44 protein-coding genes (1 of these 44 cut by a window edge) are annotated in these 57,671 nt (G+C 71.4%); 18 read left to right on the top strand and 26 right to left on the bottom strand.

From position 1 onward, the window contains the following. Nucleotides 1-277, top strand: the final stretch of a protein-coding gene (locus ACWENQ_RS34445; RefSeq protein WP_449925392.1) for a DNA polymerase IV. Its footprint begins 740 nt before the window's first position; 277 of the gene's 1,017 nt are visible here — the last part of the coding sequence; the start codon falls outside the window, past its left edge; it ends in the stop codon at nt 275-277. Between the two features lie 31 nt (nt 278-308). Here ACWENQ_RS34445 and ACWENQ_RS34440 read toward each other — a convergent pair whose 3' ends face one another. From ACWENQ_RS34440 to ACWENQ_RS34425, 4 genes are all read right to left on the bottom strand, one after another. Then, nucleotides 309-1,292, bottom strand: a complete 984-nt coding sequence (locus ACWENQ_RS34440) for an endonuclease domain-containing protein (protein WP_449925395.1) — start codon at nt 1,290-1,292, stop codon at nt 309-311. A 22-nt stretch (nt 1,293-1,314) separates the two neighbouring features. After that, entirely contained in the window at nt 1,315-1,524 is a 210-nt protein-coding gene (locus tag ACWENQ_RS34435; protein WP_354906981.1) for a ubiquitin-like protein Pup, read from the bottom strand. Nucleotides 1,525-2,196: 672 nt separating this feature from the next. Next, a complete protein-coding gene (gene dop, locus ACWENQ_RS34430) occupies nt 2,197-3,711 on the bottom strand; it encodes a depupylase/deamidase Dop (protein WP_449925399.1) in 1,515 nt (504 codons plus the stop codon). 97 nt (nt 3,712-3,808) lie between these two features. Further along, a complete protein-coding gene (locus tag ACWENQ_RS34425) occupies nt 3,809-4,966 on the bottom strand; it encodes an acyltransferase family protein (RefSeq protein WP_449925402.1) in 1,158 nt (385 codons plus the stop codon). A 131-nt stretch (nt 4,967-5,097) separates the two neighbouring features. Between ACWENQ_RS34425 and ACWENQ_RS34420 the strand changes: the two genes are divergently transcribed. From ACWENQ_RS34420 to ACWENQ_RS34410, 3 genes are read left to right on the top strand one after another with little or no spacing between them, the layout of a single operon-like run. Continuing rightward, nucleotides 5,098-6,468, top strand: a complete 1,371-nt coding sequence (locus tag ACWENQ_RS34420) for a family 2B encapsulin nanocompartment shell protein (RefSeq protein WP_452417941.1) — start codon at nt 5,098-5,100, stop codon at nt 6,466-6,468. Beyond that, entirely contained in the window at nt 6,468-8,594 is a 2,127-nt protein-coding gene (locus ACWENQ_RS34415) for a terpene synthase family protein (protein ID WP_449925408.1), read from the top strand. Before ACWENQ_RS34420 ends, ACWENQ_RS34415 begins: the two co-directional genes overlap by 1 nt. Beyond that, entirely contained in the window at nt 8,591-9,946 is a 1,356-nt protein-coding gene (locus ACWENQ_RS34410) for a family 2B encapsulin nanocompartment shell protein (RefSeq protein ID WP_449925411.1), read from the top strand. The genes ACWENQ_RS34415 and ACWENQ_RS34410 overlap by 4 nt, the downstream gene beginning before the upstream one ends. A gap of 133 nt (nt 9,947-10,079) precedes the next feature. Here the strand turns inward: ACWENQ_RS34410 and arc are convergent, their stop codons facing one another. After that, a complete protein-coding gene (gene arc, locus ACWENQ_RS34405) occupies nt 10,080-11,843 on the bottom strand; it encodes a proteasome ATPase (protein WP_354906987.1) in 1,764 nt (587 codons plus the stop codon). Nucleotides 11,844-12,047: 204 nt separating this feature from the next. Further along, the gene (locus ACWENQ_RS34400) at nt 12,048-12,896 is read right to left on the bottom strand and encodes a tRNA (adenine-N1)-methyltransferase (protein ID WP_354906988.1); all 849 of its coding nucleotides are present in this window, start codon (nt 12,894-12,896) and stop codon (nt 12,048-12,050) included. A gap of 87 nt (nt 12,897-12,983) precedes the next feature. On the opposite strand from ACWENQ_RS34400, the gene ACWENQ_RS34395 reads away from it, so the two are divergent. From ACWENQ_RS34395 to ACWENQ_RS34380, 4 genes are all read left to right on the top strand, one after another. Beyond that, on the top strand, nt 12,984-15,446 hold the full coding sequence (locus ACWENQ_RS34395; protein WP_452417939.1) for a hypothetical protein: 2,463 nt from the start codon (nt 12,984-12,986) through the stop codon (nt 15,444-15,446). Nucleotides 15,447-15,487: 41 nt separating this feature from the next. Further along, on the top strand, nt 15,488-15,640 hold the full coding sequence (locus ACWENQ_RS34390; protein ID WP_452417937.1) for a helix-turn-helix domain-containing protein: 153 nt from the start codon (nt 15,488-15,490) through the stop codon (nt 15,638-15,640). Nucleotides 15,641-15,652: 12 nt separating this feature from the next. Next, nucleotides 15,653-16,756 carry a GNAT family N-acetyltransferase gene (locus tag ACWENQ_RS34385; protein ID WP_452417935.1) on the top strand — a complete coding sequence of 368 codons (1,104 nt, stop codon included), beginning with the start codon at nt 15,653-15,655 and terminating at the stop codon, nt 16,754-16,756. Between the two features lie 115 nt (nt 16,757-16,871). After that, complete coding sequence (locus ACWENQ_RS34380) at nt 16,872-17,354, top strand: hypothetical protein (protein WP_449925424.1); 483 nt, start codon at nt 16,872-16,874, stop codon at nt 17,352-17,354. Nucleotides 17,355-17,650: 296 nt separating this feature from the next. Here ACWENQ_RS34380 and ACWENQ_RS34375 read toward each other — a convergent pair whose 3' ends face one another. Beyond that, nucleotides 17,651-18,010: an effector-associated constant component EACC1 gene (locus ACWENQ_RS34375; RefSeq protein WP_354906993.1), complete on the bottom strand. Its 360-nt coding sequence runs from the start codon at nt 18,008-18,010 to the stop codon at nt 17,651-17,653. Nucleotides 18,011-18,014: 4 nt separating this feature from the next. Then, on the bottom strand, nt 18,015-18,980 hold the full coding sequence (locus ACWENQ_RS34370) for a DUF4145 domain-containing protein (protein WP_449925428.1): 966 nt from the start codon (nt 18,978-18,980) through the stop codon (nt 18,015-18,017). A gap of 181 nt (nt 18,981-19,161) precedes the next feature. Between ACWENQ_RS34370 and ACWENQ_RS34365 the strand changes: the two genes are divergently transcribed. Further along, a complete protein-coding gene (locus ACWENQ_RS34365) occupies nt 19,162-21,891 on the top strand; it encodes a LuxR C-terminal-related transcriptional regulator (protein WP_452417934.1) in 2,730 nt (909 codons plus the stop codon). 387 nt (nt 21,892-22,278) lie between these two features. On the opposite strand, the gene ACWENQ_RS34360 is transcribed toward ACWENQ_RS34365, so the two are convergent. Further along, nucleotides 22,279-23,709 (bottom strand): FHA domain-containing protein, encoded by a 1,431-nt coding sequence (locus tag ACWENQ_RS34360; RefSeq protein ID WP_452417932.1) that lies wholly within the window; start codon nt 23,707-23,709, stop codon nt 22,279-22,281. A 157-nt stretch (nt 23,710-23,866) separates the two neighbouring features. Further along, complete coding sequence (locus tag ACWENQ_RS34355) at nt 23,867-25,003, bottom strand: site-2 protease family protein (RefSeq protein ID WP_354906997.1); 1,137 nt, start codon at nt 25,001-25,003, stop codon at nt 23,867-23,869. 81 nt (nt 25,004-25,084) lie between these two features. On the opposite strand from ACWENQ_RS34355, the gene ACWENQ_RS34350 reads away from it, so the two are divergent. The 3 genes from ACWENQ_RS34350 to ACWENQ_RS34340 are packed head-to-tail and all read left to right on the top strand — an operon-like array spanning nt 25,085 to nt 27,818. Beyond that, nucleotides 25,085-25,945, top strand: coding sequence for a RecB family exonuclease (locus ACWENQ_RS34350; protein WP_452417931.1), 861 nt, complete (start codon nt 25,085-25,087; stop codon nt 25,943-25,945). A gap of 53 nt (nt 25,946-25,998) precedes the next feature. Continuing rightward, nucleotides 25,999-27,135, top strand: coding sequence for a histidine kinase (locus ACWENQ_RS34345; protein WP_449925437.1), 1,137 nt, complete (start codon nt 25,999-26,001; stop codon nt 27,133-27,135). Beyond that, nucleotides 27,135-27,818, top strand: a complete 684-nt coding sequence (locus tag ACWENQ_RS34340; protein WP_354907172.1) for a response regulator transcription factor — start codon at nt 27,135-27,137, stop codon at nt 27,816-27,818. The genes ACWENQ_RS34345 and ACWENQ_RS34340 overlap by 1 nt, the downstream gene beginning before the upstream one ends. A gap of 535 nt (nt 27,819-28,353) precedes the next feature. Here the strand turns inward: ACWENQ_RS34340 and ACWENQ_RS34335 are convergent. The 8 genes from ACWENQ_RS34335 to metH form a co-directional block, all read right to left on the bottom strand. Continuing rightward, nucleotides 28,354-29,367 (bottom strand): ABC transporter ATP-binding protein, encoded by a 1,014-nt coding sequence (locus ACWENQ_RS34335; protein ID WP_449925439.1) that lies wholly within the window; start codon nt 29,365-29,367, stop codon nt 28,354-28,356. Beyond that, complete coding sequence (locus ACWENQ_RS34330; RefSeq protein ID WP_449925442.1) at nt 29,364-30,392, bottom strand: ABC transporter ATP-binding protein; 1,029 nt, start codon at nt 30,390-30,392, stop codon at nt 29,364-29,366. The genes ACWENQ_RS34335 and ACWENQ_RS34330 overlap by 4 nt, the downstream gene beginning before the upstream one ends. Continuing rightward, the gene (locus ACWENQ_RS34325) at nt 30,389-31,402 is read right to left on the bottom strand and encodes an ABC transporter permease (RefSeq protein WP_354907002.1); all 1,014 of its coding nucleotides are present in this window, start codon (nt 31,400-31,402) and stop codon (nt 30,389-30,391) included. Before ACWENQ_RS34325 ends, ACWENQ_RS34330 begins: the two co-directional genes overlap by 4 nt. Nucleotides 31,403-31,482: 80 nt before the next feature. Continuing rightward, a complete protein-coding gene (locus tag ACWENQ_RS34320; protein WP_449925445.1) occupies nt 31,483-33,258 on the bottom strand; it encodes an ABC transporter substrate-binding protein in 1,776 nt (591 codons plus the stop codon). Between the two features lie 55 nt (nt 33,259-33,313). Further along, on the bottom strand, nt 33,314-34,312 hold the full coding sequence (locus ACWENQ_RS34315) for an ABC transporter permease (RefSeq protein ID WP_354907004.1): 999 nt from the start codon (nt 34,310-34,312) through the stop codon (nt 33,314-33,316). Nucleotides 34,313-34,629: 317 nt separating this feature from the next. Then, the gene (locus tag ACWENQ_RS34310) at nt 34,630-35,100 is read right to left on the bottom strand and encodes a cellulose synthase (protein ID WP_452417948.1); all 471 of its coding nucleotides are present in this window, start codon (nt 35,098-35,100) and stop codon (nt 34,630-34,632) included. Between the two features lie 1,348 nt (nt 35,101-36,448). Further along, complete coding sequence (locus tag ACWENQ_RS34305) at nt 36,449-37,102, bottom strand: HAD family hydrolase (protein ID WP_452417930.1); 654 nt, start codon at nt 37,100-37,102, stop codon at nt 36,449-36,451. Between the two features lie 781 nt (nt 37,103-37,883). After that, nucleotides 37,884-41,342 carry a methionine synthase gene (gene metH, locus ACWENQ_RS34300; protein ID WP_449925449.1) on the bottom strand — a complete coding sequence of 1,153 codons (3,459 nt, stop codon included), beginning with the start codon at nt 41,340-41,342 and terminating at the stop codon, nt 37,884-37,886. A 63-nt stretch (nt 41,343-41,405) separates the two neighbouring features. On the opposite strand from metH, the gene ACWENQ_RS34295 reads away from it, so the two are divergent. The 3 genes from ACWENQ_RS34295 (at nt 41,406) to ACWENQ_RS34285 (ending at nt 44,738) form a co-directional block, all read left to right on the top strand. Continuing rightward, a complete protein-coding gene (locus ACWENQ_RS34295; RefSeq protein WP_452417928.1) occupies nt 41,406-41,861 on the top strand; it encodes a universal stress protein in 456 nt (151 codons plus the stop codon). A gap of 614 nt (nt 41,862-42,475) precedes the next feature. Beyond that, the gene (locus ACWENQ_RS34290) at nt 42,476-43,333 is read left to right on the top strand and encodes a PAC2 family protein (protein WP_354907008.1); all 858 of its coding nucleotides are present in this window, start codon (nt 42,476-42,478) and stop codon (nt 43,331-43,333) included. 853 nt (nt 43,334-44,186) lie between these two features. Further along, nucleotides 44,187-44,738 carry a hypothetical protein gene (locus ACWENQ_RS34285; RefSeq protein WP_449925456.1) on the top strand — a complete coding sequence of 184 codons (552 nt, stop codon included), beginning with the start codon at nt 44,187-44,189 and terminating at the stop codon, nt 44,736-44,738. Here the strand turns inward: ACWENQ_RS34285 and ACWENQ_RS34280 are convergent. The 7 genes from ACWENQ_RS34280 to ACWENQ_RS34250 all read right to left on the bottom strand — a co-directional run bounded on the left by ACWENQ_RS34280 (nt 44,645) and on the right by ACWENQ_RS34250 (nt 54,201). Beyond that, nucleotides 44,645-45,424, bottom strand: coding sequence for a sirohydrochlorin chelatase (locus tag ACWENQ_RS34280; RefSeq protein ID WP_452417926.1), 780 nt, complete (start codon nt 45,422-45,424; stop codon nt 44,645-44,647). The two genes, ACWENQ_RS34285 and ACWENQ_RS34280, sit on opposite strands and share 94 nt — an antisense overlap. Beyond that, nucleotides 45,421-46,584 carry a uroporphyrinogen-III synthase gene (locus ACWENQ_RS34275; protein WP_354907011.1) on the bottom strand — a complete coding sequence of 388 codons (1,164 nt, stop codon included), beginning with the start codon at nt 46,582-46,584 and terminating at the stop codon, nt 45,421-45,423. Before ACWENQ_RS34275 ends, ACWENQ_RS34280 begins: the two co-directional genes overlap by 4 nt. Continuing rightward, nucleotides 46,581-46,925 carry a nitrite reductase small subunit NirD gene (gene nirD / locus ACWENQ_RS34270; protein WP_354907012.1) on the bottom strand — a complete coding sequence of 115 codons (345 nt, stop codon included), beginning with the start codon at nt 46,923-46,925 and terminating at the stop codon, nt 46,581-46,583. Before nirD ends, ACWENQ_RS34275 begins: the two co-directional genes overlap by 4 nt. A 41-nt stretch (nt 46,926-46,966) precedes the next feature. Continuing rightward, a complete protein-coding gene (gene nirB / locus ACWENQ_RS34265; protein WP_452417924.1) occupies nt 46,967-49,402 on the bottom strand; it encodes a nitrite reductase large subunit NirB in 2,436 nt (811 codons plus the stop codon). Next, nucleotides 49,399-50,799 carry an FAD-dependent oxidoreductase gene (locus ACWENQ_RS34260; protein WP_452417922.1) on the bottom strand — a complete coding sequence of 467 codons (1,401 nt, stop codon included), beginning with the start codon at nt 50,797-50,799 and terminating at the stop codon, nt 49,399-49,401. Before ACWENQ_RS34260 ends, nirB begins: the two co-directional genes overlap by 4 nt. After that, complete coding sequence (locus ACWENQ_RS34255; RefSeq protein ID WP_452417946.1) at nt 50,796-52,751, bottom strand: molybdopterin oxidoreductase family protein; 1,956 nt, start codon at nt 52,749-52,751, stop codon at nt 50,796-50,798. The genes ACWENQ_RS34260 and ACWENQ_RS34255 overlap by 4 nt, the downstream gene beginning before the upstream one ends. 139 nt (nt 52,752-52,890) lie before the next feature. Next, nucleotides 52,891-54,201: an MFS transporter gene (locus ACWENQ_RS34250; RefSeq protein WP_452417920.1), complete on the bottom strand. Its 1,311-nt coding sequence runs from the start codon at nt 54,199-54,201 to the stop codon at nt 52,891-52,893. Between the two features lie 259 nt (nt 54,202-54,460). On the opposite strand from ACWENQ_RS34250, the gene ACWENQ_RS34245 reads away from it, so the two are divergent. The 3 genes from ACWENQ_RS34245 (at nt 54,461) to ACWENQ_RS34235 (ending at nt 57,413) form a co-directional block, all read left to right on the top strand. Then, nucleotides 54,461-54,940: a peptide deformylase gene (locus tag ACWENQ_RS34245; RefSeq protein ID WP_354907016.1), complete on the top strand. Its 480-nt coding sequence runs from the start codon at nt 54,461-54,463 to the stop codon at nt 54,938-54,940. Nucleotides 54,941-55,077: 137 nt separating this feature from the next. Continuing rightward, nucleotides 55,078-56,664, top strand: coding sequence for an ABC-F family ATP-binding cassette domain-containing protein (locus ACWENQ_RS34240; RefSeq protein ID WP_452417918.1), 1,587 nt, complete (start codon nt 55,078-55,080; stop codon nt 56,662-56,664). A gap of 290 nt (nt 56,665-56,954) precedes the next feature. Further along, nucleotides 56,955-57,413 (top strand): pyridoxamine 5'-phosphate oxidase family protein, encoded by a 459-nt coding sequence (locus tag ACWENQ_RS34235; RefSeq protein WP_449925476.1) that lies wholly within the window; start codon nt 56,955-56,957, stop codon nt 57,411-57,413. Here the strand turns inward: ACWENQ_RS34235 and ACWENQ_RS34230 are convergent. Continuing rightward, nucleotides 57,379-57,639 (bottom strand): WhiB family transcriptional regulator, encoded by a 261-nt coding sequence (locus ACWENQ_RS34230; RefSeq protein ID WP_354907018.1) that lies wholly within the window; start codon nt 57,637-57,639, stop codon nt 57,379-57,381. The genes ACWENQ_RS34235 and ACWENQ_RS34230 overlap by 35 nt on opposite strands. Nucleotides 57,640-57,671: the final 32 nt, after the last annotated feature.

Genomic DNA, 57,671 nt, shown 5'->3' with positions numbered 1-57,671 from the left:
GACCACCTTCACCCGCGACCTCACCGACCCGGCCGCCATGCGCGACCACATCACCACCCTCGCCCGCCGCCTGGCCGGCGAGACCGACGGCCGCCCCGTCATCCGCGTCACGGTGAAGGTCCGCTTCTCCCCCTTCACCACCCACACCAAGCAGGCCAAACTCCCCGAGCCCACCCTCGACGCGGACACCATCGAACAGACCGCCCACACGATCTTCGGCCGCTTCCCGCACGACCGCCCCGTCCGCCTCCTCGGCGTCTCCGTCGAATACGCCTAGAACCGAACCGAACCGGCCCGCGACCCCGCCGCTAGACCGGCACCGCCCGCGACAGGAACTCCGACCACCGCGCGTCCTCCAGGCGAGCCAACTCCTCCAGTTCCTCCTCGTCGAGCTCCCACTCCACGAAGGTCGCCTCCAGATACGCGACCGCCCGCCACACGACCGTCGCGTCATCCCTGAACTGGCCGATCCCCGTATTGCACGGCAGGCACAACGCGAACCGCACCGCACCCGAGCGATGACAGTGATCCACATGCTCCGGCGGGCGATCCCAGCAGACCGCGCACAACCCGTGCTGGTCGCCGATCATCCGCTCCACGTCCTCATGGCGCATCCCGTAGCGCCGCGACAGGTGATAGGTCCGCGTCGGCGCCACCGGCCCGCTCCCGCGCTCGGGCGGGATCACGAAATCCGGCCAGAGCACCACCCCGTCGAGATAGTGCGCCGCCACCTCCATGAGCACGACGTCGTCCTGGAAGTGACCCAGCGCGTTGTTGCAGTTGAAGCACAGCACGCCGCGCACCAGGCCGCTCGCGTGGCAGTGGTCGACGTGCGTGCCCGGCACCACCTGACAGATGGCGCAGAGCCCGCCCTGCCGGGCGAGCATCCGCTCGTAGTCGTCCTCGGTGATGCCGTAGCGGCGCTTGAGGTGATAGTTCCTCTCGCTGCCGTAGTTCTTGATCTTGATCTCACGCATGGTCTGCGTGTGACACGGCTTGCAGTAGGCGGTCAGTCCCGACTTCTCCGATCGGTTCCGTCCGAACTCAGCCACTTCTTTGATCTGCTCACACCGCGGGCACCGTTTGTGCCCTTCGGGGACCTCGACCCGCTCGCGCACAGCCTTGCCCTGCGCAGCCTTGCGCTTGCGATAACTCTTGGCATATTTCGCCCGAAAGCAGGCTTTGCAGTACCGCGCGAGGCCGTCGGCCATGCGCTTGTTGAGCCCGAACTCGGAGACCGCCTTGGTCTCACCACAATCCGGGCACCGCTTACCCCCGTCGGGCACTTCCACCCCTCTCGGTGTCCGCTTTGCCCTACTCCCCGCCCTTTTGTACGTAGCTGCGCACGAATTCCTCTGCGTTCTCTTCGAGAACTTCGTCGATTTCGTCCAGAATCGCGTCGACGTCGTCGGTCAGCTTCTCCTGGCGCTCCTGCACATCGCCGGCCGCCGAGGCCTCGGTCTCCTCGACCTCGGTCTCGCGACGACCAGTCTGCTTCTGACCGCCGGTGTCCCTGTTCGCCATGATCTTCCTCCGCTTGGGGGACTGCCTCTACTGGCTATCTTCCCCGAACCGGGCGACATTTCGCGCGCCGAGTCCGGCGATCTTCGTGAACTGTTGACTGGGATGAATCTGGGCATCTCGCTACTGGAGCCGCAGGGGCGCCGTCCGCGGCCGATCCGGCCCGTACGGCTCCGCACGGGAGGGCGCCGACCGCCGTCGTGCGCCGCCGTGGTCCTCCGTGCGCTTCTCGGGGCGCGTGGTGGCGCGCCGCGACGGCGCCCGTTCGGCGATCACCGTGGACAGGGGCAACGCGCCTCCCCTCCCCACCTGCGCCGCCCACCCCGCGACGATCCGCCCGGGAACCGCCGGGCCTGGCCACACGCGACCGACGCGGCTTCGCCCGTGGCAACACCTCGACCCCCTGCTCTGGTTCGGCCCCTCGGCGCCTCTGGGACGCGGTGGGCGCGCACGTCCGGCCATCCACGCTGGCCGGCCTGACCGGCGTGGGTGGGACCTCCCTGGAGACCCCTCCAGGGACCACCAGGGCCGCCGGGGATGGGTGGAGATACAGCAAGCCTCCCGGGTGAGCCCCACCCTTCCAGGGACCACCAGGGGCCGCCGGAATGGGCGGAGATACGGCAGGCCTCCCAGGTGAACCTCCACCCTGCCGGGACGGCCGGGGGCGGCGCTGGATCATTCGCTCCCGGTGAGGGCGGCGACGAGGTCGGCGGCGGTGCGGCAGCGGTCGAAGAGCTCGCCGACGTGGCTCTTGGTGCCGCGCAGCGGCTCGAGGGTGGGCACGCGCTGAAGGGATTCGCGGCCCGGGATGTCGAAGATGACGGAGTCCCAGGAGGCGGCGGCGACGGATTCGCTGTACTGGCGCAGGCAGCGGCCGCGGAAGTAGGCGCGGGTGTCGGTGGGCGGGTTCTCGACGGCGCGCTGGACCTGTTCCTCGGTGACGAGGCGCTGCATGCGTCCGCGGGCGACGAGGCGGTTGTAGAGGCCGCGGTCGGGCCTGATGTCGGAGTACTGGAGGTCGACGAGCTGGAGTCTGGGGTGGGACCAGGCGAGGCCGTCGCGGGTGCGGTAGCCCTCGAGGAGTTCGAGCTTGGCGACCCAGTCGAGTTCGCGGGCGAGCTGCATGGGGTCTTCGGCCAGGCGGGTGAGGACGGATTCCCAGCGGTCGAGGATGTCCTTGTTCATCTCCTCGGTGGCGGTGCCGCGTTCCTCGACGTACTTGCGGGCCTGTTCGAGGTATTCCATCTGCAGCTGGATGGCGGTGAGCTTGCGCCCGTCGCGCATGGGGATCTCGTAGCGGCAGGTGGGGTCGTGGGAGACGGCGCGCAGGGCCTGGACGGGGTTTTCGACGGCGAGGTCGCGGGTGAGGAAGTTGTCCTCGATCATGGCGAGGACGAGGGCCGTGGTCCCGAGCTTCAGATATGTCGAAATTTCCGACATGTTGGCGTCGCCGATGATGACGTGGAGCCTGCGGTACTTCTCCGGGTCGGCGTGCGGCTCGTCGCGGGTGTTGATGATGGGCCGCTTGAGCGTGGTCTCCAGCCCGACCTCGACCTCGAAGAAGTCGGCGCGCTGGCTGATCTGGAAGCCTTCGCCGCGGGAGTCCTGCCCGATGCCGACCTTGCCGGCGCCGACGACGACCTGCCGGGAGACGAAGAAGGGGGTCAGGTGGCGGACGATGTCGGCGAAGGGGGTGGCGCGCCGCATGAGGTAGTTCTCGTGGCAGCCGTAGGAGGCGCCCTTGGCGTCGGTGTTGTTCTTGTAGAGCTGGATGGGGGCGTTGGTGGGGATGGACGAGGCGCGCATGGTGGCGTCGTACATGACCCTTTCGCCTGCCTTGTCCCAGATGACGGCGGCGCGCGGGTTGGTGACCTCGGGCGTGGAGTACTCGGGGTGGGCGTGGTCGACGTAGAGGCGGGCGCCGTTGGTGAGGATGACGTTGGCCAGGCCGAGGTCCTCGTCGGTCAGCTGGCTGGGGTCGGCGACCTCGCGGGCGAGGTCGAAGCCGCGGGCGTCGCGGAGCGGGTTCTCCTCCTCGAAGTCCCAGCGCGCCCTGCGCGCCCTGGCGGCCGAGGCGGCCAGGTAGGCGTTCACGACCTGGGAGGAGGTCACCATCGCGTTGGCGCCCGGCTGGCCGGGTACGGAGATCCCGTACTCGGTCTCGATGCCCATCACCCGACGCACCGTCATGCGCACCTCTCGTGGTCCGGCCTACAGAGTCCGGTCTGTCTATCCGCCGTTTATATGCCCGAGCCTATGCCCTTCACAGTCCCTCAGGGCCACAGAGTTATGGCACCGACGCCTTTTCCACCCGTACGGCGGGCATTGGCGGGCTTTGCGGGGTGCGGCGTGGCCGCAGAAGCCGCTGAATAGGACGTTCGGCACAGGAATAGACAAGATACGACAAGAGGAGGGTGATGAAGGTGGCGAGCGCGCCCAGCGCCCATGCGGGCATGGTGCCGACGAGGGGCGGGATGAGGGCGACGGCCACGACGCTGTGGAAGAGGTAGAGCGGGTAGGTGGTGCCGCCGAGCGCGGTCAGGACGGGCGAGGACGGCATGCGGAAGTAGCCGAGCGCGACCATGGCCATGACGGCGAAGATCAGCGTGATGGTGAAGACCACGCCCGTCTCGGTGACGGGCATGGCCGCGAAGCCCGCCGCCTCGATGCGCCTGGCGACGCGGCCGATGGCCGAGTCGATGGCCAGGACCCATGACAGGCCGAACAGCAGCCAGGGCAGCCAGGCCGAGCCGTGCCGGTGGATGAGGTAGAGGGCCATGCCGGCGACGAAGTATCCGGCGTAGGCGGGCATGACGGTCTCGGTGAGGATCTCGTTGTCGAGCAGGGCCGCCTCGAGGCCGAACCAGCGGGGGACGACGAGCGCCAGGGCGGCGGCGAGCCAGACGCTCATGAAGACCAGGATCCGCCGGTAGGTGACGCCGACGATCACCACGACCGAGATGAGCAGGTAGAAGCGCAGCTCGGCCCACAGTGACCAGTAGACCCCCATGGCGTCGGTCACGTCGAACAGGCGCTGGAGCATGGTGGCGTTGACCAGGTAGCCGGAGACCGACAGCTTCGGGTCGAGGGGCTTGGCGGCGAGCACGCCGTACACCAGCGCGACGGCGGCCAGGCTGACCCAGTAGGCCGGGTACAGCCGGACGAACCTGGACCAGGCGAACGCGCCGAGCCCGCGCCCCCACACGGTCATGAGGATGACGAAGCCGCTGATGACGAAGAACAGTTCGACGCCGAGGATGCCGAGGCCGGCCACGGGAGCGATCCAGGGGAAGAGCGTCGAGGGCCGCTGTCCCCAGACGGAGGCGAAGGCGACGAAGAAGTGGAAGGCGAGGACGGCCATGGCGGCGATGAAGCGGAGGAGGTCGAGTTCCGCGAGCCTGCCGCCCGGATGAGCGGGCCTCGCGGCCATTGGTCGTCTGCGCACGCCCCTTTGACGCGATCTTGTGACGGTTGGGTTCCATGTGTCCCCTGAGACTTTGCTGCCAACAGGGTTTTACTTTGCGTGTTCAGTAGATAACTTTACGTGGCCACATCTCCGAGCGAACAGGTGAGGGAATGACCGACGACCAGCTCAGCCTCAGTACAGCGGCGGCACGCAACCTGGCGACGACGACCAAGTCGGTGCCGCAGATGCAGGAGATCACCTCGCGGCACCTGCTGCGGGCGCTGCCGTGGGTGCAGGCGATCGGCGGCGTCTACCGGGTCAACAGGCGGCTGACGTACGCGGTGGGAGACGGGCGGGTGACCTTCACCTCGACGGGGGCGAGCATCCGCGTCATCCCCGGCGAGCTGACCGAGCTGCCCGCGCTGCGCGGCTTCGACGACCACGACGCGCTGGCGGCGCTGGCGGGCCGCTTCACCCAGCGGGAGGTGGAGCCGGGCGAGACGATCGTGGAGGCGGGCCGTCCGCGCGACGCGGTCGTGCTGATCGCCCACGGCAAGGTCCGCAAGGTCGCGCCGGGCGCCTACGACCACGAGACGGTGCTGGGGGTGCTGGCCGACGGCGACTACCTGGGCGAGGAGGTCCTGGTCTCCCAGGACGGCCAGTGGGACTACACGGCGACGGCGGTGACGGCGTGCACGGTGCTGACGCTGTCGGCCCAGGCGCTGGCCGAGGTCAGGGCGCTGTGGGAGCCGTTGCGCGAGCGGCTGGAGAGCGTGGCGAGCAGCGACGGGCACGAGCAGAACGCCCACGGTGAGGCGGCCATCGCGCTGGCGGCCGGCCATGTGGGCGAGCCGCGGCTGCCGGGCACGTTCGTCGACTACGAGCTGGCGCCCAGGCAGTACGAGCTGAGCGTGGCGCAGACGATCCTGCGGGTGCACACGCGGGTGGCCGATCTGTACAACGAGCCGATGAACCAGACCGAGCAGCAGCTGCGGCTGACCATCGAGGCGTTGCGGGAGCGGCAGGAGGACGAGCTGGTCAACAACAGGGAGTTCGGCCTGCTGCACAACGCCGACCTGAAGCAGCGCGTCCACACGCGCAGCGGCCCGCCGACGCCGGACGACATGGACGAGCTGCTGGCCAAGGTGTGGAAGGACCCGGCGGTCTTCCTGGCCCATCCGCGGGCGATCGCGGCCTTCGCCCGCGAGTGCAACGCCCGTGGCCTGTACCCGGCCAACACCGAGTACGGGGGGCAGAGCGTGCCGGCCTGGCGGGGCATTCCGGTGCTGCCCTGTAACAAGATCCCGGTGAGCGACAGGGGCGTCACCTCGATCATGGCGATGCGGCTGGGCGAGGCGAACCAGGGCGTGATCGGCCTGCACCGGACGGGTCTGCCGGACGAGTACCAGCCGGGCCTGTCGGTGCGGTTCATGGGCATCAACGACCAGGCGGTCATCTCCTACCTGGTGACGACGTACTACTCGGCGGCGGTGCTGGTGCCCGACGCGCTGGGCATCCTGGAAAGCGTCGAAGTCGGCTGATGGGGCCCTTCGAGCTGCCCGACTTCTACTGCCCGTATCCGGCCAGGCTGAATCCGCATGTCGAGTCGGCCCGCGTCCACACCAAGGAGTGGGCGCGGGAGATGGGCATGCTGGACGATCCGGAGATCTGGGAGGAGCGCAGGTTCGACGGCATGGACTACGGCCTGCTGTGCGCCTACACCCATCCGGAGTGCGACGCCGAAGAGCTGGACCTGGTCACCGACTGGTACGTGTGGGTGTTCTTCTTCGACGACCACTTCCTGGAGATCTTCAAGCGGACGAGGGACGTGGCGGGCGCCCAGGCGTATCTGGATCGGCTCGATCTGTTCATGACCGACGATCCGCCGGAGCCGTCCAACCCGGCGGAGAAGGGGTTGCGGGATCTGTGGGCGCGTACCGTGCCCGGCATGTCGGACCGGTGGCGGGAGCGCTTCACCAGGGCCAACCACGAGCTGATGCAGGAGTCGATGTGGGAGCTGTTCCACATCGAGGACGGCCAGGTCTCCAACCCGATCGAGTACATCGAGGAGCGCCGCAAGGTGGGCGGCGCTCCGTGGTCGGCGTGCCTGGTCGAGCACGCGGTGGGCGCGGAGGTGCCGGAGCGGGTGGCGGGCAGCCGTCCGGTCAGGGTGCTGACGGAGACGTTCGCGGACGCGGTGCACCTGCGCAACGACCTGTTCTCCTACCAGCGTGAGGTGGAGGAGGAGGGCGAGCTGTCCAACTGCGTGCTGGTGGTGGAGCGCTTCCTCGGCTGTGACACGCAGAAGGCGGCGGAGATCACCAATGATCTGCTGACCTCTCGCCTGCACGTGTTCGAGCACACGACGTTCACCGAGCTGCCGGTGCTGTTCGCCGAGCAGGCGCTGCTGCCGCACGAGCAGGAGGCGGTGCTGCGTTACGCGCGGGGGCTGCAGGACTGGCAGTCGGGCGGCCACGAGTGGCACATGCGCTCCAACCGGTACATGAACGGCGGTGGCCGGACGGGGTTGCGCGTCTCGCCGCGCCATGTCATGGGGCCGGGCGGGCTGCGCAACCACGTGCACGTGCCGTACCAGCGGGTGGGTCCGCTGCCGCTGCCGGAGATCCCCATGCCGTTCGCGGTGCGGGACAACCCGCACCTGGAGGCGGCGCGCCGGGCGACGCTCGACTTCGCCGAGGCGATGGGCTTCTACACGCTGGTGTGGGACCGGGCCGGTCACGACGGCTACGACCTGGCGTTGTGCGCGGCGGGCATCGATCCGGACGCGGGCCTGGAGGCGCTGGTGCTGGCGACCGACTGGCTGAGCTGGGGCACCTACGGCGACGACTACCTGCCGGCGGTGTTCGGCCGGTCGAAGGACTTCGTGGGGGCCAAGGCGTTCAACCGGCGCCTGTCGGCGTTCATGCCGCTGGATCTGGTGGTGACGGCGGTGGCGGCCAATCCGGTGGAGCGTGGCCTGGCCGATCTGTGGCTCCGTACGGCCGAGCCGATGGCGCCGGACCAGCGGGCGGAGTTCAGGTCGGCGGTCGAGCGGATGACCGACAGCTGGGTGTGGGAGCTGGCCAACCACATCCAGAACCGGGTGCCCGATCCGGTCGACTACCTGGAGATGCGGCGCAGGACGTTCGGTTCGGACATGACGATGGCGCTGGCGCGGCTGGAGCCTGGGCGCTCGATCCCCGCGCGGGTGTGGGGGTCGCGGCCGATGACGGCGCTGGTCGACGCGGCGCAGGACTACGCCTGCCTGCTCAACGACCTGTTCTCCTACCAGAAGGAGATCGAGTTCGAGGGCGAGCTGCACAACATGGTGCTGGTGATGCAGACGTTCTTCGACTGCGACGCGCCCAGGGCTGCCGAACTGGTGGGCTCGCTGATGGCGGCCAGGATGCGGCAGTTCCAGAAGGCGGCCGAGGTGGATCTGCCGGCGCTGCTCGACGGAGTCGACGCCGATGCGGACGTGCGGGCGTCGGTGGCCGCGTACGTGGTCGAGCTGCAGGACTGGATGGCGGCCATCCTGCGCTGGCACCGGGAGTGCAGGCGCTATGACGAGCCGACGTTGAGGGGCACCCGGTGGGTGGCCGGCCCGACCGGGCTGGGCACGGCCGGCACCAGGATCGGGACGCTGCTGGGGAGGGTCGCCTCGTGACCGCCTTGAGCCTGAGCACGGCGGCGGCCAGGAATCTGGCGACGACCACCAAGTCCGTGCCGTTCATGCAGGAGATCACCCCGCGGCATCTGCTGCGGGTGCTGCCGTGGATCGAGGTGACGGGTGGCGCCTTCCGGGTCAACCGTCGCCTGTCCTACCGGGTCGGTGACGGCCGGGTGAGTTTCGTCTCGACCGGCGCCGACGTGCGGGTGGTGCCCGGCGAGCTGTGCGAGCTGCCCGCGTTGCGGGGGTTCGCCGACGCCGAGGTGCTGGCGGAGCTGGCGGCGTTGTTCGAGCAGCGGGAGTACGAGCCAGGGCAGGTGATCGCCGAGGAGGGCGCGCCGGTCGAGGAGCTGCTGCTGGTGGCGCACGGCAAGCTGGCCACGTCGGTGCAGGGCGCCTACGACGGCCGGGCCGAGCTGGGCCGGCTGGCCGACGGCGACCATCTGGGCGACGCGCTGCTGGCGGGCGGCTCGCCCGGCTGGCCGTACACGGTGCGGACGGTCACGGCGGCCACGGTGCTGGCGCTGCCCGGCCCGGCGTGGCGGGCGCTGCTGGACCGCTCCCCCAGCCTGGCCGCGCATCTGGCGCCTTCGGGTACGGCCAGGCCGCAGAACAGGCACGGCGAGGCGGAGGTGGCGCTGTCGGCCGGGCACGTGGGCGAGGCGCTGCTGCCGGGCACGTTCGTCGACTACGACCTGGCGCCCCGGGTGTACGAGCTGAGTGTGGCGCAGACGGTCCTGCGGATCCACACCAGGGTGGCCGACCTGTACAGCGATCCGATGGATCAGGTGGAGCAGCAGGTGCGGTTGACGGTGGCGGCGCTGCGGGAGCGGCAGGAGCACGAACTGGTCAACAACCGGGAGTTCGGGCTGTTGCACAACGCCGATCTGCGGCAGCGGCTGCACACCAGGTCCGGTCCTCCGACGCCGGACGATCTGGACGATCTGCTGGCCCGGCGCCGCAAGACGCACTGTTTCCTGGCGCATCCGCGGGCGATCGCGGCCTTCGGCAGGCAGTGCAACGCGCGCGGGGTGTACCCGTCGACGGCGGAGGTGCCGGGCGGGACGGTGATCGCCTGGCGGGGTGTGCCGGTGCTGCCGTGCGACAAGATCCCGATCTCGGATCGGGGGCTGACCTCGATCATGGCGATGCGCCTGGGTCAGGACGACCAGGGCGTGGTGGGGCTGCGCCGTACGGGCCTGCCGGACGAGTGGGAGCCAGGGGTGTCGGTGCGGCTGGCCGGCATCAGCGACCGGGCGGTGATGTCGTACCTGGTGTCGGCCTACCACTCGGCCGCGGTGCTGGTGCCGGACGCGCTCGGCGTGCTGGAGAGCGTCGAGGTCGGCTGACGGGGTAGGACGCGGGTGGCGGGTCGCCGTGACGGCGGCCCGCCACACGTGTTCCCGCGGCCCTGTCATCCGGCCCCGGGAAACGCGGAGGGCCGCTCCCGGTGCGGGAGCGGCCCTTCGGCGGTGGGACCGTTTACAGGTACTGGCCGGTGTTGGCGACCGTGTCGATCGACCGGCCGGCCTCGGTGCCCTGCTTGCCGGAGACCAGCGTGCGGATGTAGACGATCCGCTCGCCCTTCTTGCCGGAGATGCGGGCCCAGTCGTCGGGGTTGGTGGTGTTGGGCAGGTCCTCGTTCTCGGAGAACTCGTCCACGCAGGCCGCCAGCAGGTGCTGCACCCGCAGGCCCTTCTGCCCGGACTCGAGGAACTGCTTGATGGCCATCTTCTTGCCCCGGTCGACGATGTTCTGGATCATCGCGCCGGAGTTGAAGTCCTTGAAGTAGAGGACTTCCTTGTCGCCGTTGGCGTAGGTCACCTCGAGGAAGCGGTTCTCTTCGCTCTCGGAGTACATGCGCTCCACGACGCTCTGGATCATTCCCGCGATCGTCGACTCGCGGGAGTCGGAGTGCTCTGCCAGGTCGTCCGGGTGCAGCGGGAGGTCGGCGATGAGGTACTTGGAGAAGATGTCCTTGGCCGCCTCGGCGTCCGGCCGCTCGATCTTGATCTTGACGTCCAGGCGGCCTGGCCGCAGGATCGCCGGGTCGATCATGTCTTCGCGGTTGGAGGCGCCGATGACGATGACGTTCTCCAGTCCCTCGACGCCGTCGATCTCCGACAGCAGCTGCGGGACGATGGTGTTCTCGACGTCGGAGGAGACGCCCGAGCCTCGGGTGCGGAAGATCGAGTCCATCTCGTCGAAGAACACGATCACCGGGGTGCCCTCGGAGGCCTTCTCCCGTGCGCGCTGGAAGACCAGGCGGATGTGCCGCTCGGTCTCGCCGACGTACTTGTTGAGGAGCTCCGGGCCCTTGATGTTGAGGAAGAAGCTCTTGCCGGACTGGCCGGTCTTCTCCGCGACCTGCTTGGCCAGGGAGTTGGCGACGGCCTTGGCGATGAGCGTCTTGCCGCATCCGGGCGGGCCGTACAGCAGCACGCCCTTGGGCGGGCGGAGCTTGTGCTCGCGGAACAGGTCGGCGTGCAGGTAGGGCAGCTCGATGGCGTCCCTGATCTGCTCGATCTGCCGCATGAGGCCGCCGATCTCCTCGTAGGAGATGTCGGGGACCTCTTCGAGGACCAGCTCTTCCACTTCGGACTTGGGTATGCGCTCGTAGACGTAGCCGGAGCGGGGCTCCAGCAGCAGGGAGTCGCCGGCGCGCACCGGCTGGCCGAGCAGCGATTCGGCCAGGCGTACGACGCGCTCCTCGTCGGCGTGGGAGATGACCAGGGCGCGCTCGCCGTCTTCGAGCAGCTCCTTGAGCATCACGATCTCGCCGACCTCTTCGTAGCCGAGCGCCTCGACCACGTTGAGCGCCTCGTTGAGCATGACCTCCTGGCCACGCCTGAGCATGTCGACATCGACCGCGGGACTGACGTTGACCCGCAGCTTGCGGCCGCCGGTGAAGACCTCCACCGTGCCGTCTTCTCTGGCCTCGAGGAAGACGCCGAAGCCGGATGGCGGCTGGGCCAGCCGGTCGACCTCCTCCTTCAGAGCCACGATCTGGTCCCTGGCCTCCTTGAGTGTGGCGACCAGCCGTTCGTTCTGGCTGGTCACCGCGGCAAGGTTGGCCTGCGCCTCGTGGAGACGCTCCTCGAGGACCCTGGCCTGACGGGGTGACTCGGCCAGCTTCCTCCGCAGCGCGGTGATCTCCTCCTGCAGGAAGGAGACCTGTGTTGAAAGATCAGCGACCTCCCGTTCGCGCTGCGCGGCTCGAGCCTCTGCATCATCGCGAGCTGCCACGCCCCGTCACCTCCTTCCCAGTCGAGAGCGACTACTAGGGACCTTACCCATCTCCCGGCTTTCCGCTACCTTGCCGGAAAGTGTTCGTAGAGTGACATTCGGTATTCGGTGAATAAATCCCGCGGGCGTGTTTAGTAGTTCCAGCATATGAACACGGTCATCTGTTCCCGTGTCACGCACCAAGGCACCGCCGTGGCCAAATCGTCATAGTTCTTCGGTGGTCCCCTTCGGTCGTCTGCGCCTTGGCGGGGGCGTGACGCCGTCCGCCATGCGGCGGGCGGTGACGAGGAAGCCGGTGTGCCCGATCATGCGGTGATCTGGGCGGACGGCGAGTCCCTCGACATGCCAGTCGCGAACCAGGGTCTCCCACGCGTGGGGCTCGGTGAAACTCCCGTGCTCCCGCAGGGTTTCCACCGTCTTCGACATCTGGGTGGTCGTGGCGACGTAGACGCAGATCACGCCACCGGGGGTGAGGGCCTTGGCGACCGCGTCGACGCACTCCCACGGGGCGAGCATGTCGAGGATGACCCGGTCGACGTCGCTCTCGTCGATGGAGTCGTTGAGGTCGCCGACGACCAGGCGCCAGCTGTCCATCTCCCCGCCGAAGAACTTCTCGACGTTCTTGCGGGCGACGTCGGCGAACTCCTGGCGCCGCTCGTAGGAGGTGACCTTGCCCTCGGCGCCGACGGCGCGCAGCAGGAAGCAGGTCAGCGCGCCCGAGCCGACACCGGCCTCGATGACGCGCGCCCCGGGGAAGATGTCGGCCATGCCGACGATCTGGGCGGCGTCCTTGGGGTAGATGACGGCTGCGCCGCGCGGCATGGACAGCGTGTAGTCCTGCAGCAGGTGGCGGAAGGCCAGATACTGGGTGCCGCCCGAGGAGCGCACCACCGAGCCTTCGGGCTGGCCGATCAGGTCGCTGTGCGGGATCGCCCCCTTGTGCGTGTGGAAGACCCCGTCCTGCTTGAGCGTGATCGTGTGGCGCTTGTTCTTGGGGTCGGTGAGCTGCACCTGATCCCCTACCTGGAACGGCCCGTGCCTGCGAAAACCCATGGGCATGAGGATAGGGCGAATCGGGGGGTCGCTAGGCCTGTCGCAACCCCCTATATCTGGGCCCTTCTTGACCGTAACATCCCTCACGTGGCAACGCGGTGGCCCTTCGCCGGCCGGGTCGAGGAGACCGACCGGTTGCTGACGCTCATGAACGATCCCGCGACCTGCGGCGTGGCGATCGTCGGGGCGGCGGGCGTGGGCAAGAGCAGGCTGGCGATGGAGGTGGTGACCTCGCTGCGCTCGCGCGGCCGTACGGCGGTGCACGCCATCGCCTCGATGGCGGCGCGCGGGCTTCCCTTCGGGGCGCTGGCCCACCTGCTGCCCGCCGCGCTCCCCCAGGGCGCCAACCCGCTGAAGTGGATCTCCGACACGCTGGTGGGGACCGAGCGGCGGCCGTTGGTTCTGGTCGACGACGCCCACCTGCTGGATTCCGGGTCGGCGGCGGTCCTGCACCACCTGGCGCAGGACTCGGCCGCGCAGCTGCTGCTGACGCTGCGCGGCGGCGAGCCGGCGCCGGAGGCGGTGGTGACGCTGTGGAAGGACCTGGGGCTGGTCAGGATGGAGCTGGCGCCGCTGAGCCGGCACGAGGTGGCCCGCATCCTGGCGGGCGTGCTGGGCGATCCGGTGGACTCGCAGAGCGCGGCCAGGCTGCACCGGCTGACCGGCGGCAACGCGCTGTTCCTGCGGGAGCTGGTGGCGGGCGCGCTGGACGCGGGGGCGCTGGTGCGGGTGCAGGGGCTGTGGCGGCTGCAGTCGGCGCCGCCGGTCGCTCCCCCGCTGGCCGAGCTGGTGGCCGCCCGCATCGGCAGGCTGGAGGCGGCCGAGGAGGAGGCGATGGAGTACGTCGCGCTGGGCGAGCCGCTGGGCGCGCGGTTGCTGGCCGGCCTGGTGTCGGCGGCGGCGGTGGAGGCGCTGGAGGCCAAGGACCTCATCAGGGTGCTGGTGGACGGCAGGCGGACGCTGGTGCGCCTGGCCCACCCCCTGTACGGCGAGGCGGCCAGGGCGCGCAGCCCGCTGCTGCGTACCCGCCGCCGCTACCGCCGGCTGGCCGAGGCGCTGGAGGCCACCGGCGGTAGCGGCGGCAGCGGCGGCAGGCGGCGCGACGACGTGGTGCGGACGGCGATGTGGCGGCTGGAGAGCGGCACCGCGAAGGATCCGGCGCAGCTGCTGTCGGGCTGCGAGATCGCGTGGGCGGCGCACGACGCCTCCCTGGCCGCGCGGCTGGGCTGGGCGGCGCTGAACGCGGGCGGCGGCGCGGAGGCGGCGGCCACGCTGGCGGACGTGCTGTCGTTCTCGGAGCGGTTCGCCGATTCGGAGGCGGCGCTGACCTCGGTGTGGGACGAGCCGTGCGCTCCGCAGGTGCGGGCGCGGCTGGCGATGCGGCGTGCCTGGAACCTGAACGTCGGGCTGCGCAGGCCGGGCGAGGCGGACGAGGTGCTCGACGCCGCCGAGGCGACGCTGGAGCAGCCGTCGCTGCGGATGATGGTGCAGGCCATGCGGCTGAACCTGCGGATCCTGCGCGGCGAGGTGCACGAGTGCGCGGCGGCGGCCGACCTGATGCTGGCCGGGGGGCCGCACGAGGGGACGGGCGCGGTGGTGGGCAGGGCGATGGCACTGGGCATCACCACCTACGGCCTGGCGTACATGGGGCGGTGCGCGGCGGCCAGGCGGATGTCCGAGCGGGGCATGGCGGAGGAGGAGACGTGGCGTGACGTGGCTCCGTCCGAGGTGCTCACGATGGTGGCCGGCCGCTATCTGGCCGAGCTGTCCGCCGGCGACCTGGACGCGGCCGAGCAGGCGGTCGTCCACGGCGAGCAGCTGATGGGCGAGGACGGCACGGTGCGGCTGTTCCGGCGCCTGTTCCTGCAGTGGCACGGCGAGATCGCCAGGATGCGCGGCAGGGTGGCCGACGCGGCCACGATCGTCAGGGAGGCGGCCACGCCGGCGGGCGCGGGCCACTTCACCGCGCCGGCGGTGGCCGAGCTGGCGCACTGCACGGCGTTGCTCGGCGACCAGCGCACCGCCACGACGCTGCTGGAACGGGCCGAGAAGGACCGCGCGGACGTGGTGTACCTGCTGCAGACCTCCATCGACGCGGCGCAGCGCTGGGTGGCGGCGGCGGGCGGGCGGCTGACGCACGCGGTGGAGCTGGCGCTGTCGCACGCGGCCCGCGCCCGCGCCCAGGACCTGTACGGGATCGAGCTGGTCGCGCTGCACGACGCGGTGCGTTTCGGCGCGGCGGCGAAGGTGGCCGCGCGCCTGGGCGAGGTGGCCGCGCGGCACGATGGAAGGCTCGCGGCGATCTGCGCCGGCCACGCGGCGGCGGCCGCCGCGGGCGACGCGGAGGGCCTGGAGCGGGTGGCGGCCGGGTTCACCGAGCTCGGCATGGTGCTGCACGCGGGCGACGTCCACGCGCAGGCCGCGGCCGCCTTCCTGGCCAGGGGCCGGCCGCGCCAGGCCAGGGCCGCCGCGGCTAGGGCGGCGGCGTACGCGGGGGCGTGCCAGGGCGCGCGCACGCCGATGCTGGCGCGCCTGAGGGCCCGGCGCTGACGCCGCGCGAAACGGAGATCGCCCGCCTGGCGGCCTCCGGCGTGGCCAGCAAGGACATCGCGGCGATGCTGGTGGTGTCGATCAGGACGGTGGACAACCACCTGCAGTCGGTCTACGGCAAGCTCGGAGTGAACAGCAGGACGGATCTGGCGGCGCTACTCGGCCCGGACTCGCCGACGTGGCAGGGGGATTGATAGCAATGGACCATGTTGCCGCGTGAAGTGATCTCGACGGGCGCGCTGATCCTGCGTCCCCCCTCCCGTGAGGATCTGCCCGCGATCGTGCGGGCCTCGTCCGACGACGAGACGGCCCGTTTCCTCTACCGGTTGCCGATCCCGTACACGATGGACGACGCCGCGGGCTATCTGTCGATGGCGCAGCGGCGGTGGGCGGAGGGCGGCGCGGAGTTCACGATCGTCGACGCCGGCAGCGGGCAGTACCTGGGCGCGGTGGGGTTGCGGTCGCCCGACGAGCGCGGGGCGCTGTCGATCGGCTACCGGGTGGCGGAGTGGGCCAGGGGCAAGGGCGTGGCGACGGCGGCGACGCGCGCGGCCAGCGAATGGGCCTTCGACAAGGGGGCGCGGCGCATCGAGCTGCACGCCGAGGTGGAGAACATGCCCAGCCTGCGGGTCGCCTACGCGGCCGGGTACGTGCAGGAGGGCATCGCGAGAGAGCGGACCCGCACGCGTGACGGCAGGGCGGCCGACTTCGTGGCGTTCGCCAGGCTGGCGGCCGATTCGGGCGAGCCGGCCGAGCAGTACCTGCCGTTCCTCGACGGCGGGGAGCTGTCGGACGGGGTGGTGCGGCTGGCGCAGCTGGCGCCGCGTGACGTCGGCGACTTCCTGGCCATGGTGGGCGAGGAGAGCGTCTCCCGCTGGATGATCGGTCCCGTCCCGACGGCCGACGTCGTCGAGCGCCGCTGCCGCTACGCCGGCTACTGGTGGCTGTCGGGGCAGCGGGCCGAGCTCGCGATCCGTGACGCGGCCACCGACGCGTTCGCGGGCCACATCCAGCTCGTGCAGGTGACGCCGTCGCTCGGGCAGGCGATGGTGGGCTACTCGCTGCGGCCGTCGTTCCGGGGCCGCGGGTTCATGACGCGGGCGGTGCGGCTGCTGGTCGACTGGGCGTTCGCGAACACGGCGCTGCACCGGATCGTGGCCGGCACCGACGTCGCCAACGACGCCTCCCAGCGGGTGCTGCAGCGGGTCGGCTTCACCAGGGAGAGCCTGCAGCGGGAGCTGTTCCCCCGGCCGGACGGCACGCGCGGCGACGACGTGGAGTGGCTGCTGCTACGGCCGCGCCTCAGCTGAAAATATCTATTACCTGTTGTGGGGGTGGCCAAGGGCGGCTTCGACGGTAATACTCCGAGTCGCCGCCCGTTAACACTCCGCCGTTCTCGGCGAGCCTTGCATCAGGGGATGAGGCATGAGCAGCGACTGCGTGAAGGAGCTCATCGAGTCGTTCTCCCATGTGGAGCCGGACGCGCTGCTGGACCAGGTGGTGCGATGCGCGTCGGCGGTGGGCGGCACGCCGTACGCGGGGTTCGTGGACGTCGATCCGCTGCAGGAGCTCGCCTACCCGTCCCATGTCCTCCTCGCACCGGGCGACCCGCTGGGAGTGGCCGGCTGGCTGCTGGAGTCGGGGGTGCTGAAGGAACTGGCGAACGCCTCCGACCCGGTGCTGCTGCTGCAGGACTGGTCAGTACGCGGGCCCGGGTTCCTGGCGGTGCCGGTGCCGCTGGCCACGCGCGACCAGGCGTACCTGTGGGTGGCGGGCAGGCGGTTCACCGAACGCGAGGAGCACCTGCTCGGCCGCCTGGCGGCCGCCGCAGGCCGCGCGATCGAGGCCTCCCGCGGCCTGCAGGTGGCCGCCCGCATGCTGCGCTCCGTCCACGCCTTCACCGCCTGATCCTTCTGCCGCGTCCGTCCTCGGCGCCGCGTTCGGGCGCGCGTGGCCGGCGTCCGCTACGGCATGACCACCCGTCAGGCTGCGACCGCAGCCCGCAGGCAGCAGATCACCCGCACCGCGATAGCCGTACTGGCCCAGCGCGACGGCGAAGGTGGCGTCGGCGATCTCGACCGCGACCGTCCGCGCCGCCTCGGCGCTCAGGTGGCGGCGGCGCCCTCCTCCCGGCCGGTCTGCGTGAGGCGCCGAGGGGTGAGCCTGCGGCGCGGCCGGTCCGGTGAGGATGGCAGGGATCCGGGTCATTCGGCGGCGGTGTCGAGGGCGTCGCGCAGGAGGGTGGTCACCTGGGCGACGAGGGTCTCGGTGTCCAGCTTGGCCAGCAGGTCGAGGTCCACCGTGATCTCCGAGCCGACGCGCAGCCTGAGCGCCACCTGCCTGCCGCGCGTGCGCAGCCAGAACTCCACCGTTCTGGCCAGCGTCGTGGCCTGCCCCTGGGAGGCGACGTCCACGACGAGGTCGGGCGGTTCGCCGCCCATCCGCCCGGCGGCCGGGCGTCCGGGGCGCAGGCGGGTGCGCCCGCGCAGGCCGCCGGCGTCCCGGAGCCAGTCTTCCAGAGAGGCCAGCTCGTCGAAGGAGCCCTCGAACACGACACGGGTCACGCGGTCACCTCACGATCGGGGCGGTCCTGGCCCGGGTGAGGCGGACCAGGTCGGCCGGGTCGAGTTCGAGTTCGAGGCCGTGGCGGCCGCTGGAGACGTAGACGGAGGCCGCGGCGGCGGCGCTTTCCTCCAGTACCGACGGCAGGTACGGCAGGGCCAGCGGGCTGAGGATGTCGGCGGCGATGGTCTCGCCGATGCGCAGGACGTCGGCCAGTCGCGCCACCCTGGCGTCGGTGGCACCGAAGGCGCGGGCCAGCGCGCGCTCGTCGATGACGCCGGCGCTGGGGGCGATGGCGACGACGGCGTGCTCGCCGAGGTAGAGGATGACGGCTTTGAGCAGCCGCTCGGGTGGGATGCCGAGCTCGTCGGCGACCGCGGTCCTGGATTTCACTCTGGCCGGATCGTGGGGATAGGGATGGGCCCTGAAGTCCACCTGTGATTTACGAAGAATCCGCATCACTGGGGTGTCTCGCAGGACATTTCGGCTATTACGGGTTTTCGAGCTGCCGCGTCGTCGGCGAAAAGACTGGTAGGTGCGGGAGAAACGGTAAAGGTAGTCGACGAAGGCCTCGGCCAGCTCCACCGCCTCCTCCGCCTCCGGCCTGGCGAGCGGGTGCGCGCCGACGTGGGCGGCCTCGTTGCCGAGCTCGCGCAGTTCCTCTGCCCAGGCCAGCAGCCAGCCGTCGATCAGGCCGCCGTCGCGCAGCTCGCGAAGGGCGTGGAAGAGCGTGCGGCCCGTGACGCCGTGGTCGGCGCACACCGCCTCGAGCAGCCGTCGCACGTGCAGCACGGCCGAGGTGGGCGATCCCGAGCGCAGGCCGGCGCGCGCATGGGTGAGCTCCTGCCGTACGACGGGAGGCACCTCGGCACGGATCGGCGGCCCCGAGGGCGGCCACAGCACCTGCGCGGGGCGGGCGGGCAGGTCGTCGGGGTCGCGGTCGTCGACCTCGTCGCGATTCTCCAGCAGCAAAGCCTGCCCGCAACTCTGGCAGACGGCCAGCCAATAGGGCCGCAATGGCGTGGGTAGAAAAACCCTGTGTAATCCGTCGGCTTCGCGTGCGACAGTAGGTCGGGCACAACTCGGGCAATCGACATCGAATTTCGCACCCCATCGCGCCACAAAAGGACAATAAGGTATCGAGGGGGCCAACATGAAGCGCTGGCCGTTCGCGGGCCGCAGGCACGAACTCGACGACCTGGTCCGGCTCGCCCGCGACCCGACCGCGCAGGGCGTCGTCATCGCCGGTCCCGCCGGCGTCGGGAAGTCGCGCCTGGCCGGCGAGGTGCTGACGCGCTTCCACGCGGCCAAGGTGACCACCCTGCGGATCAGGGCGACCAAGGCGGCCAGCTCGATACCGAACGGCGCGCTGGCCGACCTCATCCCGCCCCAGCACCCCCCGCACCTGGTCAACACCGTGCGCTGGGCCGCCGACGAACTGCTCGCCCAGGCCAGGGGCAGGGTCGCGGTGCTGTCGGTCGACGACGCCCACCTGCTCGACAGCCACTCGGCCGAGGTGATCGCCTGCCTGGTCAGGGGTGGGCAGGCACGGCTGGTCGCCACGCTGCGCACGGGCGAGCCCGCCCCCGATCCGGTGACGCTGTTGTGGCGGGACGGCCACGTACGCCGCTACGACACCGGCCCGCTCAGCGACGACGACGTCACCGCCGTCCTGACGGCCGCGCTCGGCGGCCAGCCCGACGACGCCACCGTGCGCAGGCTGGCCGAGGTGACCGAGGGCAACGCGCTGTTCCTGTCGGAGGTGGTGGGGGCGGCCATCGCCGCCGGCTCGCTGTCGGAGATCCACGGGATGTGGAAGCTGACCGGCGCCCCGCCCCTTGCGCCCCGCCTGGTCGACCTGATCCACGAGCGGATCGGCGCGCTGTCGCCCGAGCTGAAGGACGTCCTGGAGTACACGGCGCTGGCCGAGCCGATCGGCGCCCGCACGCTCGGCGCCCTGACCGGCGAGCGCGCGGTGCTGGAGGCCGAGGAGCGCGGCCTGGTCAGGGTGCGCGTCGAAGGACGGCGGGAGATCGCCCGCCTCGGCCACCCCCTCTACGGCGAGGTCGCCCGTGAGCACCTGCCCGAGCTGCGCCGCCGCCGCAGGCACGCCGACCTGGCCGCGGCGCTGGAGGCGACCGGCCTGCGCCGCAGGGAGGACCCGCTGCGGGTGACGGTGTGGCGGCTGGCGGGCGGGCTGGGCGCGGCCCCTCGCCCGCTCCTGGACGCCTCCCGCCTGGCCTGGTCGGCGCACGACTACCCGCTGGCCATCCGGCTCGGCGAGGCCGCCCTCGACGCGGGCGGCGGCACCGCCGCGGCGATCCAGCTGGCCACGCTCCTCGACTACGCCCAGCAGCCGGACCGGGCCAGGTCCGTGCTCGACGCCACCCTCGAGCCCGGCGACGAGCCGTCGAAGGCCCGCCTGGTACTGGCCAGGGCGAGCAACCTGGCCTGGGGCATGGACCGGCTCGGCGACGCGCTCGACCTGCTCGCCGTCACCGAGAAGGAGCTGGCGGAGCCGTCGGGCCGCCGGCGGCTGGCCGTCCAGCGTCTCGGGCTGACCGCGTCGGCCGCCCGCACCGGCGACGCCCTGCGGCTCGGCACGGAACTGCTGGCCCAGGACCTCGAGCCGGCCCAGCGCGCCCAGGTGCTCAACTCCCGAGCCCTGGCCCTCTGCTACGCCGGGCGCACCGCCGAGGCGACCGCACTGGTCCGCGAGGCGCTCGGCGCGGCGGCGACCTGGCGCGACGAGCTGCCCGCCCTGGTCTCGCCGCTGCACTCAACCTGGTCCATGTGCGGATACTTCTCCGGCGACCTGGCCGTCATGGACGAGGCCATCGCCTCCATGCGGTCCGCCCTCGCCGGCCAGCGCGGCTGGTCGCGCGGCGAGGGGAGCCTCGCGCTGGCCAGGGGCAACGCCGCCACCCTGCGCGGCCAGCTGGGCACGGCGCTGCTCGTCCTGCACGCGCCCGCCAACCACGAGACGGCGCTCACCGTGGGCGGCTGCATGGCCGCCTACGCCGCCGCCCAGGCGCTGCGCGGCGAGGCGGACGCCGCCCGCGACACCCTCAGGGCGGCCGTGGAGCGCAATCGGGCCACCTGGACCGCGTTCATGCGCTGGGTGGCGCTCACCCGCGTGTGGATCGCCGCCGCAGCGGGCGAGAGCAGCCGCGCGGTCGAGCTGGCGCTGGCGGCAGCCGCCGACTGCAGGGAGAGCGGACTCGCCGCGTTCGAGGCGGTCGCCCTCCACGACGCGGTACGGCTCGGCGCGCCCGTCGCCGTCGCTGCCCGGCTGGCCGAGCTGGCCGCGGCCCACGACGGGCCCCGGGTGCGGCTGGCGGCCCGGCACGCCGCCGCGCTGGCGGAGTCGGACGCTGACGGACTGCTGGCGGTGGTGGAGGGGTTCGACGCGCTGGGGCTGCGCCTGCACGCGGCGGAGGCGGCCGCCCAGGCGGCGGGGCTGTTACGGCGCTCGCGCGGCGAGCGGGCGGCCCGGGCGGCGGCGACGGAGGCGTGGTCGCTGGCTGGAGCGTGCCAAGGGCCCGACACGCCCGCGTTACGGGAGCTGGCCGCGCCCGACCTGACCGAGCGGGAGTTGCAGGTGGCGCAACTGACGGCCGCGGGACGGTCGCACCGGCAGATCGCCATGGAGCTCGGGATCGCGATGCGCACGGCCATGAACCACAGGAACCAGGCGTACTGGAAGCTGGGCGTCAACTCGCCGACCGAGCTCGCCAAGGCCCTCAACCGCTTCCGCCGGCCGGCGGGCGGGACGGACGGCCCCCGACCGATCAGCCCCCCGCCGAACGGCAGACCCGGGCAGGCCACACCCGGGAACAGGAGGGCGGGACCGGCGGCGGAACCTGGCGGTGACGGCCGGTAGCAGGCCGCCCGGACGGCGCAGGAGAGCCTGGCAGGCCGCGCCCGGATCCGGGTGCCTCGGGCGCCTGCGCGTATCGTGCGGGGCTTCCCACGCTCTCGATGATCCGTCGTGGTCGGCCGGTCGGCCTGAGTAGGGCGCTACTCAGGTCACCGGACGGCGGGGCGACGTCACGGCGGGCGGGCGGAGTCGGCTGGAGCGGCGTGACGGACGGGCGGTGACCGGTGACCACGGTGGCCTCGGCCCGGCTTGCCGTACGGGAGGAACTGGAGGCCCGGCTTGCCGTACCGGAGGACGGGGGAACTGGACGCCCGGCTTGCCGTACGAGAAGCACGGGAGAACGGGAGGCCCGGCTTGCCGTACCGGAGGAACGGCAAGCCGGGGCGCGGGTCAGCCGCGGTGGGACTCGTAACGCATCGTGCGGGAGACGCCGATGCGGACGGTCGTTCCCGGCGCGATGGTGACGGGCTCGTTCGGCGGGATGTCGTAGAAGTTGGGGTCGCCGGGCGGCTGGATCTGGGTGCCGTTGACCGAACCGAGGTCGACCAGGTTGACGTCCCAGCCGTCGAGCGCGACCCGCAGGTGGCGGCGGGAGACCGACCCGTCGGGGCTGGTGACCTTGGCGGGCCTGGCGGTGCCGCCGGCGACCTCGGGCGCCCGCTCGGGGTCGCGGCCGAGCAGGTAGTCGCCGTCGAGCGGCAGCGAGGTGCCGTCGTCGAGCAGCAGCACGCCGAGCTGCGGCCGCGGCCCCTTGTACGGCACCAGCGTCCGCTGCACCAGCTCGATCCCGCAGATCACGCAATACGGCGAGCGCGGGTCGTTGAAGTGGTCGTTCTTGCAGTCGACGCCGAACACCATCGGCCGGCCGTCGGCCGCCTCCTCGCCCGGCTGCTCCTGCGGAGGACCGTAGGGGGGCTCGTGCTGCTCGGGCGGAGGGCCGTAGGGGGGCTCGTGCTGCTCGGGCGCGACGGGGCCGCCTGCGTGGGGCACGTCCTCGAAGGGCATCGGTCCCGGACCCTGCGGCGGCGGGCCCGGCGGCATGGGCGGGCCGGGCGGCGGCATCGGGCCGGGGCCCGGCATGGGCGGGCCGGGCGGGGCGGGCTCGGAGTACGGTTCGGCGGCCGGCGGCGGGCCGTAGGGGCCCTGCGGCCCCGAGGGCCCGCCCATCGGGTAGGGGGCCATCGGCTGGGATGGCGGCTGGGGCGCCGGCTGGGCCTGCACCGGCTCCTCCTGCCGCGGCTCCGGCCTGGGCGGCGGGGGCAGCAGGTCGGGCTCGAAGTGGAGGCCGGTCGCCGGCAGCTCGCTGGTCTCCAGCGGCTTGACCTTCGCCTTGGCCGGCGCCTCCTCGACGTCGCCCACCTCGCCGCGCAGACCGCCGCCGAGCACCACGCCGCTGTCGAGGCGGACGGCCGGGTGGGCGTCGCCGGCGCCCGGCAGGACCAGCTCGACCCGCTGCACTGGCCCCGGGATCAGCCGGTCGGTCCAGGTGAGGGAGTCACGCCCGGACAGCCTGGTCTCGCCGTCGTCTGTGCTGACCACGGCTGAGGCCGACCCGCTGACCAGCACGGCCATGCCACCACCCGCGGGCCCTGCCACCGCGCAGCTGACCGGGTCGCCCGACATGGTCCTGAACAACACCTGTGCGGCACGGCGGGCCAGCGCGAGACCGTCCGCCCCCGACGCCGCGCTCTCACGGAGTGCTTCGAGCAGCTCGCCGCTCGCTCCCTCCGCCGCGTCGCAGACGAGTAGCAGCCCACCCATGTGGGCGACCAGCCCGCTGCCCGGCAGTGGGCGCACCACCCCGAAGCCCTGCTCTGCCACCGAAATCTCCCTCCACGGAAAATCGCCGGTCAACCGCCAGCCATACGCATACCCAGACGAGGAGGAACAGTATCGGTCTGAGCTGCTCGCCTCGAATCCGCGATCGGTGATCGGGTTGTCTGAAACACTAGTCCTACCTGGCCGTTCAGACGAGTGGTCACACCCCGCTGAAGACCTTGTTGACGTCGGCGGTGGCCAGCACGCCGTAGACCTCGCCGCCGCGTTCGACCAGGAGGTACTCCCCCGCCGGGGCGTCGCGCATGGCGTCGATCAGCGACTCGCCCGACAGGTCGGCGGGCAGCACCATGGACGGCTCGATGGTGCGGGAGAGCGATCCGACGTTCACCCACGGCCTGCGGTGCTCGGGCGTGGCCTGGACGGCCGCCTCGTTGACGATGGCGGTCGGCTTGCCCTCGTGGTCGACGATCACCATGGCGCCGGCGCGGGCCTCCGTGGTCCTGCGCAGGGCCTCCGCCAGCGGGGTCTCGGCGGTCACCGGGATGGCGCGGCGGGCCAGGGCGCGGGCGTTGGCCTGCGGGAGCCGCGCGCGCACGCGGGCCACCCGCAGCGACTGGGTGGCGCCGAACCAGATGAAGCTGGCCAGCAGCACCGACCAGATGACGTAGGTGTCGAGCAGCGACTGGCCGCTCATCAGCGACATGGCGAACGCCGCGGCGACGATGGCGACGGCCAGCGCCCTGCCGACCCACGCGGCGGCCAGGGTGCCCGAAATGGCGCTGCGGGTCACCCTCCACACGCCCGCGCGCAGCATCCGGCCGCCGTCGAGCGGCAGCCCGGGCAGCAGGTTGAAGACGCCGACGATGAGGTTGGCCACCCACAGCTGCCAGGCCAGCGCGCCCGGCACGCCGCCCTGGGGGATGACGAACTCGTAGACGAGGTAGCCGCCGCCGGCCAGGCCGAGCGACAGCAGCGGCCCGGCGAAGGCGACCATGAACTCGCGGCCGGGTGTCTGGGGCTCCTTCTCGATCTCCGAGACGCCGCCGAGGAGGTAGAGGGTGATGCGGCGGACCGGCAGGCCGTACATCCTGGCCACGACGCAGTGGGCCAGCTCGTGCAGCAGCACCGACACGTACAGCAGCACGGCGAAGACGAAGGCCACGGCGTAGGCGGCCGGCTCGCTGACGCCGGGCATCATCCTGAGCATGACGCGGCCGAAGCTCCAGGTGATGAACGCCGCGACGATGAACCAGGTCCACGAGACGTAGACCGGGATGCCGAAGGGCCTGCCCATCCGGATGCCGGAGAACTCCTGGCGGGGACTCTCGGCGCTCACCTATCACTCCTTTGTCCAGTGGCTGCCTTGATGCTACTCGGCGCGCCCATACTGTCGGTGTCTTGACTTACAGTGCGGAGCATGACGTTGACCGAACCCGTGATCATCGGGGCCCTCTCCCCTTCGCGGGCGGGTGACTTCATGACCTGCCCCCTGCTGTACCGCTTCAGGGTGATCGACCAGCTTCCCGAGAAGCCCTCGGCGGCGGCGGTGCGCGGCACGGTGGTCCACGCGGTGCTGGAGCGGCTCTACGACCTCCCGGCGCCGCGGCGTTCGGTGGAGGCGGCGCTGGAGCTGCTGGAGCCGCAGTGGGCCAGGCTGCTCAGCGAGGACGCGGCCTATGCGGAGATGTTCGCCGACGAGGCCGAGCGGCTGGAGTGGCTGGGGCAGGCGCGCTCGATGCTGGAGCGCTACTTCACGCTGGAGGACCCGACGCGGCTGGAGCCGGCCGAGCGGGAGCTGTACGTGGAGGCGGTGCTCGACAGCGGCCTGATGCTGCGCGGCTACATCGACCGGCTCGACGTGGCGCCCGGCGGCGCGGTCAGGGTCGTCGACTACAAGACCGGCAACGCGCCGGGGCCCGACTTCGAGGCCAAGGCGCTGTTCCAGATGAAGTTCTACGCGCTGGTGCTGTGGCGGTTGCGCGGGGAGATCCCGCGGCTGCTGCAGCTGGTCTACCTGGGCGGCGCCGGCGAGGTGCTGCGCTACGCGCCCGACGCGGCCGACCTGCTGGCGACCGAGCGCAAGGTGCAGGCGTTGTGGGCGGCGATCGAGCGGGCGCTGGAGACGGGCGAGTGGCGGGCGCGGCCGTCCCGGCTGTGCGACTGGTGCGATCATCAGGCGCTGTGCCCCGAGTTCGGCGGCACTCCCCCGCCGGTGCCCGCCAGGCAGCCGGGTGACACGGTCAGAAGCAGCCGGCGGGCGGCGACCGACGAGCTCTGAAGTCCTCCCCAAGGAGGAGGATTCCCGCTTTCACCTGGTCTTACATTGAAGCGGTGCGCACCGACCGAGCCCTGTTCCGCGACTCGCTCCTCGCCGCGGCTCTGGCGGCGGCGTCGGTGGCGCTGTTCGTCGCCGGCGGCAACGGCGGCGTGGCCGAGGCGGTGCTGCTGGCTGTCGGCTACCTGCCCGTGGCGGTGCGCAGGCGCTGGCCGCTGGGGGCGTTGTGCGCCGCGCAGGTGCCGATCGTGGTGTTCGGCGCGCTCCACATGGATCCGGGGCTCGCCGGGCTGACCGGGCTGATCGTGCTCTACACGGTGGCCGCCCACCGGGGTCTGGCGGTCGCGCTGTCGGGGCTGGCCGTCTCGGCGGTCGGCTACGTCACGGCGCTGGCGCTGGCGCCGCCCACGATGACCTGGCCCGATCACGCGATGGCCGCGCTCATCGGGCTGGCGGTCTGGGGCACCGGCCGCAGCGTGCGGCTGCGGCGCGCCTACCTGGAGGAGCTGAAGGACCGCGCGGCCAGGCTGGAGCGGGCCAGGGACGCCGACACCAGGGCGGCGCGGGCGGAGGAGCGCTCGCGCATCGCCAGGGAGCTGCACGACGTGGTCGCCCACCACGTGAGCGTGATGACCGTGCAGGCCGCGGCCGCGAGGAAGGTGCTGACCGCCAGCCCTGAGCTGGCGGGCGAGGCGCTGTCGGCGATCGAGGAGACCGGCAGGCTCGCGATGAACGAGATGCGCAACATCGTCGGCGTGCTGCGCACCGACAGCCTGCCGGGCCCGCCGGAGCGGCGCCCTCAGCCGGGGCTGCGCGACCTGCCGGCGCTGGTGGAGCAGATGCGTGAGGCGGGCCTGCCGACCGAGCTGGAGGTCGAGGGCGGAGGTCCGGTTCCCGCGGGCGTCGACCTGGCCGTCTACCGGCTGGTCCAGGAGGGGCTGACCAACAGCCTGCGCCACGCCGGCCCCGGCGCCCATGCCAGGGTGTCGGTACGGCAGGCGCCGCGCGAGCTGAGCCTCGTCGTCGAGGACGACGGCAGGGGCCCGGGCGACTCTCCGCCAGGTGACAGGACCGGGCATGGATTGGTCGGGATTCGCGAGAGGGTGGCCCTCTATGGTGGAATCCTCAGGATCGGTCCGCGCACGGGGGGCGGTTTCGAGGTGCGGGCGACTTTCCCGCTGAAGGACGGATGATGACGATCAGAGTGCTGCTGGTGGACGACCAGCCACTGCTGCGCACGGGGTTCCGCCTGATCCTCGAGGCCGAGCCGGACATCGCGGTGGTCGGGCAGGCGGGCGACGGCAAGGACGCGCTCGAGCAGGCACGGGCGCTGCTGCCGGACGTGGTCCTGATGGACATCAGGATGCCGGGCGTCGACGGGATCGAGGCGACGCGGCGGATCGTGCGCGACGCGGCCGCGGGCGCGCACGTGCCGAAGGTGCTGGTGCTGACCACGTTCGACCTGGACGAGTACATCGTGGAGGCGCTGCGGTCCGGGGCGTCGGGCTTCCTGCTGAAGGACGTGCCGCCGGACGAGCTGGTGCAGGCGATCAGGGTGGTGGCGTCGGGCGACGCGATCGTGGCGCCGAGCGTCACCAGGCGGCTGCTCGACCGGTTCGCGGCGAAGCTGCCGTCGGCCTACCAGCAGGCGACCCCGGCGCGGCTCGACCGACTGACCGAGCGGGAGTTGGAGGTGCTCAGGCTGATCGCCAGGGGCATGTCCAACGCGGAGATCGCCGCCAAGCTGGTGGTGAGCGAGACGACGGTCAAGACGCACGTGGGCAACGTGCTGACGAAGCTGGGGCTGCGCGACCGCGTTCAGGCGGTCGTCCTGGCCTACGAGACCGGGCTGATCACGCCAGGCGCCCTGTCCTGACGGCGGTCCGCGCGCCGACCCTGGTCGTGACGGCGGTCCTCGCACCGGCCCTGCCCGGGTGAAGGGCCGGGAGCGTCCATGTGGGCGGGCCTGGGAGCGCGGGTATCGGGGCGGTGGCCTGTGGTGGCCTGGTGGTGGCCTGCTCGTGCTGCGTGTCGGCGGCCGGCCCCGCGCGCTGGAGGAGCGTCTCCCTGGAGGGACGCCCGCCCCGTGACCGGGGTGGGCGTGACCCGGCGTGCCGTACGGGGAGGAGACCACGCCGCCCCGCGGACACCGCATGCCGGGCCGGGAGGCGGCCACGCCGGCCCGCAGACGCCACGAGCAGGGCCGAAGGAGGACCTCGCCGCCCCGCAGACACCGCGAGCAGGGCCGGGAGGAGAGAGCACCGCCGCGCGGACACCGCATGCCGGGCCGGGAGGAGAGCGCGCCGCCGGGCAGACACCGTGCCGGGCCGGAGGGGGGTGACGGCCCAGGAGGCCGTGCCGGCCGGCAGGAGAGCGTGCCGGGCGGGGCGGTGGCGGAACGCGCGCCGGGGTCAGGCCTTGGCGGGTTCCGGGGTGGCGGCCGCGGGGGCGTTCTCCGGGAAGTGGCAGGCGACCTTGTGGCCGCTGGCCAGCTCGGTCAGGGGCGGCTCGACCTTCTTGCAGATCTCCTGCGCCTTCCAGCACCGGGTGTGGAAGCGGCACGCGGGCGGCGGGTTGATCGGGCTGGGGACGTCGCCCTGCAGGCGGATGCGCTCGCGTTCGGTGCCCGCCTTGGGGTCGGGGACCGGCACGGCCGACAGCAGCGCGTTGGTGTAGGGGTGCATCGGCGAGGTGTACAGCGACTTGCGGTCGGCGACCTCGACGATCTTGCCCAGGTACATCACCGCTACCCTGTCGCTGATGTGGCGCACCACCGACAGGTCGTGCGCGATCACCACGTAGGTGAGGTCGAGCTCGTTCTGCAGGTCCTCGAGGAGGTTGACGACCTGCGCCTGGATGGAGACGTCCAGGGCGGAGACGGGCTCGTCGGCGATGATGAGCTTCGGCTTCAGGGCGAGCGTGCGGGCGATGCCGATGCGCTGGCGCTGTCCGCCGGAGAACTCGTGCGGGTAGCGGTTGTAGTGCTCGGGGTTGAGGCCGACCAGTTCCAGGATGTCCTGGACCGCCTTCTTGATGCCCTGCTCGGTCTGGATCCCCTGGATGCGGAACGGCGCGCCGACGATGGCGCCGACCGTGTGGCGGGGGTTGAGCGAGGAGTAGGGGTCCTGGAAGATCATCTGCATGTCGCGGCGGAGCGGGCGCAGCCGGCTCTGCGGCATGTGGGTGATGTCCTGGCCCTCGAAGGTGATCGTGCCGCCGGTGGGCTCGATGAGCCTGGTCACCAGCCGTCCCGTGGTGGACTTGCCGCAGCCGGACTCGCCCACCAGGCCGAGGGTCTCGCCCTTGCGGACCTCGAAGTCGATCCCGTCGACCGCCTTGACCGCGCCGACCTGTCGCTTCAGCAGCCCCTTGTGGATGGGGAAGTGCATGCGCAGGTCCTGCACGGACAGCAGCGTCTCGCTCATGTGGTCTCCAGCATCGGCTTGATCTCGCTCTCCCACAGCTGCTTGCGCTCCTCCGGCGCCATGTGGCACCGGACGAGGTGGCCGGGGCCCGACTTCAGCAGCTCGGGCACCTCGGTCTGCGAGCGGCCCTCGGTGCGGGCGGCGTGCGGGCAGCGCGGGTGGAAGGCGCAGCCCGGGGGGACGTTGATCAGGGAGGGGGGCGATCCCTTGATCGGCATGAGCCGCTCGGTGCGCTCCCTGTCGAGGCGGGGCATCGAGCCGAGCAGGCCCCAGGTGTAGGGGTGTTCGGGGTGGTAGAACACCGTTTCGGCGCTGCCGTATTCGACGCACTTGCCGCCGTACATCACCAGGATGTCGTCCGACAGCTCGGCCACGACGCCGAGGTCGTGGGTGATGATGATCAGCGCGGAGTTGAACTCGCGCTGCAGGTCGCGCATCAGGTCGAGGATCTGCGCCTGCACGGTGACGTCGAGCGCGGTGGTGGGCTCGTCGGCGATGAGCAGCTCGGGGTCGCACGACAGCGCCATGGCGATCATGGCGCGCTGGCGCATGCCGCCGGAGAACTGGTGGGGGTAGTCGTCGACGCGCCTGTCGGGCGTGGGGATGCCGACCCGGCCGAGCATGTCGATCGCGTGCTTGCGGGCGACCTTCTTGCTGACGTCGTTGTGGATCCGGTAGGCCTCGACGATCTGGTCGCCGACCGTGTAGTAGGGGTGCATGGCCGACAGCGGATCCTGGAAGATCATCGCCATCTTCTTGCCGCGCAGGCCGCGCACGTGATCGGCGGAGGCGCCGACGAGTTCCTCACCGTCGAGCCAGATCTCGCCGGAGAGCTTGGCCTTGCCGCCCTTGTGCAGGCCCAGGATGCCGAGGCTGGTCACGCTCTTGCCCGAGCCCGACTCGCCGACGATGCCGAGCGTCTTGCCGCGCTCGAGGGCGAAGGTCAGCCCGTCGACGGACCTGACCAGGCCGTCGTCGGTCGGGAAGTGGATGCGCAGGTCCTTGACGTCGAGGAACGCGGTCACGAAAGCCTCACTCTCGGGTCGACCACAGCGTAGAGGAGGTCCACGACCAGGTTGGCCACCACGACGAACAGTGCGGCCAGCAGCGTGACGCCCATGACCGCGGGCAGGTCGTTGTTCTTGATGGCGTCGACGGAGAACTTGCCGAGGCCGTTCAGCGAGAAGGTCGTCTCGGTCAGGACGGCGCCGCCGAGCAGCAGGCCGAAGTCCAGGCCGAACACGGTGACGATGGGGGTCAGCGCGGCGCGCAGGCCGTGCTTGACCACGACGCGGCGCTCGAGCAGGCCCTTGGCGCGCGCGGTGCGGATGTAGTCCTCGCCCATCGTCTCCAGCATGCCCGCTCGGGTGAGCCTGGCGTAGGTGGCGGCGAACAGCAGGGCCAGGGTGATCCACGGCAGCAGCAGGTTGTAGGCCCACTGCAGCGGATCGATGGTGACGTCCACCCACGCGCCGCCGGGGGCGGTCCAGCCGAGGCCGTAGCTGAAGACGGACAGGGAGATCATGCCGGTGAAGAAGATCGGCAGCGACACGCCGGCCAGCGCGATGCCCATGGCCGCGCGGTCGAAGAAGCTGCCGCGCCGCAGCGCCGACAGCACACCGGTCGCCACGCCGCCGAGCAGCCACAGCACCGCGGCGCCGATGCCGAGCGACAGCGTCACACGCGAGCGGTCCATCAGGCTCGGCCAGACGGGCTGCTGGTTGATGAAGGAGTAGCCGAAGCAGGGCGCGGGGCAGTGCTCGACGCCCGCTCCCGTGTTGTACTCGGTTCCCAGCACGATCCCCTTGAGGAAGCGCCCGTACTGCACGATCACGGGATCGTAGAACCCGAGCCGCTCGGCGACCAGCTTGATGGTGTCCATGCTGGCCCCACGGCCGACGTACCGGGCGGCGAACGCCTCCGGTGTTGCGCCGGCCAGGCGCGGCACCAAGAAGAAGATCCCGAAGGTGACGATGCTCACGATGAGCAGCATCGCCAAAGCGCCGATCACGCGCCTGATGATGTATGTGACCACAGTGCCCGGCTCCGGTCCCCGGCCGGTTGTGCCGGCCGGGGACCTGCTGCCTTCACCCGCCTATCTAGGTGTGGTTCGTCTTACTGCTGGACGCCGAGACCGACGTAGTCGTACATCTGCTGGGAGTCGCTGATGAAGACGTTGGTCAGCCCCTTGCCGCGCATGTACAGGGCCTTGCCGTACACGCTCGGCATGACGACGGCCTGGTCGATGACCATGTGGTCGACCTGCGACCACAGCTCGGCGCGCTTGGCGGCGTCCGGCTCGGCCTTGATCTGGTCGATGATCTTGTCGATCTCGGGGAACTTGACGCTCAGGTTGTAGTTACCTGCCTCGCGGATGTCCCGGCTGTCCATGATGGCCTGCATGAAGCCGTAGGTGTCGGGGTAGTCCGAGCCCCAGCCGTTGATGGCCAGGCCGATCTTGTTCTCCTTGACGTAGGACGGCTTGCCGGCGTAGAGCGCGAAGTAGTCGTCCTGCGGGTACGGCTTGAGCGTGAGCTTGATGCCGACGCGGGCGAGCGACTGCTGCAGCGACTCGGCCGCGGCCTTCTCCTTGGTCCGCTCGGTGCGGTAGGAGATGTTGGTCTCGAAGCCGTTGGGCTGGCCGCACTTGGCGAGCGCCGCCTTGGCCTTCTCCACGTCACCCTTGTCGTCGGGCGACTTGTAGAGGTCGATCTCCTTGTGGCCGGCCAGGCTCGGCGGGATCATCGCGCTGGCCGTGATGCCGCCGGTCTCACCGCCGTAGGCGCGGAAGAGGCTGCTGCGGTCGGCGGCGAAGGCGATGGCCCTGCGGCACTCGACGTTGTCGAGCGGGGGGACGTCGGGAATGATCGAGGTGTACCAGGTGCGCTGCTGCACCGGGTTGTCGGTGCGGGCCTTGAGCGCCGGGTCGGGCAGGACCTTCGGCAGCGCGGCGTTGCCGATGCCGAGACCGTCGACGGCGATCTGGACGTCACCGGAGATCAGCCGGTTGTCGAGGTCGTCGGCGTTGACGCCGGTCTGCACCTCGATGCGGTCGGGCAGGGCCGGCCGGTTCGGGTCGGTGGCCGGGTCCCAGTTCTCGTTGCGGACCATCGTGAAGCCCTTGCCGATCTCGTTCTTCTCGAACTTGTAGGGCCCCGTCGAGATGATGTGTTCCTGGTACTTGGTGCCGGTGTCCTTGTCCTTGGGGACGGGCATGGTCATCGGCATCTGCACGATGTAGTCGAACAGACCGAACGGCTCCTTCAGGTGGAACACGATCGTCTGGTCGTCGGGCGTCTCGACGGCCGAGGAGATGTCGGCGTCCTTCGACTTGTAGGCGCCCTTGTAGCCCTTCGGCCAGTCGAGCAGCGCGTTGAGGTAGGACGGCCCGTTCGGGTGGACCTCCTTGTCGAACTGGCGCGCCACCGCGTACGCGACGTCCTTGGAGGTGACCGGGGTGCCGTCCTCGAACTTGATGCCCGAGCGCAGCTTGTAGGTCCAGGTCTTGGCGTCGTCGCTGGACTTGCCCAGGCTCTCGGCCAGGTCGGGCACGAGGGTGTTGCCGTCGGGGCCGGGCGCGGCCTTGAACATCAGCAGCGCGCGGCCGTACAGGCGGGCGAAGTTCAGGGCGTAGCCGTAGTAGGTGTTGCCGGGGTCGAGGCTGTCCCAGTCGGCCGTGTTGGCCATCTTGAGAGTGCCGCCCTTCTTGTCAGAAGGGTTGTAGATCTTGCCCACCGCGGCGTCTGCCACTTCCGCGGCGCCCGAGGCGCCGGAGCTCGCGGGGGCGCTCTGACCCTGGCCGGGGGTCTGGGTCGGCGTGCCCGCACAGGCCGCCAGTGCCATGGCGAGAGTGAGCCCGGCCGTGGCTGTCGTCAGCGCTTTTCTTCTCATCAAGGTGTCGCACCCCTTTGGGTTGGAAGCAGGGTTAAAGGGAGTCCGGGAGGGGTCAGCGGCTGCCACGCGGGTCGAGCGCGTCCCGCAGGCCGTCGCCGAACAGGTTGAACGCAAGCACGGTGATGAAGATCGCCAATCCGGGGAAGATCATGAAGTGCGGGATCGTGTAGAACCTGGCCGCGTCGGAGAGCATGCCGCCCCACGTGGGAGTCGGCGGTCGCACACCCACGCCGAGGAACGACAGCGCCGCCTCGAACAGGATGTTCGACGGGATCAGCAGCGTCGCGTAGATCAGGATCGGCGCGACCAGGTTGGGCAGCAGCTCGCGGAAGATGATGTACGGCCCGCGGGCGCCCAGGCTCCTGGCGGCGTCGACGAACTCGCGCTCGCGGAGTGACAGCGTCTGGCCCCGGATGATGCGACCGAGGTAGGGCCAGTTGAAGAAGCCGATGATGAAGATCAGCAGCGTGACGCGGAGGGTGTCGCCGGACAGCCCGAACGCCTGGTCCGGCACCACACCGGCCAGCGCGAGCGCGAACACCAGCAGCGGGAAGGCGAGGAAGACGTCCATCGCCCTGCCGATGAAGCTGTCGATCCAGCCGCCGCAGTAGCCGGCGATGACGCCCAGCGCCGTGCCGATGACCACCGACACGAGGGTGGCGAGGAAGGCGATCAGCAGCGAGATGCGCGCGCCGTAGACGACCCTGCTGAAGATGTCGCGGCCGTTGACCGGCTCGACCCCGAACAGGAACTCGGAGCTGATCCCGCCGTAGGCCCCCTTCGGCGCGAGCGTGCCGCTGTCGACGAGATCCTCGTGGTACTGCAGCGGGTCATGCCCCAGCGCTCCCACGATCAGCGGCGCGAAGACGGCCACCAGCATGAGAAAGATGATCACGCTGGCGCCTGCCATCGCGACCTTGTCCCGCTTGAGCCGCCGCCAGGCGATCTGGCCGAGCGAACGGCCCTCGATGGCCTTGCCGCTGGTTGCTGCCACCACCGCTTCGGGAGCCGCCGAGCTGGCTGACTCCGGCACGTCGAGCGGTGCGGTCATGCGCCCTCCTCTGTCCTGACCTTCCAGGGGGCTGGCACGACCGGGGTTGTGCGCATACTGCTCGTGCCCCCTGGGTGAGACGGCGTCGTCCGTCACGGGCACCGGCCCGGTCTGGACTCACGCCCGTGCTTGCCAGGACCGTCCGTCACGGTCCCAGGAGGCAGAATGTATGGCCTGAGCTGCGCTGACTAGCCCCCAAGAGGTCGATGTGGCTCAACTGTGATTCCGGCGAAACTCATTCGTATCGATCTTGGACAGAATGTCTACAGCCCGTTCCGGTTGCATCTCGGAACTGTGACATTGCACTGGCGTGCGCGTTAGCTGATTCCGCGGCGCTTGAGAATGTCCTCGATATCGGAGAAATCGTCGTCGTTCGTCTTGGGCTGCCGCGGCGTGACCGCAGGCTTTGCCGTGGCGGCCTTCGCGGCCGGCGCAGACTTCTCCCCCGAGGCGGCCGGGGCCTTGCCCTCCCCCGCCGACAGCTTCCTCGACCTGATCACGCCCGAGACCATGAACAGCACCACCGACAGACCGGCGAGCACCACCCCGGCCCAGGTCATCGGGTTGAACACCAGGCTGGTGACGAAGCCGACCGCCGTCGCGCCGATGGTCCACAGAGCGGCCAGCGCGCCGGTGAGGTAGGCGGCCATCGGCAGCAGCGACCAGGCCGTCATCCGCATCGCGGCATGGACTCCTCTACGGCGCAGCAGCAGGAAGCTGAACACCAGCCCCAGGCCGGTGGCGCCGGCACACAACGGCAACCACGCGATGGTATTGAATCCGCCCATATTGGCCACCCCTCATCTCGGCTGACGTCTCCATCCTGGCACGCGGTCCGGCCGTCGCCGCTCCTCCCTGAGGAGGGATCTTTCCCTTAGGGGGTGGTTTTTCGGTTCCGTTCGCCGGGAGTTCCCGCCACCGCCACCGTCGCCGTCGCCGCCACCATCGCCGCCACCATCGCCATCGCCGCCACCGTCGCCGGACCTCCCTTGCCCCTGCCCCTCTCGACCGGACGCTCAGCCCGGCGAGAGCGGGCGTGCGGGGAGGCGCATGCGCGTTGGCCGGGAGGTGCGCGATCGTTGGGAGACGCGTGCGCCGTCGTCGGGAGACGCGTGTCGCGTGCGCCGTCGTCGGGAGACGCGTGCATTCTCGTCGGGAGACGCGTGCGCGATGGTCGGGAGACGCGTGCGCGGTGGTTTCGGGTGCCGGTTGCTGTCCGCCCGCCCGGGTCCGGCGGGCCGCTCCTCGCCGCCGTCGCGCGGATCGTTTCACCCGGGCATCCCGCTCGTCCCGCGCCTGGCATCCCGCCATCCGCCGCCCGAGCGCCCTGCCCATCCCCAATCCGGCGCTCTGGCCGATGCGCGCCCAGGCGCCCTGCCCGCCCCCACCCGGCTGCCCTGCCCATCCCCAACCCAGACGCCCTGCCCGTCCCCAGTCCGGGCGCTCTGGCCGCCTCGTGCCAGGGCGCCCACTCATCCCCCACCCGGACACCCTGCCGGGCACCCCGCCTACCCCGGTCCCGGCCGCCCCGCTCGTCCCCGTCTGGTCGCCTTGCGTGCTCGCCTCCGCACCCCCGCGTGCCCCTCCCCGTACGGCAAGCCGGGACGAGCCCACCGTGGTCACGTGGCCGGCGCCTGTCCTACCACGCCGCTCCAGCAGGACGTGGCGGGCGTCCGCAACGTCGCCCGTGTACATCTGCCACCGTGTAGCGGCGGTTCGCTGTCCCGGGGGCCGCCCAGGCCGATGGAGCAGCCGCGACCGCCGGCCCGGGCGAGGACCACCGTCCCAGAGGCCAAGCCCAGGAGCCGAGGCCGTCAGACAAGGGCGGGACGACGCGCCGGGGTCGGGAGCCACGAGCCGAAGAGCCATCATGACGTCGCTACGAGCCCGGGCTATGAGCCAAAGCCCCATCGTTAAGACCCAGGGCTATGAGGCGAAGTCCGTACAGGCACTAGCGCCTCGCCAGCCTGCCCCGAAGCAGGGCGGAAGCGCCTCGGCAGCGGGTCGCACGACGGCAGTGCCTCGGGAGCGAGGCGGCCTCGAAGGCAGGGCGAGCGGTAGCGCCAACGCAACAGGCCACAAGAGCAGGGCGGTAGGTAGAGCCTCAGCAGCGAGGTGGTTGGGGGGAGGCTGGGATCAGAGGTTGAGAGGGGGCACGAGGGCGCGCAGGTGGTCGGGCGCGATCTCCATGAGGGACGACACCACCAACCGGCCGGGTGCGGGCTCGATCGGCAGCAGACTGGGGACCGCCACCACAGCGCATCCGGCGGCCGTTCCCGCCGCCACACCGTTGGGTGAGTCCTCCAGCACGACGCATCGCACCGGCTCCACGTCCAGCAGGCGGGCCGCGGTCAAATACGGCTCGGGGTCGGGCTTGGTGTGGGTCACGTCGTCGGCCGTCACGATGACGTCGAACCGGTCGCGGCCCACCGAGGCCAGCACCGCCTCGGCGATCTCCTTGAGGGACGAGGTGACCAGCCCGACGGGCACACCCTCGGCGCGCAGGCTCTCCAGGAGTTCGATCGCGCCCGGCATGGTCTGCACGCCTCCGGCCAGCGCGGTGACCATCCCGTCGATCATCCACTCGCGCAGGGTCTCCGGCGCGACGGACGAGCCCGACACGGCGAGCATGTAGTCGACGGTGCGTTCCATGGAACCGCCGACGAGGTGGGTCTGGTGCTCGGGAGTCCAGATGCCGCCGAGGCGGGACATCACCTCGATCTCGATCTTCAGCCACACCTTCTCGGTGTCGACCAGCAAGCCGTCCATGTCGAAGAATGCGGCGTCCACGTTTCCCCCGATGCACTCGATACGGACTTCTACGGTAGGGCGTCCTCGTGACTTGGTATTGTTCGGGTCCGCTTCTGAGGTGGTTGGTAGCGCCGTGACGGCGGCCAGCCACGTGGGCTCGGTGAGCGTATCCCTGGACGGAGGCCCGCCCCGCGCCCCGGGTGGCGCTTGCGCCCGCTTGCCGTACGGGGAGGGCCGCGGCCTGCCCGCCACGAACGCCAGGGGACCGGACTCCGCCGCGCCCAGCCCGAACGACGCCGACGGGTCCGACCCCGCCGCATGCTCCACGAACGCCAAGGGATTGCACCCTACCCCGCCAAGGACCCCGGTGCGCGGGGCGACACTCCCCACGGCGGCCGGCGACGGGACGGCGCCCGTCTGGAGAGGCCGGACGACGCCCGCGCCCTCGGAAGGCCGGCGGCGGAACGGTGCGCGCCTGCCGCGACGAGCGGCCGGAGAGCGTCTTCCCGCCACAGCTGATCGGCCGGAATATCCCCCACCGCAGCCGAACGACCGCCACGTGTCCGACCGCCGCAACCGAACGACCCGGAGCGTCCGGCCACCGAGCGACCTGGCAGGCGCCTGCCCGACGCGGTCGGGCGACCGCGCCCCAGCAGTCACGACCGCGCGGACGTGCCGCAGCCGATGAGTGCGGCGTCCGTGGCGCGGGCGACGCGATCGATGGTGCGGGCTCGCCGGGCCGCCTGTTCTGTGGGACGTGGCGGCCGGCCGGCGCGTGGCAGAGGTGCCCCTGGGCTGCCTCTGCCACCGCGGCGCGCAGTTAAACGTTGAAGTACTTGGCTTCCGGGTGGTGGGCGACCAGGGCCGAGGTGGCCTGCTCGGGGTGGAGCTGGAACTCCTCCGACAGCGTGACGCCGATCCGGCCCGGGTCGAGCAGCTCGAAGAGCTGCACCTGGTCCTCCAGGTTGGGGCAGGCGGGGTAGCCGAAGGAGTAGCGGCAGCCCTGGATGTTGACCTTCAACATGTCGTCGAGAGATTCCTGGCCGCCGATGCTGAGCTCCGAGCGGACCCTGGCGTGCCAGTACTCGGCCAGCGCCTCGGTGAGCTGCACCGACAGGCCGTGGAGCTCGAGGTAGTCGCGGTAGGCGTCCTTGGCGAACAGCTCGGCCGTGGCCTCGGAGATCTTGCCGCCCATGGTGGCGATCTGGAAGCCGACGACGTCGACCTCTCCGGAGTCCTTCGACCGGAAGAAGTCGGACAGGCACAGGTGCCGGTCGCGCCGCTGGCGCGGGAAGGTGAAGCGGGTGCGCTCGTTGCCCGCGTCGTCGAGGATGATGAGCGCGTCGCCGTCGCTGACGCACGGGAAGTAGCCGTAGACGACGGCCGCCTCCAGCAGTCCCTCGGTCTGGATGCGGTCGAGCCACATCCGCAGCCTGGGCCTGCCCTCGGTCTCGACGAGCTCGTCGTAGCCGGGTCCGTCGCCGCCCCTGGTGGGCTTGAGGCCCCACTGGCCGAGGAACAGCGCCCGCTCGTCGAGGAAGGCGGCGTACTCCTGGAGCGAGATGCCCTTGACGATGCGGTCGCCGTGGAACGGCGCGACGGGGACGGGGTTGTCGGCGGCCACGTCGGAGCGGGCCGGGAGCTCCTCGACGGGCGTGCGGACGAGGGTGGCGCCGGACTTGACGCGGCGCTCACGCAGCGCGGGCAGCGGGGAGCCCTCGCGCTTGTGCGCCATGAAGGCGTCCATCAGCCGCAGGCCCTCGAAGGCGTCGCGGGCGTAGCGGACCTCGCCGTCGAACAGCTCGGCCAGGTCCTGCTCGACGTAGGCGCGGGTGAGGGCGGCGCCGCCGAGCAGCACGGGGTAGCGCTGGGAGATGCCCCGGGAGTTCATCTCCTCGAGGTTCTCCTTCATCACGACCGTCGACTTCACCAGCAGCCCGGACATGCCGATGACGTCGGCGTTCTTCTGGTCGGCGGTCTCCAGGATGGTGCTGACCGGCTGCTTGATGCCGAGGTTGACGACCTCGTAGCCGTTGTTGGACAGGATGATGTCGACCAGGTTCTTGCCGATGTCGTGGACGTCGCCCTTGACGGTGGCCAGCACGATGCGGCCCTTGGACTCGCCCTCGACCCTGTCCATGTGGGGTTCGAGGTAGGCGACGGCGTTCTTCATGACCTCGGCCGACTGCAGCACGAACGGCAGCTGCATCTGGCCGGAGCCGAACAGCTCGCCGACCGTCTTCATGCCGTCGAGCAGGACGTCGTTGATGATCTCCAGCGCGGGGCGCTGCGCCAGCGCCTCGTCGAGGTCGGCCTCGAGGCCCTTGCGCTCGCCGTCGATGATGCGCCGCTTGAGCCGCTCCCACAGCGGCAGCGCGGCCAGTTCCTCGGCCTTGCCCGCGCGCAGCGCCGCGGCGTCGACGCCCTCGAACATCGCGATGAACTTCTGCAGCGGGTCGTAGCCGTCGCGGCGGCGGTCGTAGATCATGTCGAGCGCGACCTGGCGCTGCTCGTCGGGGATGCGCGACATCGGCAGGATCTTGGAGGCGTGGACGATCGCCGAGTCGAGGCCGGCGTTGACGCACTCGTTGAGGAACACCGAGTTGAGCACCATGCGGGCGGCCGGGTTGATGCCGAAGGAGATGTTGGACAGGCCGAGCGTCGTCTGCACCTCGGGGTAGCGGCGCTTGAGCTCGCGGATGCCCTCGACGGTCTCCAGGCCGTCCTTGCGCGACTCCTCCATGCCGGTGGCGATGGTGAAGGTCAGGCAGTCGACGATGATGTCGGAGACCTTCATGCCCCAGTTGGCGACCAGGTCGTCGATCGTCTCCGAGGCGATGCGGGCCTTCTCGGCGGCGGTGCGCGCCTGGCCGTTCTCGTCGATGCACATGACGACGACGGCCGCGCCGTGCTCGCGCACCGCGGTCATGGTCTTGTGGAAGCGGGACTCGGGCCCGCGCCCGTCCTCGTAGTTGACGGAGTTGACGACCGCTCGGCCGCCGAGCATCTCCAGACCGGCCTTGAGCACCTCGGACTCGGTGGAGTCGAGCATGATCGGCAGGGTGGAGGCGGTGGCGAAGCGGAAGGCCAGCTCCTTCATGTCGGCGACGCCGTCGCGGCCGACGTAGTCGACGCACAGGTCGAGCATGTGGGCGCCGTCGCGGGCCTGCTCGCGGGCCATCTCGACGCAGTCGTCCCAGCGGCCTTCGAGCATGGCCTCGCGGAAGGCCTTGGAGCCGTTGGTGTTGCAGCGCTCGCCGATGGCCAGGTAGGACGTGTCCTGGCGGAACGGGACGGTCTGGTAGAGCGAGGAGGCGCCCGGCTCGGGGTGCGGCCTGCGCGACGCCGGCTGCTGGCCGCGGACGCGCTCGACGACCTGGCGCAGGTGCTCGGGCGTGGTGCCGCAGCAGCCGCCGACGAGCGACAGGCCGTAGTCGCGGGCGAAGGTCTCGTGGGCGTCGGCCAGCTCGCCGGGGCTCAGCGGGTAGTAGGCGCCGTCGGAGGTGAGGACGGGCAGGCCCGCGTTGGGCATGCAGGAAAGGCGCAGCCGCGAGTGGCGGGCGAGGTAGCGCAGATGCTCGCTCATCTCGGCGGGGCCGGTGGCGCAGTTGAGGCCGACGAGGTCGACGCCGAGCGGCTCGATCGCGGTGAGGGCGGCGCCGATCTCGGAGCCGAGCAGCATGGCGCCGTTGGTCTCGATGGTGACCTGGGCGATGATCGGCACGTCGCGGCCCGCGGCCTCGATCGCCCGCTTGGCGCCGACGACGGCGGCCTTGACCTGGAGCAGGTCCTGACAGGTCTCGATGATCAGCGCGTCGGCGCCGCCGGCGATCAGGCCCGCCGCGTTGTCGCGGTAGGCGTCGCGCAGCGTGGCGAACGGCAGGTGGCCGAGCGTGGGCAGCTTGGTGCCAGGACCCATCGAGCCGAGCACGAACCGCGGGTGCTCGGGCGTGGACCAGTGGTCGGCGCGCTCGCGGGCCAGGCGGGCGCCCGCCTCCGAGTACTCGTAGACCCTGTCGGCGATGTCGTACTCGCCCAGCGCCGCCATGTTGGCGCCGAAGGTGTTGGTCTCGACGCAGTCGACGCCGACCGCGAAGTAGGCGTCGTGAACACCGCTGACGATGTCGGGCCTGGTGACGTTCAGCACCTCGTTGCAGCCCTCGTAGCCCTCGAAGTCGTCGAGGGTCGGGTCATATGACTGCAGCATCGTCCCCATCGCACCGTCGGCGACCATCACGCGCTGGGAGAGGACTTCGCGGAAAGACGGGGAGGCGTTCATGCGGTCAAGCTTAACGGGCGCTACCCTGTCGACAATTGACACTGAGTCCAATTGGGGTCCTCCATGGCCTACCGCACCGTACTTGTCGGCACCGACGGCTCCGCCTCCTCCTTCCGCGCCGTGACCGCCGCCGCCGCGCTGGCCGCCGCCACCCGCGCCACTCTCGTGCTGGCCTGCGCCTACATCCCCATGCGCGAGAGCTCCCGCGCGGCCGCCGCCGACGTGCTCGGCGACCTGGCCTACAAGGTCAGCGGATCCACGCCCGCCGACGACGCCCTGCGCGCGGCCCGCGAACACGCGGTCGCGGCGGGCGCCGACGACGTCCTGCTGGCGGCGGAGGAGGGCGACGCGGTCGACGTGCTCGTCAAACTGGCCGACCGGCACCACGCCGACCTGCTCGTGGTCGGCAACCGCGGGCTCAACAGCCTGGCGGGACGCCTGCTTGGCTCGGTCCCCTCCAACGTCACCCACCGCGCCTCGTGCGACGTCCTGATCGTCCACACCACCTCGGGCCACTGACCACACCGGCGCTTCACCAGGGCCCGCGATCCGTCCCACGAGTCCTGTGCAGGATCCGTCCGGCCCTGCGGGTTCCCGGCCTGTTCTGCGATGTCCTCTCCGCGGAGACCGTCCGATGCGGCGCACTTTGCGAACGGACCGTCCGGTGCGACGGTCTTCCCATACCCCATCCGGTGCGACGGTCTTTGCGCGGGGACCGTCCGATGCGACGGTCTTCCCGCGCCCCATCCGGTACGGCAAGCCGGGTCAAGGCCACCCTCGTCACCGGTGACCGCCCGTCCTTCACGCATACTCCAGCAGGACTTCGGCCGGGCCGGTAAACGTCGCCCGGCGAAGTCACTCGCGGAACGCACTCCCCCTGCGTCCCGGCACTCGGGACCGGCGCTCGGACCGGCCCTCGGGACCGGCAGGGGTGCGGCCCCGCAGCCGGACGAAGAGGTGCCGCACCACGGAACCAGCCCCTTCTACGCCGCCTGTACCGCCGCTGACCTGCCGTTCTCGACCGAGGACCGGGCGTGCGGGGCCCGGTGGGATTACGCCCGTGGAGATCAGTGACGTAAAGCGCTGTCCAGCGCATAGGCTTAGGCGTTGAGACCAGCGAGAGGAGGCGGCGCGTGATCGAGCTCGAAGGGCTCCCCGAGCTCGTCGATCCGGTGCTCATCGCCGCGTTCGAAGGGTGGAACGACGCAGGTGAGGCCTCCAGCGGCGTCATCGCGCACCTGGAGAGCCAGTGGAAGGCCGAGCCGCTGATCGCGCTGGACCCGGAAGACTATTACGACTTCCAGGTCACGCGCCCCATCGTGGAGATGGGTGACGGGCTGACCCGCTCGATCGTCTGGCCGACGACCAGGTTGTCGCTGGCCCGCCCGCCCGGCGTCGAGCGCGACGTGGTGCTGCTGCGCGGCATCGAGCCCAACATGCGCTGGCGCGGCTTCTGCGAGGAGATCATCGGGATCTGCCGCGAGCTGGGCATCGAGATGGCGATCATGCTGGGCGCGCTGCTCAACGACTCGCCGCACACCCGTCCCGTGCCGATCGTGGGGTCGGCGACCGAGGAGGGGCTCGCCCGCTCGATCAACCTGGAGCTGAGCCGCTACGAGGGGCCGACGGGCATCGTCGGGGTGCTGCAGCACGCGTTCGGCGTGGCCGGGCTGCGGGCCGTCTCGCTGTGGGCGTCGGTGCCTCACTACGTCGCCCAGCCGCCCAACCCGAAGGCGACGCTCGCGCTGCTGCGCAGGGTGGAGGACGTGCTGGAGATCCCGGTGCCGCTGGGCGACCTCGCCGAGGAGGCCCGCGCGTGGGAGACCGGCGTCGACGAGCTGGCCTCGCAGGACAGCGAGGTGGCCGAGTACGTCAAGGAGCTGGAGGAGCGCAAGGACGCGGCCGAGCTGCCCGAGGCGTCGGGTGACGCGATCGCGGCGGAGTTCGAGCGCTACCTGCGCCGCAGGGATCGCGACCCGGGCGACCAGTAGTCCCGAGCGAGCCCGCGACCGCCTGACCGGCACCCCCGGTTTCGTGGCGCCCAAACACCCCCGCCATCCTCGCGAACCGCCCAGTCCGGGCCGACCCGAGCATCACCCCCATGCGGCCACCCTCAGGACGGCACGCATACCGCCCCAAACAGCCCCGCACAGCAGCCCGCACGCCACCTGACAGCAGCCATCCCTGCCGAGGACCCCATACAGCCCCGCACAGAACGACACGCTCGCCCCAAATGACCCCGCGGAGTGCGGCCCGCACGCCACTCGATACTGCGCCCGCTCCCTGCCCGAGGATCCCGACGGCGCCGCTGAGGAAGGCAGGCGTCTCACTTCTTGCGCAGGCTCATACAGGGCGGCCTGCGGATCTCGTGCGTTTCCGGGCCGAGTGGCTCGCGTATCACCCAGGCGAGCGCCACAAAGGGGCCGAAACCATGAAAGCGGCGTCCGGAAATGCCCACTTTGGCGGGTCCTTTACATCCACTCGTGAAAGTTCTTTCGGGTTCCGGCTCCGGCGGCACCGGACCGCACCGCCTCGACCAGACAGCCCCTGAGCTCGCCCTCCACACGCACCAGACCGTCTCCTCCCCGCCCCGGCCGCCCGGCATGTCCGAAGGTGGGCGACATGTCGTGACAACTGTCAGGGAAGTTTCAGGATTCAATCACCGGATTTCCCAACGGTTTCAGGCAATAATCAGTGCCCCGCGCGTTTCGACCGGAATGCGCCAGGCTGGCACGCCAGCTCGCAACGATCCGATAACCAGGAGAAACACGTCTTAGCAACATCAGTGAATTCCGGCACGGCCACGTTGAACCTACCCCTGTGACTGCGCACGTTAGGGCAACCATGGCTACTTCCCATGTCGACCCGCACCAGAGAAGCCAGGACACCAGGCGCCGCGTGCTGGAGATGGCGCTGTCCCTGCGGGAGGAGCGCGGCGGAGGACCTGTCGACCTGTTCCTCGCCCTGCTCCAGGACCGGCTCCCGCTCTGGCTCCGGATCCTGCACGACCTGTCCCACCTCGTGGGGAAGGGACGGGTGAGCGACAACCTGCTCCCCATCGCGAGGGCGGGCATCGACTACTACCTCGAGGTCCAGTCGGCGGCGCTGCCCGCCTTCACCTCTCCTTCGGTGACGGTCCGCTTCCGCGCGGCCGTCCGTGACAACGGTCTGGGCCCGATGGCCGAGATCGTTCCGCTGGCCGACTACCTGGCGGCCGAGCAGCGGCTCGGCAGGGTGGCGCCGTCGGTCGATCCGGTGGCCAGCGCCAGGCTGTTGCTGGCCGGCTGCTTCCAGCACGCCTACTACGAGATGTTCGTCGGCGCGGACGCGGGTCCCTCGCGGGACGCCGGCGCGGAGGAGATCGTCAAGGAGTTGCGGCTGGAGCCCGACGCCTGATCGTGGCGTGCCCATACCAGGGCGGCCAGGTCAGGGTCGGCGCCGATCGGGTCGGTGACCGCGGCGGCACCGCAGGCGGCCAGCCTGTCGTGGAAGAAGCCGGGCGCCAGCAGGTAGGAGGCGAGGACGACGCGAGGCGCTGGACCATGCCGCATGCGGTCCAGCGCCTCGCGCACGGTGGGGCTGCCGCCTGCCGCGAAGGCGGCGGTGACCGGGCGCGAGAGCCGTACGGCGAGCAGGCGCGCGGCGGCTCTGACGGCGGCCAGGGCCGCGGGGTCGGAGGAGCCGGCCGCGCCCAGGACGACCGCGTCGGTGGCGCGCAGTCCCGCCCCGGCGAGCCGGCGGACCAGCGCGGAGGTGAGCAGCGGGTGCGGGCCGAGCGGCGGGGCCACGGTGGCGTCGGGACGGGTCGCGGCGATGACGCCCGGCAGGTCCACGTGGACGTGGTAGCCGCCGGCCAGCAGCAGCGGGACGACGGTGACCGGCCCCGGCAGCCCCGGCAGCACGTCCGCGAGCAGCGGCTCGCTGATCTCCAGGTAGGCGAGCTCGACGCGGTGCCCCTCGCGTAGGTTGCGGACGGCGGCGGCGAGCCGGGAGAGCGTGCGCAGGCCCGCCGCGCTGCGCGTGCCGTGCGCGGCGATCACCAGCGTGCCGTGCCCGTTCCCGTACGGCAGCGCGAAGCTCACCGGTCGTCCCGGTGGGTGGCCAGGCGGTAGCCGCGCTTGACCACGGTCTCGACGATGCCGCCGGGGCCGAGGGCCCTGCGCAGCCGGGTGACGGCCATCTCGACCGCGTGCTCGGCCGACTCGCGCGCCGCGCCGCCCGGCAGGGCCGTGCGCAGCTCCGAGCGCGGCACCACGTGGCCGGGCTTGTCGGCCAGGCGCTTGAGCACCGCCATGGGCGCGGGTGGCAGGGGTTTGAGCTCGCCGTCCACGGCGACGGCGTGGCCGCGGATCTCCAGTGCGTGCCCGCCGGCCACCAGCCGTGTGACGCCGTGCTCGGGCAGGTGCCTGGCGAGCGTCCTGGCGAGGGCGCCGAGCCTGGAGCGGTCCGGCTGGATCACTGGCACGCCCTTGGACTGGAGCGGCTGGGCGGTCACCGGGCCGACGCACGCGGCCACGACGCGTCCGGCGAACGCCGACAGCAGCGCCTCCTCCAGGCCGTCGGCGCGCGCGGAGTTGAGCATCGCCAGCACGGCGGGGGCGCTGGTGAAGGCGACCGCGTCGACGCCGCCCGTGATGGCCTGGCTGACCAGGCGGCGCAGCGGTGAGATGTCGCGGTAGGGCAGCCACCGGTAGACGGGCACCTCGATGACCTCGGCGCCTGCCGCGCGGAGTTCGGCGACGAATCCCGTCAGCGGCTCCCCGTGCAGCTGGACGGCGATGCGGCGGCCGCGCAGGTCCTGGGCGAGCAGGTGCTGCTTGACCTCCTCGCAGGACTCGGTGGCCGGTGTCCAGTGGTCGTTGAGGCCGGCGGCGCGGACCGCTCCCCTGGCCTTGGGGCCCCGCGTGAGCAGCCTGGCGCGGGTGAGGTGGTGCGACAGCTCGGCCGACAGCCCCCAGCCTTCGGCGGCGGCCATCCAGCCGCGGAACCCGACGCCGGTGGTGACGACGACGTCGTCGACGGGGGCTTCCAGGCTGCGGCGGGTGGCGGCGAGCAGGTCGCTGTCCTCGGCCAGCGGGACGAGCCTGATGGCCGGGGCGCTCACCACGCGGGCGCCGCGCCGTTCCAGCAGCGCGCGGAACTCCTCGCGCCGCCTGGTCGCGGTGACGCCGATGGTGAATCCGGCCAGCGCGTCGGGCGCCGTCTCCGGCGATCTCGGCTCTTCCACGGTCAGGGCGGTCAAAGCCCCACCTCCACTCTGCCGTCGTTCACTCGGGTCGGATAGGTCGGCACGGCGACCGTCGGGTCGTCCAGGCACTGGCCGGTGACCAGGGAGAAGACCTGCTTGTGCATGGGCGAGGCGACGGTGGGCTCCTCGCCCCTGGAGCCGACGATGCCGCGGGACAGGACGTGGGCGCCGGAGAAGGGGTCGCGGTTGCCGACGGCGTGGACCCGGCCGTCGAAGGTGCGGAACAGCGCCACCTGCCGCCCGTCGACGAGGGCGCACGCTCCCCGCTCCGGCAGCAGGGCGGTGTAGGCGCAGACGGGGACCCAGGTGCGGGTGGGGAGCTCGGCGACGGTCATCTCTGGTGCTCCTTTCTGGTCGGGCGGGGGCGGCGGGGGGCTCAGGTGGCGGCCGAGGTGAGCCGGTCCACGGGGATGAGGACGGGCTTGATCTGGTCGCGTTCGGTCTCGAAGACGATCGACGGGTCGGGGGTGCCGGGGGCGTTGACGAAGCTGACGAACCTGCTGAGCTTGTCGGGGTCCTCGATGGTGGCCCGCCATTCGTCGACGTAGGTGGCCACGTGCCGGTCCATCTGCGCGTCGAGGGAGTCGCAGATGCCCAGCGCGTCGTCCACGATCACCGACCGCAGGTGGTCGAGCCCGCCCTCGAGGGACTCCAGCCAGGCGGATGTGCGCTGCAGGCGGTCGGCGGTGCGGATGTAGAACATCAGGAACCGGTCGACGATCGTGATCAGCTGCTCGGTGGACACGTCGGAGACCAGCAGGTCGGCGTGGCGGGGCTGGAAGCCGCCGTTGCCGCCGACGTACAGGTTCCAGCCCTTCTCGGTGGCGATGATCCCGAAGTCCTTCGACCTGGCCTCGGCGCACTCCCTGGCGCAGCCCGAGACCGCGGACTTCAGCTTGTGCGGGGAGCGCAGGCCCCGGTAGCGCAGTTCGAGGGCGATGGCGAGGCCGACCGAGTCCTGCACGCCGTACCTGCACCAGGTGGAGCCGACGCAGGACTTCACCGTGCGCAGCGCCTTGCCGTAGGCGTGGCCGGATTCGAAGCCGGCGTCGACCAGGCGCTTCCAGATCTGGGGCAGCTGCTCGACGCGGGCGCCGAACAGGTCGATCCGCTGGCCGCCGGTGATCTTGGTGTAGAGGCCGAAGTCGCGGGCGACCTCGCCGACGACGATGAGCTTGTCCGGGGTGATCTCGCCGCCGGGGACGCGGGGCACGACCGAGTAGGTGCCGTTCTTCTGGATGTTGGCCAGGAAGTGGTCGTTGGTGTCCTGAAGGGCCGCCCGCTCGCCGTCGAGGACGTGCCCGTTGTGCAGGGAGGCGAGGATGGAGGCGACGGCGGGCTTGCAGATGTCGCAGCCGCGGCCCCTGCCGTACAGGCCGATCAGCTCGGAGAAGGTGGTGATCCCGCGCACCCGGACGATGTCGAACAGCTCGGCCCTGCTGTGGTCGAAGTGCTCGCACAGCGCCTTGGACAGCTCGACGCCCGACCTCTCCAGCAGCCGCTTCAGCATCGGCACGCACGATCCGCAGGTGGTGCCCGCCCTGGTGCACGCCTTCAGTCCCGGCACGTCGCTCGCCCCGTCGCCGATGGCGCCGCGCAGGTCGCCGGCCGTGACGTTGTTGCACGAGCAGACCTGGGCGTCGTCGGGCAGGTCGAGGTTCACCGCCGACCCGGTGAACAGCAGGTCGGCGGGGGCGGCCGGCAGCGGCTTGCCGACGAACGGCTTCAGCGTCGTGTACGGCGCGGCGTCGCCCACGCAGATGCCGCCGAGCAGCGTCCGGGCGTCGTCGGAGACGAACAGCTTCTTGTACACGCCGCCCACGGGGTCCATGTAGGTGACGTCGAGCGCCCCCTCCATCGCGCCGAACTGGGCGACCTCGACGCCGAGGAGCTTCAGCCTGGTCGACAGGTCGGCCCCGTCGAAGGTGGAGCCGCCGCCGAGCACGCGGTCGGCGGCGACCTCGGCCTGGGTGAAGCACGGTCCGACCAGGCCGTAGACCTTGCCGCCGGCCAGCGCGCACTCGCCGACGGCGTAGACGGCCGGGTCGGCGGTCCGCATGCCGGCGTCGACGACGATGCCGCCGCGCTCGCCCACCTCCAGGCCGCAGTCGCGGGCCAACTCGTCGCGAGGCTTGATGCCGACGGAGAAGACGACCACGTCGGCCCCGATCGTCCGGCCGTCGCCGAGCACGACCTTGCCCGGCTCGATCGCGGCCGGCGACAGGCCCGCGTGCACCGACAGGCCGAGCCTGGAGATGTGGTCCTTGAGCACGGCGCCGCCGCCCTCGTCGACCTGCCGGGGCATCAGCCAGGGGCTCAGCTCCACGATGTGGGTGTCGAGGCCGAGCCCGCGCAGCGCGTCGGCGGCCTCCAGGCCGAGCAGCCCGCCGCCGACGACCACGCCGCGGGTGGCGTGGGAGGCGGCCTTCCTGATCAGCTCCAGGTCGTCGATGGTGCGGTAGACGAAGGCGCGGGAGGCGCCGGGCACCGGCGGCACGAACGGCGCCGATCCCGTGGCCAGCACCAGCGTGTCGTACGGCTCGGCGTGCCCGTCGGCGGTCGTGACGACCTTGGCGGCCCGGTCGATCCGGGTGACGCGCGCCGACAGCCGGGTCAGCGCGCCTGGCAGGTCGGGCAGCTTGAGGTCGGCGAAGCCGGTGCCGGTCAGGTAGGAGGTGAGCGCCACCCGGTCGTAGGCGGGGCGGGGCTCCTCGCCGAAGACCGTGATGCGCCCGTCGAAGCCCCTGGCCAGCAGCGTCTCGACGAACCTGTGCGCGGCGGGACCGTAGCCGACCACGACGACCCTGTTCACGCGGAGACCCCTTCCTGCTCGCACAGCCAGCCGACGATGCCCTCGACGGCGTCGCGGCAGGTGCCGCAGCCGGTCGTGGCCCTCGTCGCGGCCGCCACTGCTATCACGTCACGCGCGCCGGACTCCCAGCACGCTCTGATCTGGCCCTTGGTCACGTTGTTGCACTGGCAGACCTTGGCCGAGTCGGGCATCCTGACGGGGCTGTCGGCCATCGCCGCTCCTGCCAGGCGGGGGAACAGCAGCCCGGCCCGGTCGCCCGGCAGCGGCGCTCCCCTGTCGTAGAGCTGGGTGAGGGTGCCGACCGCCGCGCTCTCGCCCAGCAGGATCGCGCCGACCAGGCGCCCGTCGCGGATGACGAGCTTGCGGTAGGTGCCTGTGGCCCGGTGGCTGAAGCGCACGACCTCGGCGTGCTCCTCGGTCAGGTGCGTCTCCCCCATCGCGGCCAGCTCGACGCTCTTGGCCTTCAGCCTGGTCACCAGGCGGGAGCCACGGTAGCGGGCGTCCTTGGCGGCGCCGGTGATCACGTCGGCCGCGACGGCGGCCTGCTCCCATGCGGGGGCCACCAGGCCGTAGACGACGCCGTCGTGCTCGGCGCACTCCCCGATCGCGAAGACGGCCGGGTCGTCGGTGCGCAGCTCGTCGTCGACGACGACGCCGCGCCGCACCTCCAGGCCGGCCTGGACGGCCAGCTCGGTCTCCGGCCGGACGCCGCAGGCCAGCACGACCAGGTCACCCTCGACGAGGCTCCCGTCGGCCAGCCGTACGCCCTCGGGCAGGATCTCGGCGGCGCTGACGCCGGTGCGGATGTCCACGCCGAGGCCCGCGAGGGTCTCGCCGAGCACGAGGCCGGCTTCGGCGTCGAGCTGGCGTTCCATCAGGTGGCCGGCCAGGTGCAGCAGCGTGACCGGCAGGCCGCGGCCGGCCAGGCCGCGCGCGGCCTCGATGCCGAGCAGCCCGCCGCCGATGACGACCGCCCTGGCGCTGCCGCGGCTGTCGGCCAGTATCGCCCGGCAGTCGTCGAGCGTGCGGAACGGCAGGGCCCGTCCGGCGCCGGGGATCGGCGGCACGACGGCCTGGCTGCCGGTGGCCAGCACCAGCACGTCGTAGGGGAAGCGCCGCCCGTCCTCGGCGGTGACCGTCCTGGTCTGCCTGTCGATCCGGACGGCGCGGGTGCCGAGGTGGGCCTCGACGTCGTGCTCGCCGTACCAGGTGGGGTCGAGCAGCCGGATCTGGTCCGGCCCCGAGCTGCCGGCCAGGACGTTCGACAGCAGCACCCGGTTGTAGGGCTGGCGGCTCTCGGCGCCGAGGACGGTGACCTCGATGTCCTTGTCGCGTGCCCGGACCTCGCCGACCAGGCGGGCGCCGGCCATGCCGTTGCCGATGACCAGGAGTCTCATGCCGGCTTCCCCTTCTCCAGCTTGTCCAGCTTCACGGCACAGACCTTGAACTCGGGCATCCTCGACGTGGGGTCGAGCGCGGGGTTGGTCAGGCGGTTGGCGCCCTCCCAGTGGAAGGGCATGAACACCGTGTCGGACCTGATCGCGTCGCTGATCCTGGCCACGGCTTCGACGCAGCCGCGGCGGCTGCTGACCCGTACCAGGTCGCCGGCGCCGATCGCGAGGTGTTCGGCCAGGTCGGGGTGGATCTCGACGTAGGGTTCCGGCGCGGCCGCGACGAGCGGCGCGATCCTGCGGGTCTGGGCGCCCGACTGGTAGTGCGCCAGCAGGCGTCCGGTGGTGAGGTGGACGGGGTAGTCGGCGTCGGTCTCCTCGGCGGCGGGCCGGTGGTCGACGGGGACGAACCGGGCGCGCCCGTCGGGGGTGTGGAAGCGGTCGAGGAACATGCGGGGCGTGCCGGGGTGGTCGGGTGCGGGGCAGGGCCAGAACACCCCGTCGCGCTCGCCGGTGATGCCGGCGTAGTCGGCGGTGCCGCCCTGGGAGGCGCGGCGCAGCTCGTCGAAGACCTCGCGCGGGCCGGCGGGCCAGCTGTGGCCCATCCGCCGGGCGAGCTCCTGGATGATCTCCAGGTCGGTCTTGACGCCCGCGGGCGGCGCGACGGCCCGGCGGCGCCGCTGGACCCTGCCCTCCAGGTTGGTCATCGTGCCGTCCTCCTCGGCCCACTGGGTGCCGGGCAGCACGACGTCGGCGATGCGGGCGGTCTCGCTCGGCACGAAGTCGACGACGACGAGCAGATCGAGGGCCTTCAGCCGCTCGGCGACGTGCGCCGACCCGGGGGCGGAGACGACCGGGTTGGAGCCGAACAGCAGCAGCGCCCTGGGCCCGCCGGCGGTGCCGAGCGCGTCGAGCAGCTCGTAGGCCGACCGTCCTGGGCCGGGGAGCGAGGCGGGGTCGATGCCCCAGACGGCGGCGACGTGCGCGCGGGCGGCGGGGTCGTCGATCCTGCGGTAGCCGGGCAGCTGGTCGGCCTTCTGGCCGTGCTCCCTGCCGCCCTGGCCGTTGCCCTGTCCGGTCAGGCAGCCGTAGCCGGATCCGGGCGTGCCGGGCAGGCCGAGGGCCAGGGCCAGGTTGATGAAGGCGGTGACGGTGTCGGTGCCCTTGGCGTGCTGTTCGGCGCCGCGCCCCGTCAACACCACCGCCTTATCCGCATTTTTCAGCATCTGTACGGCCTGGCGCATGGCGGCGACCGGCACCCCCGTGAGCCGTTCGACGCGCTCGGGCCACCACGGGGACACCGACGTGCGCACCGCCTCGAACCCGGTCGTGCGGCGCTCGACGTAACCGGTGTCGATCGCGTCCTCGGCGATCGCCAGGTGCAGCAGGCCGAGCGCGAGCGCCAGGTCGGTGCCTGGCGTCGGCTGCAGGTGGAGCCCGGCCAGCTTGGCCGTCGCCGTACGCCTGGGGTCGATGACGATCAGCGCCGGCCCGGTGAGCTGCCTGACCAGCGGCGGCATGGTCTCGGCCGGGTTGCCGCCCGCCACCAGCACCACGTCGGCGGCGGCAAGGTCCGTGACGGGGAAGGGCAGCCCCCGGTCGGCGCCGAACGCCCTGATCGAGGCGGCCGCCGCCGACGACATGCAGAAGCGGCCGTTGTAGTCGATCTGGCTGGTGCCGAGCGCGACCCGGGCGAACTTGCCGAGCTGGTAGGCCTTCTCGTTGGTGAGCCCTCCCCCGCCGAAGACCGCCACCGCGTCGGGGCCGTGCGCGGCGCGCACCTCCTGGAGGCGGGCGGCGACGTGGTCGAGCGCCTGCTCCCAGGTGGCGGGACCGCCGTCCAGCAGGGGCGTGGTCAGCCGGTCGGGGCTCGACAGCAGGTCGGCCGCGGTCCAGCCCTTCTGGCACAGCGCGTCGGTGGCCTCGACGGTGACGCGTTCCCCCGGGATCAGCGCCATGCCACACTGCAGGGCGCAGTACGGGCAGTGGGTGAGGGTGGGTGCGATCACGCGATCGATGGTGCTTTTGGGGCGTTTCACATCTGGGTCCCTTCTGTTACCGGCGTGCTAACAGCGGCTCACCGCCGAAGTGAGGCGCTCAGACCCGGGCGTGCGCGAGGCTCGGCACCCTGGTCACGCCGACCGTCCGCACGTAGCACCACCAGGTGAGGGCGAAGCAGGCGGCGTAGAAGAGGCCGAAGGCGACGAAGGCCCCCGCGGGGCTGCCGGTCTGGGCGAAGGACATGCCGAAACCGCGGTTGACGAGGAACCCGCCGAACGCCCCGATCGCCGAGATGATGCCGATCGCGGCCGAGGCCTGGCGCTTGCCGTACAGGAGGGCCGCCTCGCCGCCGCCGAGCTCGGCGGCGGCCTTGGCCTGGAAGATGGCCGGGATCATCCGGTAGGTGGAGCCGTTGCCGATGCCGGCGGTGAAGAAGAGCGTCTGGAAGGCCAGGAAGAACAGCCAGAAGTTCCCCGAGCCGCCGGCCGCCCAGACCAGGGCCACGCCGGCGCCCATGGCGGCGAAGTTCCAGAGGGTGACGCGCGCGCCGCCGAGGCGGTCGGACAGCCAGCCGCCGACCGGCCTGATCAGCGAGCCGAGCAGCGGCCCGACGAAGGCGACCTGCGCCCACGCCGAACCGGGGAACAGACTCTTGGCCAGCAGGGGGAAGGCGGTGGAGTAGCCGATGAACGAGCCGAACGTGCCGATGTAGAGGAACGACATCACCCAGGTGTGCGCCTTGCCGGCGACCGCCCACTGCTCGCGCGGCCTGGCCTTGGCGCTGGACAGGTCGTCCATGAACAACCAGGCGCAGGCGGCCGAGACCACGATGAACGGCACCCAGAACCAGCCCGCCGCGGCCAGCCCGAACGCGCCGATCACCAGCGGCATGACCAGCTGCACCGAGCTGACGCCGATGTTGCCGCCCGCGGCGTTGAGCCCGAGCGCCGAGCCCTGCCTGTGCTGGGGGAAGAAGTAGGTGATGTTGGCCATGCTGGAGGCGAAGTTGCCGCCGCCGACACCCGCCGTCGCCGCGATCACCAGGAACACCCAGTACGGCGTGCCGGGGTCGCTGACGGCGACGCCGAGCAGGATCGCGGGGACCAGCAGGAGCAGCGCGCTCGCCACGGTGAAGGTCCGCCCGCCGAACCTGGCGGGGCCGAAGGTGTAAGGGACACGCAGCGCCGAGCCGATCAGGTTGGGCAGCGCGACCAGCCAGAACAGCTGGTCGGTGGAGAAGTCGTAGCCGCCCATCTTGGCCGCGACGATGCTCCACAGCGTCCAGACGGTGAAGCCGAGGTGCTCGGCCAGGATGGAGAAGGCCAGGTTGCGCCTGGCCACGCGCCTGCCGTCGCGCTCCCAGAAGGCGGGGTCGTCCGGGTGCCAGTCGGTGATCCAACGCGCCATCGTTCCTCCTACGGTTCGGGGGATCTCGACCGTAGGAGGGGCGGGTTACGCACCTTGACGTTCTGTGACGGTGCGCCGGTTACAGGTGACTCACCGCCGTAACAGGCAATGCATGTGTTTCACGGCCGCAACACGGAGTTAACGCCGTCCTGCCGGACGGCGGCGGCGCGCGCGGTCGCCGCGCCCGCATGTGACGGTTCGCCGCCCGCGGCGCAGGGAATCGTCTCCTGGACGACGACAACGATCTCGGGGAGTTGCCGTGGCCGTACAGCGCATCCGCGCTTTCGACGACCCCGTGCTGCGCGAGGTGGCGCGGCCGGTGACCGACTTCGACAAGGAGCTGCGGGGGCTGGTGAAGGCGCTGACCCTCACGATGCGCCAGGGGCACGGCAGGGCGGGCCTGGCCGCGCCGCAGATCGGGGTGAGCGCGAGGGTGATCGTCTTCGACTACGACGGCAGGGCCGGGCACCTGGTCAACCCGCGCCTCGAGCTGTCGGAGCGGACGGTCGTGGCCGACGAGGCGTGCCTGTCGGCGCCTGGGCTGTGGTGGCCGCTGGAGCGTTCCTTCGGCGTGACGGCGCGGGGCCGCGACATGTACGGCAAGCCCGTCACGGTGCGGGCCATCGGCATGCTGGCCAGGGTGCTGCAGCACGAGGCCGACCATCTCGACGGCATGCTGTTCGTCGACCGTCTGGGCGACGACGAGCGTGACCGCTTCATGGAGTCGGCGGCGCCCTGAGCGCGGCGGAAAACCGGATGCGGCCGGACGGCGGCCTCGCGTAACCTCTCCGCCATGTCGACGCCCCGGATTTCTTAGCCAGGACACCCGCTTTCACGCCACCCGTGTGTCCATCGGCTTCTCCGGAGCGTCACCTCATGATTACCTTTCGCGACGTCGACGTGCGCGTCGGCGCCCGTCTGCTGCTGTCCGGCATCGCCGCCCACGTCGGCCCCGGCGACCGTGTCGGCCTGGTCGGCCGCAACGGCGCGGGCAAGACCACGCTGATGCGGATCCTCGCCGGTCAGGCCGCGCCGGCGGCCGGCGTCGTCACCCGCACCGGCCCGGTCGGGTACCTGCCGCAGGATCCCGCGGCGGCCGACCCCGGCCTCACCGTCACCGACCGCATCCTGTCGGCTCGCCGCCTGCACGAGGCGGTACGCGCGCTGCGCGCCGCCGAACGCGACATGGCGGCCGGCGGCGAGGCGGCCATGTCCCGCTACGTGCGCGCCGAGGCCGAGTTCCAGGCCCGCGGCGGTTACGCCGCCGAGGCGGCGGCCGCCAGGGTCGCGGCGGGGCTCGGCCTGCCCGACCGGGTCATGGCCCAGCCGCTCGGCACGCTGTCCGGCGGGCAGCGGCGGCGGGTCGAACTGGCCAGGGTGTTGTTCGCCGAGCGCGGCACGCTGCTGCTCGACGAGCCGACCAACCACCTCGACGGCGACTCCATCGCCTGGCTGCGCTCGTTCCTCGCCGGCTACGCGGGTGGTCTGGTGGTGATCAGCCACGACACCGGGCTGCTGGCCGAGGTGGTCAACCGGGTGTGGCGGCTGGAGGCCGACCTGGCCGGGATCGAGGTGCACAACACCGGCTGGGAGACCTACCTGGCCGACAGCGCCACCGCGGAGCGGCGCAGGGCCAGGCAGCGGGCGGCGGCCGAGCGCAAGGCCGCCGCGCTGCACGCCCAGGCCGACAGGATGCGGTCCAACGTGGCGACGGCCGTCCGCGCCAGGGACATGGCCCGCAGGGCCGACAGGATGCTGGCGGGGGTGCAGCCGGCCCGCCGTACCGAGAAGGTGGCCAGGATCAGGCTGCCCGAGCCCGCGCCGAGCGGGCGGACCCCGCTGGGCGCCGTCAGCCTGGTCAAGTCCTACGGCGAGCTGCCGGTGCTGTCCGGGGTGGACCTGGCCGTCGACCGCGGCAGCAGGCTGGTGGTGCTCGGGCTGAACGGCGCGGGCAAGACCACGCTGCTGAAGATCCTGGCGGGACGGCTCGCGCCCGACTCCGGCAGGGTGGTGCACGGGCACGGCCTGCGGCTCGGCTACTTCGCCCAGGAGCACGACACCCTCGACCCCGAGCGCACCGTCGGCCAGAATCTCGCCGCCGCCGCGCCGCACCTCACCCACGGTGAGGCGCGCAACGTCCTGGGGTCGTTCCTGTTCGGCGGGGACGACGTCGACAAGCCGGCGGGGGTGCTGTCGGGCGGCGAGAAGACGCGCCTGGCGCTGGCGGGGCTGGTCAGCTCGGGGGCGAACGTCCTGCTGCTCGACGAGCCGACCAACAACCTCGACCCGGCCTCGCGGGCCGAGGTGCTGGGGGCGGTGGGCGCCTACAAGGGCGCGGTGGTGATGGTCACGCACGACGAGGACGCGGTGGAGGCGCTGCGGCCGGACCGGGTGCTGCTGCTGCCCGACGGGGTGGAGGACCTCTGGAACGCCGGCTACGCCGACCTGATCACCCTCGCCTGAGCGCCGGGACCGCGCGGGCCCCGGCCGCGAGCAGGCACGCTCCCCCGCCGGGAGCGGGCGGCGAACGTCGTCGCAGGCGGCGGCGGCCGGGGAGGCGGGGTCGCGGCGGGTGGTGCGGGAGCGCGGCATGTTCCGGCAGACTCTGCTGACGATGGTGGCCGGCCGGCCGCCCAGGTTCTCGACGCCGCCGGCGGTCACACCTGTCTCTCTCGCCGGGTCATCACGGTGACCCGGCGAGCGACGCCGATGTGCCGGCGACGCGCCTTCGACACGACGACGTGAGGAAAGACATGCATTCCGAAGCCCGGACCGCCGAGCAGCGCAGGAAGGACACCCTCGCCCGGCTCGAAAACGACGTGGACGCGTGGGTGGCCACCGCCGACCAGGAGGGCGGGCCGTACCTGATGCCGCTGTCGTTCCTGTGGGACGGCGCCAGCCTGCTGCTGTCGACGGCCGCGGGCAACCCGACCGCGCGCAATCTGGTGGCGTCGGGCACGGCCAGGCTCGCTCTCGGCCACACCAGGGACGTCGTCCTCATCGAGGGAAGCGTGGAGACGCTGGAGCAGGCGGAGATCTCGCCGGAGCTCGGCGACGCCTTCGCGGTCAAGACCGGCTTCGATCCGCGGCGCCTGCGCGGCCGCTACCTGTACTTCCGCGTCCGGCCGCGGCAGGTGCAGGCGTGGCGTGAGGTCAACGAGCTGGAGGGGCGCGACCTCATGCGTGACGGGCGATGGCTGGTTCGAGAGTGAGGGCGAGCGCCCGGCGTTCGGCCGGGTCCATACCGCCCCACACGCCGTCCGCCTGGCGGGTGGCCAGCGCGTAGTCGAGGCAGGGCAGCCGGACGGGGCAGCCGTGGCAGATGGCCTTGGCCCGTTCGGCCTGGGCGTGTCCGGCGCCCTCGAGTGAGATGGGAAAGAAGATCTCCGGGTCCTCGTCCAGGCAGGCGGCCCGGCGCGAGCGGTCGAGGATGAACATGGAATTCCAGACATATCGGTATCGACGTGTTC

Source organism: Nonomuraea sp. NPDC004354 (genome assembly GCF_053602555.1).
This window is presented reverse-complemented; position numbering and strand designations above follow the sequence as displayed.

Bases quoted from the DNA above. Each gene is read 5' to 3' on its own strand.
- ACWENQ_RS34250 (WP_452417920.1), bottom strand. From the start codon at position 54,201: ATGGCGCGTTGGATCACCGACTGGCACCCGGACGACCCCGCCTTCTGG.
- ACWENQ_RS34385 (WP_452417935.1), top strand. From the start codon at position 15,653: ATGTTGCCGCGTGAAGTGATCTCGACGGGCGCGCTGATCCTGCGTCCC.
- metH (WP_449925449.1), bottom strand. From the start codon at position 41,342: ATGAACGCCTCCCCGTCTTTCCGCGAAGTCCTCTCCCAGCGCGTGATG.
- ACWENQ_RS34285 (WP_449925456.1), top strand. From the start codon at position 44,187: ATGGCTACTTCCCATGTCGACCCGCACCAGAGAAGCCAGGACACCAGG.
- ACWENQ_RS34350 (WP_452417931.1), top strand. From the start codon at position 25,085: ATGACGTTGACCGAACCCGTGATCATCGGGGCCCTCTCCCCTTCGCGG.
- ACWENQ_RS34380 (WP_449925424.1), top strand. From the start codon at position 16,872: ATGAGCAGCGACTGCGTGAAGGAGCTCATCGAGTCGTTCTCCCATGTG.
- ACWENQ_RS34295 (WP_452417928.1), top strand. From the start codon at position 41,406: ATGGCCTACCGCACCGTACTTGTCGGCACCGACGGCTCCGCCTCCTCC.
- nirD (WP_354907012.1), bottom strand. From the start codon at position 46,925: ATGACCGTCGCCGAGCTCCCCACCCGCACCTGGGTCCCCGTCTGCGCC.
- ACWENQ_RS34310 (WP_452417948.1), bottom strand. From the start codon at position 35,100: ATGGGCGGATTCAATACCATCGCGTGGTTGCCGTTGTGTGCCGGCGCC.
- ACWENQ_RS34260 (WP_452417922.1), bottom strand. From the start codon at position 50,799: ATGAGACTCCTGGTCATCGGCAACGGCATGGCCGGCGCCCGCCTGGTC.
- ACWENQ_RS34315 (WP_354907004.1), bottom strand. From the start codon at position 34,312: ATGACCGCACCGCTCGACGTGCCGGAGTCAGCCAGCTCGGCGGCTCCC.
- ACWENQ_RS34320 (WP_449925445.1), bottom strand. From the start codon at position 33,258: ATGAGAAGAAAAGCGCTGACGACAGCCACGGCCGGGCTCACTCTCGCC.
- ACWENQ_RS34365 (WP_452417934.1), top strand. From the start codon at position 19,162: ATGAAGCGCTGGCCGTTCGCGGGCCGCAGGCACGAACTCGACGACCTG.
- ACWENQ_RS34235 (WP_449925476.1), top strand. From the start codon at position 56,955: ATGCATTCCGAAGCCCGGACCGCCGAGCAGCGCAGGAAGGACACCCTC.
- ACWENQ_RS34435 (WP_354906981.1), bottom strand. From the start codon at position 1,524: ATGGCGAACAGGGACACCGGCGGTCAGAAGCAGACTGGTCGTCGCGAG.
- ACWENQ_RS34255 (WP_452417946.1), bottom strand. From the start codon at position 52,751: ATGGCGCTGATCCCGGGGGAACGCGTCACCGTCGAGGCCACCGACGCG.
- ACWENQ_RS34400 (WP_354906988.1), bottom strand. From the start codon at position 12,896: ATGGGTTTTCGCAGGCACGGGCCGTTCCAGGTAGGGGATCAGGTGCAG.
- ACWENQ_RS34335 (WP_449925439.1), bottom strand. From the start codon at position 29,367: ATGAGCGAGACGCTGCTGTCCGTGCAGGACCTGCGCATGCACTTCCCC.
- ACWENQ_RS34340 (WP_354907172.1), top strand. From the start codon at position 27,135: ATGACGATCAGAGTGCTGCTGGTGGACGACCAGCCACTGCTGCGCACG.
- ACWENQ_RS34420 (WP_452417941.1), top strand. From the start codon at position 5,098: ATGACCGACGACCAGCTCAGCCTCAGTACAGCGGCGGCACGCAACCTG.
- ACWENQ_RS34240 (WP_452417918.1), top strand. From the start codon at position 55,078: ATGATTACCTTTCGCGACGTCGACGTGCGCGTCGGCGCCCGTCTGCTG.
- ACWENQ_RS34415 (WP_449925408.1), top strand. From the start codon at position 6,468: ATGGGGCCCTTCGAGCTGCCCGACTTCTACTGCCCGTATCCGGCCAGG.
- dop (WP_449925399.1), bottom strand. From the start codon at position 3,711: ATGACGGTGCGTCGGGTGATGGGCATCGAGACCGAGTACGGGATCTCC.
- ACWENQ_RS34230 (WP_354907018.1), bottom strand. From the start codon at position 57,639: ATGTTCATCCTCGACCGCTCGCGCCGGGCCGCCTGCCTGGACGAGGAC.